This is a genomic window from Enterobacter cloacae complex sp. P43RS (genome assembly GCF_014930585.1).
Lineage (GTDB): Bacteria > Pseudomonadota > Gammaproteobacteria > Enterobacterales > Enterobacteriaceae > Enterobacter > Enterobacter bugandensis.
Map to the genome: position 1 here is coordinate 115344 of NZ_JADBRJ010000007.1, position 57671 is coordinate 173014.

The 57671-nt window shown below is 56.3% G+C and carries 56 protein-coding genes (1 of these 56 only partly in view); 42 read left to right on the forward strand and 14 right to left on the reverse strand.

Annotation, left to right across the window (positions count from 1 at the left end; genetic code table 11):
- Nucleotides 1–91: 91 nt before the first annotated feature.
- The 3 genes from IM294_RS15570 to IM294_RS15580 all read left to right on the forward strand — a co-directional run bounded on the left by IM294_RS15570 (nucleotide 92) and on the right by IM294_RS15580 (nucleotide 1294).
- Nucleotides 92–730 carry an RpiB/LacA/LacB family sugar-phosphate isomerase gene (locus tag IM294_RS15570; protein ID WP_028013662.1) on the forward strand — a complete coding sequence of 213 codons (639 nt, stop codon included), beginning with the start codon at nucleotides 92–94 and terminating at the stop codon, nucleotides 728–730.
- A 118-nt stretch (nucleotides 731–848) separates the two neighbouring features.
- Entirely contained in the window at nucleotides 849–932 is an 84-nt protein-coding gene (gene azuC, locus IM294_RS15575) for a stress response protein AzuC (RefSeq protein ID WP_014884364.1), read from the forward strand.
- Nucleotides 933–1042: 110 nt separating this feature from the next.
- Nucleotides 1043–1294 carry a DUF2766 family protein gene (locus IM294_RS15580; protein ID WP_008500405.1) on the forward strand — a complete coding sequence of 84 codons (252 nt, stop codon included), beginning with the start codon at nucleotides 1043–1045 and terminating at the stop codon, nucleotides 1292–1294.
- A gap of 40 nt (nucleotides 1295–1334) precedes the next feature.
- On the opposite strand, the gene IM294_RS15585 is transcribed toward IM294_RS15580, so the two are convergent.
- Together IM294_RS15585 and IM294_RS15590 are read right to left on the reverse strand one after the other, a co-directional pair.
- The gene (locus tag IM294_RS15585) at nucleotides 1335–2678 is read right to left on the reverse strand and encodes an anaerobic C4-dicarboxylate transporter (RefSeq protein ID WP_028013661.1); all 1344 of its coding nucleotides are present in this window, start codon (nucleotides 2676–2678) and stop codon (nucleotides 1335–1337) included.
- A 163-nt stretch (nucleotides 2679–2841) separates the two neighbouring features.
- Entirely contained in the window at nucleotides 2842–3345 is a 504-nt protein-coding gene (locus tag IM294_RS15590) for a non-heme ferritin-like protein (RefSeq protein WP_028013660.1), read from the reverse strand.
- A gap of 787 nt (nucleotides 3346–4132) precedes the next feature.
- Here IM294_RS15590 and araF point away from each other — a divergent pair.
- The 5 genes from araF to otsA all read left to right on the forward strand — a co-directional run bounded on the left by araF (nucleotide 4133) and on the right by otsA (nucleotide 10082).
- Nucleotides 4133–5122, forward strand: a complete 990-nt coding sequence (gene araF, locus IM294_RS15595; protein WP_008500409.1) for an arabinose ABC transporter substrate-binding protein AraF — start codon at nucleotides 4133–4135, stop codon at nucleotides 5120–5122.
- 71 nt (nucleotides 5123–5193) lie between these two features.
- Nucleotides 5194–6708 carry an L-arabinose ABC transporter ATP-binding protein AraG gene (araG, locus tag IM294_RS15600; RefSeq protein WP_126818459.1) on the forward strand — a complete coding sequence of 505 codons (1515 nt, stop codon included), beginning with the start codon at nucleotides 5194–5196 and terminating at the stop codon, nucleotides 6706–6708.
- 14 nt (nucleotides 6709–6722) lie between these two features.
- Nucleotides 6723–7703, forward strand: coding sequence for an arabinose ABC transporter permease AraH (gene araH, locus IM294_RS15605; protein ID WP_126818498.1), 981 nt, complete (start codon nucleotides 6723–6725; stop codon nucleotides 7701–7703).
- A 176-nt stretch (nucleotides 7704–7879) separates the two neighbouring features.
- The gene (gene otsB / locus IM294_RS15610; RefSeq protein ID WP_028013657.1) at nucleotides 7880–8683 is read left to right on the forward strand and encodes a trehalose-phosphatase; all 804 of its coding nucleotides are present in this window, start codon (nucleotides 7880–7882) and stop codon (nucleotides 8681–8683) included.
- On the forward strand, nucleotides 8658–10082 hold the full coding sequence (otsA, locus tag IM294_RS15615; protein ID WP_028013656.1) for an alpha,alpha-trehalose-phosphate synthase: 1425 nt from the start codon (nucleotides 8658–8660) through the stop codon (nucleotides 10080–10082). The genes otsB and otsA overlap by 26 nt, the downstream gene beginning before the upstream one ends.
- 16 nt (nucleotides 10083–10098) lie before the next feature.
- Here otsA and uspC read toward each other — a convergent pair whose 3' ends face one another.
- Nucleotides 10099–10527, reverse strand: a complete 429-nt coding sequence (uspC, locus tag IM294_RS15620; protein ID WP_047362802.1) for a universal stress protein UspC — start codon at nucleotides 10525–10527, stop codon at nucleotides 10099–10101.
- Nucleotides 10528–11322: 795 nt separating this feature from the next.
- Between uspC and flhD the strand changes: the two genes are divergently transcribed.
- The 6 genes from flhD (at nucleotide 11323) to cheW (ending at nucleotide 16755) form a co-directional block, all read left to right on the forward strand.
- Nucleotides 11323–11673, forward strand: a complete 351-nt coding sequence (gene flhD, locus IM294_RS15625) for a flagellar transcriptional regulator FlhD (protein ID WP_028013654.1) — start codon at nucleotides 11323–11325, stop codon at nucleotides 11671–11673.
- Between the two features lie 2 nt (nucleotides 11674–11675).
- The gene (gene flhC / locus IM294_RS15630) at nucleotides 11676–12254 is read left to right on the forward strand and encodes a flagellar transcriptional regulator FlhC (protein ID WP_013096051.1); all 579 of its coding nucleotides are present in this window, start codon (nucleotides 11676–11678) and stop codon (nucleotides 12252–12254) included.
- Between the two features lie 123 nt (nucleotides 12255–12377).
- Nucleotides 12378–13265 (forward strand): flagellar motor stator protein MotA, encoded by an 888-nt coding sequence (motA, locus tag IM294_RS15635; RefSeq protein ID WP_008500417.1) that lies wholly within the window; start codon nucleotides 12378–12380, stop codon nucleotides 13263–13265.
- Entirely contained in the window at nucleotides 13262–14191 is a 930-nt protein-coding gene (gene motB / locus IM294_RS15640; RefSeq protein ID WP_028013653.1) for a flagellar motor protein MotB, read from the forward strand. Before motA ends, motB begins: the two co-directional genes overlap by 4 nt.
- 4 nt (nucleotides 14192–14195) lie before the next feature.
- The gene (cheA, locus tag IM294_RS15645) at nucleotides 14196–16232 is read left to right on the forward strand and encodes a chemotaxis protein CheA (RefSeq protein WP_193360363.1); all 2037 of its coding nucleotides are present in this window, start codon (nucleotides 14196–14198) and stop codon (nucleotides 16230–16232) included.
- Between the two features lie 19 nt (nucleotides 16233–16251).
- Nucleotides 16252–16755 carry a chemotaxis protein CheW gene (gene cheW / locus IM294_RS15650; RefSeq protein ID WP_014884351.1) on the forward strand — a complete coding sequence of 168 codons (504 nt, stop codon included), beginning with the start codon at nucleotides 16252–16254 and terminating at the stop codon, nucleotides 16753–16755.
- A gap of 105 nt (nucleotides 16756–16860) precedes the next feature.
- On the opposite strand, the gene IM294_RS15655 is transcribed toward cheW, so the two are convergent.
- Nucleotides 16861–18120, reverse strand: a complete 1260-nt coding sequence (locus IM294_RS15655) for a dicarboxylate/amino acid:cation symporter (RefSeq protein ID WP_028013651.1) — start codon at nucleotides 18118–18120, stop codon at nucleotides 16861–16863.
- Between the two features lie 430 nt (nucleotides 18121–18550).
- Between IM294_RS15655 and IM294_RS15660 the strand changes: the two genes are divergently transcribed.
- The 16 genes from IM294_RS15660 to IM294_RS15735 all read left to right on the forward strand — a co-directional run bounded on the left by IM294_RS15660 (nucleotide 18551) and on the right by IM294_RS15735 (nucleotide 36918).
- Complete coding sequence (locus IM294_RS15660; RefSeq protein ID WP_048959826.1) at nucleotides 18551–19123, forward strand: spore coat protein U domain-containing protein; 573 nt, start codon at nucleotides 18551–18553, stop codon at nucleotides 19121–19123.
- A 12-nt stretch (nucleotides 19124–19135) separates the two neighbouring features.
- Nucleotides 19136–19684 (forward strand): spore coat U domain-containing protein, encoded by a 549-nt coding sequence (locus tag IM294_RS15665; RefSeq protein ID WP_126818461.1) that lies wholly within the window; start codon nucleotides 19136–19138, stop codon nucleotides 19682–19684.
- Between the two features lie 16 nt (nucleotides 19685–19700).
- Nucleotides 19701–20459, forward strand: a complete 759-nt coding sequence (locus IM294_RS15670; RefSeq protein WP_126818462.1) for a molecular chaperone — start codon at nucleotides 19701–19703, stop codon at nucleotides 20457–20459.
- Nucleotides 20435–22819: a fimbria/pilus outer membrane usher protein gene (locus IM294_RS15675; RefSeq protein WP_126818463.1), complete on the forward strand. Its 2385-nt coding sequence runs from the start codon at nucleotides 20435–20437 to the stop codon at nucleotides 22817–22819. The genes IM294_RS15670 and IM294_RS15675 overlap by 25 nt, the downstream gene beginning before the upstream one ends.
- Nucleotides 22816–23778, forward strand: coding sequence for a spore coat U domain-containing protein (locus tag IM294_RS15680; protein ID WP_126818464.1), 963 nt, complete (start codon nucleotides 22816–22818; stop codon nucleotides 23776–23778). Before IM294_RS15675 ends, IM294_RS15680 begins: the two co-directional genes overlap by 4 nt.
- An 84-nt stretch (nucleotides 23779–23862) precedes the next feature.
- Nucleotides 23863–25530: a methyl-accepting chemotaxis protein II gene (gene tar / locus IM294_RS15685; protein ID WP_047367823.1), complete on the forward strand. Its 1668-nt coding sequence runs from the start codon at nucleotides 23863–23865 to the stop codon at nucleotides 25528–25530.
- Nucleotides 25531–25574: 44 nt separating this feature from the next.
- On the forward strand, nucleotides 25575–27176 hold the full coding sequence (gene tap / locus IM294_RS15690) for a methyl-accepting chemotaxis protein IV (RefSeq protein WP_126818465.1): 1602 nt from the start codon (nucleotides 25575–25577) through the stop codon (nucleotides 27174–27176).
- Between the two features lie 19 nt (nucleotides 27177–27195).
- A complete protein-coding gene (gene cheR / locus IM294_RS15695) occupies nucleotides 27196–28062 on the forward strand; it encodes a protein-glutamate O-methyltransferase CheR (protein ID WP_014884342.1) in 867 nt (288 codons plus the stop codon).
- Entirely contained in the window at nucleotides 28059–29108 is a 1050-nt protein-coding gene (locus IM294_RS15700; protein WP_014884341.1) for a chemotaxis response regulator protein-glutamate methylesterase, read from the forward strand. The genes cheR and IM294_RS15700 overlap by 4 nt, the downstream gene beginning before the upstream one ends.
- Before the next feature lie 17 nt (nucleotides 29109–29125).
- Complete coding sequence (cheY, locus tag IM294_RS15705) at nucleotides 29126–29515, forward strand: chemotaxis response regulator CheY (protein ID WP_008500431.1); 390 nt, start codon at nucleotides 29126–29128, stop codon at nucleotides 29513–29515.
- A 10-nt stretch (nucleotides 29516–29525) separates the two neighbouring features.
- Nucleotides 29526–30170, forward strand: coding sequence for a protein phosphatase CheZ (gene cheZ / locus IM294_RS15710; RefSeq protein WP_028013643.1), 645 nt, complete (start codon nucleotides 29526–29528; stop codon nucleotides 30168–30170).
- Nucleotides 30171–30318: 148 nt separating this feature from the next.
- Entirely contained in the window at nucleotides 30319–31467 is a 1149-nt protein-coding gene (gene flhB / locus IM294_RS15715) for a flagellar biosynthesis protein FlhB (protein WP_041909432.1), read from the forward strand.
- Nucleotides 31460–33538: a flagellar biosynthesis protein FlhA gene (gene flhA / locus IM294_RS15720; protein ID WP_045631222.1), complete on the forward strand. Its 2079-nt coding sequence runs from the start codon at nucleotides 31460–31462 to the stop codon at nucleotides 33536–33538. The genes flhB and flhA overlap by 8 nt, the downstream gene beginning before the upstream one ends.
- Complete coding sequence (locus tag IM294_RS15725) at nucleotides 33535–33927, forward strand: flagellar protein FlhE (protein WP_028013640.1); 393 nt, start codon at nucleotides 33535–33537, stop codon at nucleotides 33925–33927. The genes flhA and IM294_RS15725 overlap by 4 nt, the downstream gene beginning before the upstream one ends.
- A 263-nt stretch (nucleotides 33928–34190) precedes the next feature.
- Entirely contained in the window at nucleotides 34191–35774 is a 1584-nt protein-coding gene (locus IM294_RS15730) for an MFS transporter (protein WP_047367821.1), read from the forward strand.
- Nucleotides 35775–35778: 4 nt separating this feature from the next.
- The gene (locus IM294_RS15735) at nucleotides 35779–36918 is read left to right on the forward strand and encodes a glycoside hydrolase family 105 protein (protein WP_126818499.1); all 1140 of its coding nucleotides are present in this window, start codon (nucleotides 35779–35781) and stop codon (nucleotides 36916–36918) included.
- 34 nt (nucleotides 36919–36952) lie between these two features.
- Here the strand turns inward: IM294_RS15735 and argS are convergent, their stop codons facing one another.
- On the reverse strand, nucleotides 36953–38686 hold the full coding sequence (gene argS, locus IM294_RS15740) for an arginine--tRNA ligase (protein WP_028013635.1): 1734 nt from the start codon (nucleotides 38684–38686) through the stop codon (nucleotides 36953–36955).
- Nucleotides 38687–38925: 239 nt separating this feature from the next.
- Here argS and IM294_RS15745 point away from each other — a divergent pair, with 239 nt between their 5' ends.
- Both IM294_RS15745 and cutC read left to right on the forward strand, forming a co-directional pair.
- Nucleotides 38926–39486, forward strand: a complete 561-nt coding sequence (locus IM294_RS15745; protein WP_045260319.1) for a VOC family protein — start codon at nucleotides 38926–38928, stop codon at nucleotides 39484–39486.
- Between the two features lie 78 nt (nucleotides 39487–39564).
- A complete protein-coding gene (cutC, locus tag IM294_RS15750) occupies nucleotides 39565–40308 on the forward strand; it encodes a copper homeostasis protein CutC (RefSeq protein ID WP_126818466.1) in 744 nt (247 codons plus the stop codon).
- A 120-nt stretch (nucleotides 40309–40428) separates the two neighbouring features.
- On the opposite strand, the gene cmoB is transcribed toward cutC, so the two are convergent.
- The 5 genes from cmoB to IM294_RS15775 are packed head-to-tail and all read right to left on the reverse strand — an operon-like array spanning nucleotide 40429 to nucleotide 44010.
- On the reverse strand, nucleotides 40429–41400 hold the full coding sequence (gene cmoB / locus IM294_RS15755; protein ID WP_126818467.1) for a tRNA 5-methoxyuridine(34)/uridine 5-oxyacetic acid(34) synthase CmoB: 972 nt from the start codon (nucleotides 41398–41400) through the stop codon (nucleotides 40429–40431).
- Nucleotides 41397–42140 (reverse strand): carboxy-S-adenosyl-L-methionine synthase CmoA, encoded by a 744-nt coding sequence (gene cmoA / locus IM294_RS15760; protein WP_045260318.1) that lies wholly within the window; start codon nucleotides 42138–42140, stop codon nucleotides 41397–41399. The genes cmoB and cmoA overlap by 4 nt, the downstream gene beginning before the upstream one ends.
- A 40-nt stretch (nucleotides 42141–42180) precedes the next feature.
- Nucleotides 42181–42576, reverse strand: coding sequence for an MAPEG family protein (locus tag IM294_RS15765; RefSeq protein ID WP_028013630.1), 396 nt, complete (start codon nucleotides 42574–42576; stop codon nucleotides 42181–42183).
- Nucleotides 42577–42628: 52 nt separating this feature from the next.
- Entirely contained in the window at nucleotides 42629–43447 is an 819-nt protein-coding gene (locus tag IM294_RS15770) for a DUF72 domain-containing protein (RefSeq protein WP_048956525.1), read from the reverse strand.
- Nucleotides 43444–44010 (reverse strand): hydrolase, encoded by a 567-nt coding sequence (locus IM294_RS15775; protein WP_047367817.1) that lies wholly within the window; start codon nucleotides 44008–44010, stop codon nucleotides 43444–43446. The genes IM294_RS15770 and IM294_RS15775 overlap by 4 nt, the downstream gene beginning before the upstream one ends.
- Before the next feature lie 264 nt (nucleotides 44011–44274).
- Here IM294_RS15775 and aspS point away from each other — a divergent pair, with 264 nt between their 5' ends.
- From aspS to ruvB, 6 genes are all read left to right on the forward strand, one after another.
- Nucleotides 44275–46047 carry an aspartate--tRNA ligase gene (gene aspS / locus IM294_RS15780; protein WP_028013627.1) on the forward strand — a complete coding sequence of 591 codons (1773 nt, stop codon included), beginning with the start codon at nucleotides 44275–44277 and terminating at the stop codon, nucleotides 46045–46047.
- Between the two features lies 1 nt (nucleotide 46048).
- The gene (gene nudB / locus IM294_RS15785) at nucleotides 46049–46492 is read left to right on the forward strand and encodes a dihydroneopterin triphosphate diphosphatase (RefSeq protein WP_059353978.1); all 444 of its coding nucleotides are present in this window, start codon (nucleotides 46049–46051) and stop codon (nucleotides 46490–46492) included.
- Between the two features lie 27 nt (nucleotides 46493–46519).
- A complete protein-coding gene (locus IM294_RS15790; protein ID WP_003859747.1) occupies nucleotides 46520–47260 on the forward strand; it encodes a YebC/PmpR family DNA-binding transcriptional regulator in 741 nt (246 codons plus the stop codon).
- 34 nt (nucleotides 47261–47294) lie between these two features.
- Nucleotides 47295–47816 carry a crossover junction endodeoxyribonuclease RuvC gene (gene ruvC / locus IM294_RS15795; protein WP_003859749.1) on the forward strand — a complete coding sequence of 174 codons (522 nt, stop codon included), beginning with the start codon at nucleotides 47295–47297 and terminating at the stop codon, nucleotides 47814–47816.
- Between the two features lie 80 nt (nucleotides 47817–47896).
- The gene (gene ruvA / locus IM294_RS15800) at nucleotides 47897–48511 is read left to right on the forward strand and encodes a Holliday junction branch migration protein RuvA (protein ID WP_028013624.1); all 615 of its coding nucleotides are present in this window, start codon (nucleotides 47897–47899) and stop codon (nucleotides 48509–48511) included.
- 8 nt (nucleotides 48512–48519) lie between these two features.
- Nucleotides 48520–49530: a Holliday junction branch migration DNA helicase RuvB gene (ruvB, locus tag IM294_RS15805; RefSeq protein ID WP_028013623.1), complete on the forward strand. Its 1011-nt coding sequence runs from the start codon at nucleotides 48520–48522 to the stop codon at nucleotides 49528–49530.
- A 52-nt stretch (nucleotides 49531–49582) separates the two neighbouring features.
- Here the strand turns inward: ruvB and znuB are convergent, their stop codons facing one another.
- Entirely contained in the window at nucleotides 49583–50368 is a 786-nt protein-coding gene (gene znuB, locus IM294_RS15810) for a zinc ABC transporter permease subunit ZnuB (RefSeq protein WP_041909449.1), read from the reverse strand.
- Nucleotides 50365–51120: a zinc ABC transporter ATP-binding protein ZnuC gene (znuC, locus tag IM294_RS15815; protein ID WP_028013621.1), complete on the reverse strand. Its 756-nt coding sequence runs from the start codon at nucleotides 51118–51120 to the stop codon at nucleotides 50365–50367. Before znuC ends, znuB begins: the two co-directional genes overlap by 4 nt.
- Nucleotides 51121–51197: 77 nt before the next feature.
- Between znuC and znuA the strand changes: the two genes are divergently transcribed.
- The 3 genes from znuA to lpxM all read left to right on the forward strand — a co-directional run bounded on the left by znuA (nucleotide 51198) and on the right by lpxM (nucleotide 54569).
- The gene (znuA, locus tag IM294_RS15820) at nucleotides 51198–52142 is read left to right on the forward strand and encodes a zinc ABC transporter substrate-binding protein ZnuA (RefSeq protein ID WP_126818468.1); all 945 of its coding nucleotides are present in this window, start codon (nucleotides 51198–51200) and stop codon (nucleotides 52140–52142) included.
- A gap of 15 nt (nucleotides 52143–52157) precedes the next feature.
- The gene (mepM, locus tag IM294_RS15825; protein WP_028013619.1) at nucleotides 52158–53477 is read left to right on the forward strand and encodes a murein DD-endopeptidase MepM; all 1320 of its coding nucleotides are present in this window, start codon (nucleotides 52158–52160) and stop codon (nucleotides 53475–53477) included.
- Between the two features lie 120 nt (nucleotides 53478–53597).
- On the forward strand, nucleotides 53598–54569 hold the full coding sequence (gene lpxM / locus IM294_RS15830; protein WP_028013618.1) for a lauroyl-Kdo(2)-lipid IV(A) myristoyltransferase: 972 nt from the start codon (nucleotides 53598–53600) through the stop codon (nucleotides 54567–54569).
- 48 nt (nucleotides 54570–54617) lie between these two features.
- Here the strand turns inward: lpxM and pyk are convergent, their stop codons facing one another.
- Both pyk and IM294_RS15840 read right to left on the reverse strand, forming a co-directional pair.
- On the reverse strand, nucleotides 54618–56060 hold the full coding sequence (pyk, locus tag IM294_RS15835) for a pyruvate kinase (protein WP_028013616.1): 1443 nt from the start codon (nucleotides 56058–56060) through the stop codon (nucleotides 54618–54620).
- A 139-nt stretch (nucleotides 56061–56199) separates the two neighbouring features.
- The gene (locus IM294_RS15840) at nucleotides 56200–57069 is read right to left on the reverse strand and encodes a MurR/RpiR family transcriptional regulator (RefSeq protein WP_028013615.1); all 870 of its coding nucleotides are present in this window, start codon (nucleotides 57067–57069) and stop codon (nucleotides 56200–56202) included.
- Nucleotides 57070–57427: 358 nt separating this feature from the next.
- Between IM294_RS15840 and zwf the strand changes: the two genes are divergently transcribed.
- Nucleotides 57428–57671: the 5' portion of a glucose-6-phosphate dehydrogenase gene (gene zwf / locus IM294_RS15845; protein ID WP_028013613.1), read on the forward strand. It continues 1232 nt past the right edge of the window; the window shows 244 of its 1476 coding nt (coding positions 1–244); its start codon is at nucleotides 57428–57430; its stop codon lies beyond the right edge, outside the window.

The following is a 57671-nucleotide window of genomic DNA, read 5'->3' on the forward strand; positions in this document are numbered from 1 at the left end:
TTACTTTGAAAGTCTGTTTATTTGATGCCAGAATGAACGGGAACAGGTATCCATGGCGGGGAGCGCCCGCAGCGCATTCTGGAGAGACACGATGAAAATTGCACTGATGATGGAAAACAGCCAGGCGGCTAAAAACCCAGTCATATTAAAAGAGCTGAAAACGGTAGCCGATGAAAAAGGGTTCCCGGTTTACAACGTGGGTATGAGCGACGAAAACGATCATCACCTGACCTACATCCACCTGGGTATTATGGCGAGCATTTTGCTGAATGCGAAAGCGGTGGATTTTGTGGTCACCGGCTGCGGCACCGGGCAGGGGGCGCTGATGTCGTTAAACATCCACCCTGGCGTGATTTGCGGCTACTGCATCGATCCCGCAGACGCGTTTCTCTTCGCGCAAATCAATAACGGCAATGCGCTCTCTCTGCCTTTTGCCAAAGGGTTTGGCTGGGGAGCGGAGCTAAACGTTCGCTTTATCTTTGAAAAGGCGTTTACCGGCCGAAAAGGGGAAGGTTATCCTCCAGAGCGTAAAGAGCCGCAGGTGCGTAACGCCGGTATTCTGAACCAGGTAAAAGCGGCCGTGGTAAAAGATAACTATCTTGACTCGCTGCGCGCCATCGATCCTGAGCTGGTGAAGACCGCTGTTTCCGGCCCGCGTTTCCAGCAGTGCTTCTTTGAAAATTGCCAGGATAAGGCGATCGAGGATTTTGTTCGCAGTATCGTGGGTTAATGCGCACTGCGCAGTTTAAATTGTGATATGTGTCACAAAAATATTGATTTTTGTGACGATGGTCATATTATAGGCACATTGACAATAAAGTTGTATAACAAGTTAATGGAGCATCACAATGAAACTGCGCAAAATCCTGAAAAGTATGTGGGCCAATTACTGCCGCACTTTTAAAGACGTGCCGCCTGGCGCCATGTTCTGATAAAAAAAAACCTGCTTCGGCGGGTTTTTTTGTGTCCTGCGGCAATGAAGGGCAGATGTCACGGGCCACGTTTTGATACTATGGCGGCCTTTGAATAAGGAGAAACCCCCATGTCACAAAACCTGAGCGCCGATCAGGAACTGGTCTCTGACGTTGTCGCCTGTCAGCTGGTTATCAAGCAAATTCTTGATGTTCTGGACGTTATTGCACCGGTTGAAGTGCGCGAGAAGATGTCCACGCAGCTGAAAAACATCGATTTTGCCAGCCATCCCGCGGCTGCCGACCCGGTGACGCTTCGCGCGATCCAGAAAGCCATCGCGCTGATTGAACTGCGCTTTACGCCGCAGGGCGAGTCTCATTAAAACGCGAACGGGCGACCGCGTGTGTCGCCCGTTGAAAACGTTAAAAGAAGGTCTGGACCAGCAGGTAGCTCGCCGCGCAGGCGCAGCTCACGCCAATTAGCCCGGGCAGAATAAAGCTGTGGTTAATGATGAATTTGCCGATGCGGGTTGTTCCCGAGCGGTCAAAGCCGATGCAGGCTAAATCACTCGGGTAGGTCGGCAGAACAAAATAGCCGTAGGACGCCGGGAAGAAGGCGATCAGCATTTTTGGATCGATGCCCAACATCAATCCCATCGGCGCCACGGCCGTCAGGGCCGCCGCCTGGCTGTTTACCAGCTTCGACACCAGGAAAAGCACGATGGCATACGTCCACGGATGGCTTTTCACCACCCCTTCCAGTGCCAGCTTTAACTCATCGAGATGCGCCTGGAAAAAGGTATCGCTCATCCACGCCACCCCGAACACCGAGAAGATCGCCACCATACCGGCCTTGAATACCGCACCGTTTGAGATGGCTGAGGCATTGACCTTGCAGGCCATCAGCATCACGGCACCGGCGATGAGCATCATCATCTGAATGACGAGGTTCATCGACAGGGCCGTCATTTTACCTTTCAACTCGAAGGCCGGGCGCAGTTCGGGGAAAGCCCCGAGCAGGACTACCACCGCAATACCGGCAAAGAAAATCCATGTCGACCAGTAGGCCTGCTTCGGAAAACGCTGGTTCATTAACGTCTCCGTGCCGCCATAGATAAACTCGCGCTGTTTGGGATCTTTCAGTTTCTCCTGAAACTCCCCGTCATCAGCTAAATCTTTCCCCCGACGTAAACTCCACAGGGCCGCGATCGCGACGCCGAAAAGCGAAGCGGGAACCGATACGGCGAGGATTTCCAGGATCCCCCACGCGTGCCCAATCCCATGCTGTGCGGCCAGGATGGAGACCAGCGACACAACGGCGACGGAAACCGGAGACGCGGTGATCGCCATCTGGGATGCCACCGATGCCACCGCCATTGGGCGTTCCGGGCGGATCCCTTTTTTCAGGGCGATATCCGCAATGATGGGGAACATGGTGTAGACCACGTGCCCGGTGCCGCACAGAAAGGTCAGCATCCAGGTGGTAAAAGGGGCGAGAAGCGTGATGTGCTGCGGGTGTTTGCGCAGCAGGCGTTCAGCAAACTGCATCATGACGTTGAGGCCACCCGCGGTCTGCAGGGTAGCGGCACAGCCTATCACCGCGAGAATGGTTAACATGACGTCAACCGGAGGCTTGCCGGGCTGGAGCCCAAAGACAAAACACAAAATAAAAAGGCCAATACCGCTGATTAACCCAAGCCCCATGCCGCCGAAACGTGTTCCCGTCAGCAGGCAGAGGAGAATGACAACAAACTCAATGGTGATCATGCTTTTCCCTCGTCAATGATTATGTAATTAAATAAATCATTACATTTTGTAAGGTTAATCATTGAGAGCGAGATCTGATTTGTTAAATTTCAGCAAAAGCAGAGGGTTGGGGAGATAAGAAGGAACCTGCCTCCCTGAACCAGGGCCAAGGCAGGTTAAACGCTTAGTGGTGCTGCACCGTCACAAGATCGAGCAGGTGGCGGTCGGCTTGCTCCGGGCGTAAACCGGCCTGGCGCGCATTGTGGATCTCATCCGCCAGCGTTTTCAGCAGCATACCGTCCTGCTGCTGTTCTTTATCCATATCGCGTAAAAATTTAAGAGTGATGATGTCATGCTGTGCTCTGGCTTCATCGGCCAGCTTGTTGAGCGTCGTACAGCGCTGCTCATGCTCTTCCAGCGTTTTCTGGAACAGTTCTTCCAGAGAAGAGTAATTTTCATTGATCCCATCAAGGGCTTTAACAACCGGGTTAGCCCCCGCGGCCTTCAGGAAGTTAAAGACGCGCATCATATGGGTGACGTTGCTTTGTGCCTGTGAACGAAAGAACGTGGCAGAGCCCGTGAGACTTTTTTCAGAACACCATGCACTTAAGTGAAGGTGCAGGTTCGAGGCGTAGAACTCAAGGTTCATCTGCGCGTTAAGTTTTTGCATCATCGTTTGGGTAGCCATACTCATATCCTTATAGACTGTGGGACGTGATGTCCGCTGCTTAACCTGACAGCCAGGCAAATACGAAGAAAAACAGAATTGCAATTTTTGCAGTGACTAAAATCGATCGAAAATTCACTTCCTGTGTTCGATATAAATAAGCATACCTTTGTCTTATGATTAAGAAAACTCTTAATTGGGCTGTGTTTACCATACATTACAAAGTTTAATATAGTACAAAAATACAAATATATAGCTACCAAATGAAATTTTATTAACCTGTTGATATTAAAGGCTAAGTGTCTTTCGATGGATACTGATTTACTTTCGTGAACATTTAGCCGGAATAATGCTCTGTAAGAAAAATAAATACAGATTATTCATTTCAAATATATGATGCGTTGCTGAATTTGCGCTAAGTCAATTTTAGCGGAATAACGCCTTTTCATGACGCGTTCGTTTTTTTGATAAAAAGCATGGATCCCCGTCAGGGGAGAGCTGCAGCGACATCCGCCGTAAGGCATCAGGGATTTCTTAGCTAATCTTATGGATAATTCTGCTTATCCTGCTTTCATTTGTCAGACAATTCCTGCCTTTTTTATGTCATTTTTCGCTGAATTTATGTACGCAATTACTGTAATTCTGCGGTGTGATGGGGCTCTCTTATGGATGATTAATTTCCCGCTAAAACTATCACCAGCAATAACGCTTATGACGAGGTAAGCGCTAATGCCTTGTTTTAAGTCCGATTAAATAAGAAGCACGCAAATCTTCCCTACAGAAAAGAATGCTAAAGCTGGAGTTTACCATGCACAAATTTACTAAAGCGCTGGCGGCCATCGGTCTGGCTGCCGTTATGTCACAATCCGCTATCGCTGAGAATTTAAAACTCGGTTTTTTGGTAAAACAGCCGGAAGAACCCTGGTTCCAGACCGAATGGAAATTCGCTGATAAAGCCGGAAAAGATTTAGGTTTTGAAGTGATTAAAATCGCCGTGCCGGACGGTGAAAAAACCCTGAACGCCATCGACAGCCTGGCGGCCAGCGGCGCGAAAGGCTTTGTTATCTGCACTCCGGATCCAAAACTCGGATCGGCAATTGCGGCGAAAGCCCGCGGTTACGACATGAAGGTTATTGCGGTTGACGATCAGTTCGTTAACGCCAAAGGCAAACCGATGGACAGCGTTCCGCTGGTCATGATGGCGGCGACCAAAATCGGTGAACGTCAGGGGCAGGAGCTTTATAAAGAGATGCAGAAACGCGGCTGGGATGTGAAAGAGACCGCCGTCATGGCCATCACCGCAGACGAGCTGGACACGGCGCGACGTCGTACGACCGGATCAATGGACGCGCTGAAAGCGGCTGGCTTCCCTGAAAAACAGATCTATAAAGTGCCAACCAAATCTAACGACATCCCGGGCGCCTTTGACGCGGCGAACTCTATGCTGGTCCAGCACCCGGAAGTGAAGCACTGGCTGGTGGTCGGCATGAACGACAACACCGTGCTGGGCGGCGTGCGCGCGACGGAAGGTCAGGGCTTCAAGGCGCCTGACGTTATCGGGATCGGCATCAACGGCGTGGATGCGGTGAGCGAGCTGTCCAAAGCTCAGGCCACCGGCTTCTACGGCTCTCTGCTGCCAAGCCCGGACGTTCACGGCTACAAATCCAGCGAAATGCTCTACAACTGGGTAACCAAAGGGGCTGAACCGCCGAAATTTACCGAAGTGACCGACGTGGTGCTGATTACCCGCGACAACTTCAAAGAGGAACTGGCGAAAAAGGGACTGGGCGGTAAGTAATACGCTGTGATTGTGCCCCTTACTCGCCGTAGGGGGCCAGACGTACACACTACAGGAATCACGGAGTCGTTATGCAACAGTCTAATCCGTATCTCTCTTTTCGCGGCATCGGGAAAACGTTTCCCGGTGTTAACGCGCTGACCGATATCAGCTTCGACTGCTATGCCGGCCAGGTTCATGCCCTGATGGGGGAAAACGGAGCGGGGAAATCCACGCTGCTAAAAATCCTCAGCGGCAACTACGCGCCAACAACCGGCACGTTGGCCATTCGCGGTGAAGAGGTGGCCTTTGCCGATACCACGGCGGCGCTCAACGCCGGTGTCGCCATTATCTATCAGGAACTGCACCTCATCCCTGAGATGACCGTGGCCGAAAACATCTATTTAGGCCAGCTTCCGCACAAAAGCGGCGTGGTGAATCGTTCGCTACTTAATTATGAAGCGGGGCTGCAGCTTAAGCATCTTGGTCTGGACGTCGATCCCCAGACCCCGTTGAAATACCTCTCCATCGGCCAGTGGCAGATGGTTGAAATTGCCAAGGCGCTGGCGCGTAACGCCAGGGTTATTGCCTTTGATGAACCTACCAGTTCGCTTTCCGCGCGTGAAATCGAAAACCTGTTCCGCGTGATCCGCGAGCTGCGGCAGGAAGGCCGCACCATTTTGTACGTGTCGCACCGCATGGAGGAGATATTTGCCCTGAGCGATGCCATCACCGTATTTAAGGATGGGCGCTATGTGCGCACCTTTACCGATATGCAGCAGGTTAACCATGACCAGCTTGTTCAGGCGATGGTCGGGCGCGATCTGGGCGATATCTATCACTGGAAACCACGCGAGTACGGCCCCGAGCGCCTGCGTCTGGACAACGTCAAAGCGCCGGGCGTGCGAACGCCGGTTTCGTTATCCGTACGCAGCGGTGAGATCGTCGGTCTGTTTGGCCTTGTTGGGGCGGGGCGCAGCGAGCTGATGAAAGGGCTGTTCGGCGGTACACGCATTACCACAGGGCAGGTCTCCATTGACGGCGAGCAGGTGGATATCCAGAAACCCGCTCACGCCATCAGGGCCGGGATGATGCTCTGCCCGGAAGACCGCAAGGCGGAGGGGATCATTCCGGTGCATTCGGTGCGCGACAACATCAACATTTCCGCCCGGCGTAAATTTATCCGCGCGGGTTGCCTGATTAACGACGGCTGGGAGTCGAGCAACGCCGACCATCATATTCGCTCGCTGAATATCAAAACGCCGGGACCGGAACAGCTGATTATGAATCTGTCAGGAGGAAACCAGCAGAAGGCCATTTTAGGCCGCTGGCTGTCGGAGGATATGAAGGTCATTTTGCTGGACGAGCCGACGCGCGGTATCGATGTGGGCGCAAAACACGAGATTTACAACGTGATATATGAACTGGCAAAACGCGGCGTGGCGGTGCTGTTCGCCTCCAGCGATCTGCCTGAGGTGCTTGGCGTTGCTGACCGCATTGTAGTGATGCGCGAAGGCGAAATCGCCGGTGAATTACTTCATGAACAGGCGAATGAACAACAGGCGTTGAACCTCGCCATGCCTAAAGTCAGCCAGGCTGTCGCCTGAGTAAGGAGTTAATGATGTCCTCTGTTACTACATCCGGAGCGCCGAAGTCGGCTTTTAGTTTTGGACGTATCTGGGATCAGTACGGCATGCTGGTGGTCTTTGCCGCACTCTTCATCGCCTGTGCAATCTTCGTCCCTAATTTTGCCACCTTCATTAATATGAAAGGGCTGGGACTGGCGATTTCCATGTCCGGCATGGTGGCCTGCGGCATGCTCTTCTGTCTGGCCTCCGGTGATTTCGACCTGTCGGTGGCCTCGGTTATCGCCTGCGCGGGCGTCACCACGGCGGTGGTGATCAACATGACGGAAAGCCTGTGGATTGGCGTTTTTGCCGGTCTGTTGCTCGGCGTGATCAGCGGTCTGGTGAACGGTTTTGTTATCGCACGCCTGAAGATTAATGCCCTGATTACCACGCTTGCAACGATGCAGATAGTCCGCGGTCTGGCCTATATCATCTCCGACGGTAAAGCGGTAGGGATTGAAGACGAGCGCTTCTTTACGCTGGGCTACGCCAACTGGCTGGGCCTGCCTGCGCCTATCTGGCTCACCGTGGCCTGCCTGATCCTGTTCGGCTTCCTGCTGAACCGCACCACCTTTGGCCGTAATACGCTGGCGATCGGCGGCAATGAAGAAGCGGCCCGTCTGGCAGGGGTGCCGGTTGTACGCACCAAGATTATTATCTTCGTGCTCTCCGGGCTGGTCTCCGCCGCGGCGGGGATTATTCTGGCGTCGCGTATGACCAGCGGCCAGCCAATGACGTCTATCGGTTATGAGCTGATCGTCATCTCGGCGTGCGTTTTAGGGGGCGTTTCCCTCAAGGGAGGCATCGGAAAAATCTCATATGTGGTGGCCGGTATCCTGATTTTGGGCACGGTGGAAAACGCCATGAACCTGTTGAATATTTCGCCGTTCTCTCAGTACGTCGTGCGCGGCCTGATCCTGCTGGCAGCCGTGATTTTCGACCGTTACAAGCAAAAAGCGAAGCGTACCGCGTAACCCCAGCGCTGACTTTTTATTGCTCAACTAATAACCATAGTTGACCTCTGAACCGCCTCGCCAGTTTTGCTGGCGGGGCGGTTGTCAAATGGCGAGGCCCATCACACTGTCTATACTTACATGGCTATGAAAGAGGTAAAGGCGTTTACCTCTCGTAAACCGTAAGGAGGATTAGGGTGGCTGACTTGTTAACCGCACCGCCTGTACTGCCCGGAAAATATGCTTTCTTTTTTGACCTCGACGGGACGCTCGCCGGGATCCAGCCGCATCCTGACGACGTGGTCGTACCGGATACGGTGCTAGAGAATTTGCAGCAGCTCTCTCGACTGAACGAGGGCGCATTGGCATTGATTTCAGGGCGCTCAATGGCCGAGCTGGACGTGCTCGCCAGTCCTTACCACTTTCCGCTGGCCGGTGTACACGGAGCGGAGCGCCGCGATATCCATGATCAACTGCATGTTGTATCACTCCCCGATACCTTAATTCAGGCGTTACATACTGAACTCTCCTCGGCGCTGGCGTCGCTCCCGGGCACGGAACTGGAAGCGAAAGGCATGGCGTTCGCCTTGCACTATCGGCAGGCTCCGCATCACGAAGCGGCGATCTTTGCGATTGCCCGCAGCGTGGCCGATGCACATCCGCAGCTCGCGCTGCAGCCGGGGAAGTGCGTCGTTGAGATAAAACCTGAGGGCATCAATAAGGGGGCCGCTATTGCGGCGTTTATGGCGGAACCGCCATTTAAGGGACGTACACCGGTATTTTTTGGCGATGACCTGACCGATGAGGCCGGTTTTCGCGTGGTGAAACAGGCCGGAGGGATCGCCGTCAAGGTAGGGCCTGGTGACACTGTCGCTGAATGGCGTCTGGCGAATGTCGAGGCCGTCTGGCAGTGGATTTCTGATATCGCTAACCAGCAACAACAACAAATAGCGCAAAACAAAGGGGGAAACCATTATGGGTCGCTTAGTCGTCGTCTCTAACCGAATTGCACCGCCTGATGATAAAAAAGCCAGTGCAGGTGGCCTGGCGGTAGGGGTATTAGGTGCCTTAAAAGCTGCTGGCGGGCTGTGGTTTGGCTGGAGCGGTGAAATCAATGAACAAGAGAAACCGCTTAAAAAGGTGACGCGCGGGAACATTACGTGGGCATCATTTGCGCTCAAAGAGAAAGACTATGACGAGTATTACTCGCAGTTCTCCAACGCGGTCCTGTGGCCTGCGTTTCACTATCGTCTTGACCTGGTGAAATTCCAGCGTGAATCCTTCGAGGGCTACTCGCGGGTGAACGCGCTGCTGGCGGATAAACTGCTGCCTTTAATAGAGGAAGACGATATTTTATGGATCCACGATTATCATCTGCTCCCCTTCGCCAGAGAGCTGCGTAAAAGGGGAGTCAATAACCGGATTGGCTTCTTCCTGCACATTCCGTTCCCGACGCCGGAAATTTTCACCGCGCTGCCGCCGCATGAAGAACTGCTGGAGGCGCTGTGTGATTATGACCTGCTGGGCTTCCAGACCGAAAATGACCGTCTCGCGTTCCTGGACTCCGTGTCAGGCAAAACGCGCCTGGTAACCAACGGCGGCAAAACCCATACGGCGTGGGGCAAAACCTTCCATACCGAGGTCTATCCGATTGGTATTGAACCCGACGAAATTGCGGAACAGGCCTCGGGCCCGCTGCCGCCGAAGCTGGCCCAGCTTAAGAATGAACTCAAGCACGTGAAGAATATCTTCTCGGTAGAGCGTCTGGATTATTCCAAAGGGTTGCCGGAACGCTTCCTGGCGTATGAAACGCTGCTGGATAAATACCCTCAGCACCACGGTAAAATCCGCTATACCCAGATCGCGCCAACGTCGCGCGGGGAAGTGCAGGCCTATCAGGATATTCGTCATCAGCTGGAGACAGAAGCGGGGCGCATCAACGGGCGCTACGGCCAGCTGGGCTGGACGCCGCTCTTTTATCTGAATCAGCATTTTGACCGTAAGATCCTGATGAAGGTTTTCCGCTACGCCGACGTTGGCCTGGTTACGCCGCTGCGCGACGGGATGAACCTGGTGGCAAAAGAGTACGTGGCGGCTCAGGACCCGGCGGATCCGGGCGTGCTGGTGCTTTCCCAGTTTGCAGGGGCAGCGAACGAACTGACCTCAGCGCTGCTCGTTAACCCTTACGATCGGGATGATGTGGCAAATGCCCTCAACCGCGCGCTGACCATGCCGCTGACGGAGCGAATTTCCCGCCATGCCGAAATGATGGAGACGATCCGGAATAACGATATAAATCACTGGCAGGCGCGTTTTATTCAGGATCTACGCGAAATAGCCCCGCAAAGTCACGAAGGCGATCTGCAAAAAAAGATCGCGACCTTCCCTAAACTCGCCTGATATTCCTCTGGGGGGGTTAAGCCCCCCCAAGCGGCACTAACAGCACGTCAACTTGGCTTGAGGCGATAATAGATTTTGCCGCGCAGGTAGCCCTCGATATAAAGCTGTGGTTATGGTTCCCGCAAATCACTAAATCAATATTCTGCTTGCGGCACATATCAAGAATATGGGCATTCAGTTCCCCCGTCGCAATAACGGTTTCATCAATGGGGTACTCTGCTTTTTCGACAAGCTCTCGCAGAAACTGCTGCGTTTCCTCCTGCAAAACCTCACGAATATCTTCCAGCATCGGGGCCGCCAGTTGATTGTACATCTCGGGCTCGGCCGCGAGGGTAATGAGGCTGATGCGCGCATTATGCGGCCGGGCGATGGATACGGCCCGGGCGACAAGCTGGTGGCTTTCGGGGGAAACGGCAACAGAAACAAGAAGATGGGAGTAACTCATGGCGCACTCCTTAGATGTCTGACAGACAGCGTTTCATCACCATTACCGCGAATTTCCTGGTTTCGCAAGACTTGAATACGACATTAGTGTGAAGCTTATCATAATTATTCATTAATTATTCTTATAAGAAGAATAACTGATAAATGCGCCTAAATGAAAAAAATTAACAACTTAACGTAAGTCACACAAATCTTCGCTTTCGCTATTAAATCATTCTAACAAGTTATAAACGCATTTCGAATGATCACGCAATGAAACAATTTTATTGCCAGAAATGCATAACTCTATGTTTTATCGAAGTAATCAAAATGTGTCCCTGACGCATACGTGATGTAAACGATTGCTGATACTGCACGCACGGGTAAAAGCACATTGCGTGCCACTTATTCTCAAGCTTATGCATGAGTATTCGTCGATTAAGAATACAAAACAGTGCTGATTGCTTAAAAAATGAGCAAATTAGAAGTCATACTGATGGATTTATGGGTAACATTCACTTAAATTGTGTGACGTGGATCACATTTTTTTTAAATTTGAGGGTGGCTGCATTGTATGTGTCAAATCTGGCGAGTAGAGTTTGCGTCGAATTAGGAAAAATCTTAGTTATTTGTAAGAAATGATAAAACCTGTAAGAGATGTAACCGCGTTGCATCCCTTGCGCGTTTGGATGAATACAAACCTAGATTCAACTATGCATTTAGCCTTTTCTTTTTTATACCGGGTGATTTCCCGGCGACATCACGGGGTGCGGTCTTTCCGCATAAAAATAATAGTTGGTTATTCGGGATGGGAACAATGCATACATCCGAGTTGCTAAAACATATCTATGACATCAATTTGTCATATTTACTGCTCGCGCAGCGTTTAATTAGTCAGGACAAAGCGTCCGCGATGTTTCGTCTGGGTATTAACGAAGAAATGGCAACCATGCTGGGTGGATTAACCCTCCCGCAGATGGTAAAACTGGCGGAAACGAATCAACTGGTGTGCCAGTTCCGTTTTGATAATCCGCAGACGATAACGCGTCTGACGCAGGAATCCCGCGTGGACGATCTGCAACAGATCCATACCGGTATCCTGCTCTCCACTCGCTTGCTTAGCGACATCAGTCAGCCTGATGACGCAGCCCGTAAGAAAAGGGCCTAGCAATGAGCGAAAAAAGCATTGTTCAGGAAGCGCGTGACATACAGCTGGCCATGGAGCTGATTACGCTGGGTGCTCGTTTACAAATGCTGGAAAGCGAGACTCAGCTGAGCCGTGGTCGCCTCATCAAACTGTATAAAGAGTTACGCGGTAGTCCCCCGCCGAAAGGCATGCTGCCGTTTTCTACGGACTGGTTTATGACCTGGGAGCAGAACATCCACGCTTCCATGTTCTGTAATGCCTGGCAGTATCTTCTCAAAACCGGTTTGTGTAGCGGCGTAGACGCCGTGATCAAAGCGTACAAACTTTACCTTGAACAATGCCCACAGCAGGAAGAAGGCCCTCTGCTGGCGCTGACCCGCGCATGGACGCTGGTGCGTTTTGTTGAGAGCGGAATGCTTGAACTGTCGCGCTGCAATTGCTGCGACGGCAATTTTATTACCCATGCTCATCAGCCTGCAGGCAGCTTCGCCTGTAGTTTATGTCAGCCGCCGTCCCGCGCAGTAAAAAGACGTAAACTTTCCCGGGATGCTGCCGATATTATTCCACAACTGCTGGATGAACAGATCGAACAAGCTGTTTAACCCGAACGTGTGGGCAAGATTCCAGCAGCGGTAAGTCATTACCGCTGCTTTTTTTTACCCCGCAAACGGTAAACGCTGCGAGCTGGACGTCCTTGCCATAGTCACTAGCGGAAGGATGATGTCGTGCTTATCTTATTAGGTTACCTGGTAGTTCTCGGTACAGTTTTCGGCGGTTACATGATGACCGGCGGGCACCTTGGAGCACTCTATCAACCGGCTGAACTTATTATCATCGGCGGCGCAGGGGTAGGGGCTTTTATCGTTGGCAACAACGGTAAATCGATCAAGGGCACGTTGAAGGCAATTCCATTGCTTTTCCGTCGCTCGAAATACACCAAAAGCATGTATATGGATCTGCTGGCGCTGCTCTATCGCCTGATGGCGAAGTCGCGTCAGCAGGGGATGTTCTCGCTTGAACGGGATATCGAAAACCCGAAAGAGAGCGAAATTTTTGCCAGCTATCCGCGCATTCTGGCGGACGCCATGATGCTGGATTTCATCGTCGATTACCTGCGTCTCATCATCAGCGGCAATATGAATACCTTCGAAATTGAAGCGCTGATGGACGAAGAGATCGAAACCCACGAAAGCGAATCTGAAGTGCCGGCCAATAGCCTGGCGCTGGTTGGCGACTCCCTTCCGGCGTTTGGTATCGTGGCGGCGGTCATGGGGGTGGTACACGCCCTGGCCTCGGCGGACCGCCCGGCGGCTGAACTGGGCGCGCTGATTGCCCACGCGATGGTGGGCACCTTCCTCGGTATTTTGCTGGCTTATGGTTTTATCTCTCCGCTGGCAAGCGTGCTGCGCCAGAAAAGCGCGGAAACCACCAAAATGATGCAGTGCGTGAAGATCACGCTGCTCTCTAACCTCAACGGTTACGCGCCACCGATCGCGGTTGAATTTGGCCGTAAAACGCTTTACTCCAGCGAGCGTCCGTCGTTTATCGAGCTTGAAGAACACGTGCGCGCGGTGAAAAACCCAAACCAACAGACGACAACTGAGGACGCATGAAAAACCAGTCCCATCCGATCGTCATCGTCAAAAAACGCAAGCACAAGGGCGGTGGGCACGGTTCCCACGGCTCCTGGAAAATCGCGTACGCCGACTTTATGACCGCAATGATGGCGTTCTTTCTGGTGATGTGGCTGATCTCCATCTCCAGCCCGAAGGAGCTTATCCAGATTGCCGAATATTTCCGTACCCCGCTGGCGACGGCGGTGACTGGTGGGCCGCGTATCTCTAACAGCGAAAGCCCGATCCCTGGCGGCGGCGATGATTACACCCAGCAGAAGGGTGAGGTGAAAAAAGAGCCGAACATCGACGAGCTGAAACGCAAGATGGAGCAGGCGCGTCTGAAAAAACTGCGTGGCGATCTCGACCAGCTGATTGAAGCAGATCCTAAACTGCGCGCGCTGCGGCCGCACCTGAAAATCGATCTGGTCCAGGAAGGGCTGCGTATTCAGATTATCGACAGCCAGAACCGCCCGATGTTTAAAACCGGGAGTGCGGAAGTTGAGCCGTACATGCGCGATATTTTACGCGCCATTGCGCCGGTGCTGAACGGCATTCCTAACCGAATCAGCCTTTCGGGCCACACGGATGACTTCCCGTACGCCAGTGGGGAGAAGGGATACAGCAACTGGGAGCTTTCTGCCGATCGTGCCAACGCCTCGCGTCGCGAGCTGGTGGCAGGTGGGCTTGATGATGGCAAGGTACTGCGCGTGGTCGGCATGGCAGCAACCATGCGGGTCTCCGACCGCGGGCCGGATGACGCCATCAACCGTCGTATCAGTCTTTTAGTGCTGAACCAGCAGGCGGAGCAGGCCATCCTGCACGAAAACGCCGAAAGTCAGAATGAGTCACTGGACGATTTAAAACAGCCTGGGGCCGTCCCTGCGGCTGCCGTTCCAACATCGCCACCAGCCAATCCGAGGTGATAGCGTGAGCATGGATATTAGCGATTTTTACCAGACATTCTTCGATGAAGCCGACGAACTGTTGGCGGATATGGAGCAACATTTGCTCGATCTGGTGCCCGAAGCACCGGACTCCGAGCAGCTCAATGCCATCTTCCGCGCGGCGCATTCTATTAAAGGCGGAGCCGGAACGTTTGGATTTACCATCCTGCAGGAAACGACCCATTTAATGGAAAACCTGCTTGATGAAGCACGACGCGGTGAGATGCAGCTCAATACCGACATTATCAACCTGTTTTTGGAAACCAAAGATATTATGCAGGAACAGCTGGACGCCTATAAAAGTTCGGCAGAGCCTGATGCCGCCAGCTTTGAATACATCTGCAATGCGCTGCGCCAGCTCGCCCTGGAAGCAAAAGGTGAGGTCGCTGCAGCCGTTGTCCCTGCGGCAAAGCTGAGCGTTGTCGATGCGGTTGCTGCTGAAGAGGCCGCGCCAGCCGCCGCGCAAGCGGGCAAGCTGCGCGTTGTGCTGTCACGCCTGAAAGAGAGCGAAGTTAACCTGCTGGAAGAAGAGCTGGGTAACCTGGCGAAATTAAGTAACGTAGTGAAAGGCAAAGACAGCCTCGCGGCGACCCTCGATGACGGTATCAGTCAGGACGATATCGTGGCGGTGCTGTGCTTTGTCATTGAAGCCGACCAGATCGCCTTCGAAACGGAAGCCGCCGCGGTAGCAGCTCCGGCTGCAGAAGAAGAGGTTGCTGTCGTTGCCCAGGCCGCCGCACCGGCAGTGGCCCCAGCGGCCCCGGCGCTGAAGGCGGTGCCAAAAGAGGCCGCGGCGCCTGGCCGTGGTGAAAAACCGGCCGCGCGCTCCAGTGAGTCCACCAGCATTCGCGTTGCCGTTGAGAAGGTTGACCAGCTGATTAACCTGGTTGGCGAACTGGTGATCACCCAGTCCATGCTGGCGCAGCGTTCTAACGAACTCGACCCGGTCACGCACGGCGATCTGATCACCAGCATGGGCCAGCTTCAGCGTAATGCCCGCGACCTGCAGGAATCGGTCATGTCCATCCGCATGATGCCGATGGAATATGTCTTCAGCCGCTTCCCGCGCCTGGTGCGCGACCTTGCCAGCAAGCTAAATAAGCAGATTGAACTGACCCTGATGGGCAGCTCAACGGAGCTGGATAAGAGCCTGATCGAGCGCATCATCGACCCGTTAACGCACCTGGTGCGTAACAGCCTCGACCACGGTATTGAACTGCCGGAAAACCGCATTGCCGCCGGGAAATCTCCGGTCGGGAATCTGATCCTCTCTGCGGAACATCAGGGCGGGAACATCTGCATCGAAGTGACCGACGACGGCGCGGGCCTTAACCGCGAGCGCATCCTGGCGAAAGCCATTTCACAGGGGATGGCGGTGAATGAAAACATGACCGACGAAGAAGTGGGCATGCTGATCTTCGCGCCGGGCTTCTCGACCGCCGAGCAGGTGACGGACGTTTCCGGACGCGGCGTTGGCATGGACGTGGTGAAACGTAACATTCAGGAGATGGGCGGCCACGTTGAGATCCAGTCTAAACAGGGCTCCGGCACCACCATCCGCATCCTGCTCCCGCTGACGCTGGCGATCCTCGACGGCATGTCGGTCAAAGTCGCGGACGAAGTCTTCATTCTGCCGCTGAACGCGGTGATGGAATCCCTCCAGCCGCGTGAAGAAGATCTGCATCCGCTGGCGGGCGGCGAGCGCGTTCTCGAAGTGCGCGGTGAGTACCTGCCGCTGGTCGAGCTGTGGAAAGTGTTCGAAGTGGACGGGGCGAAGACCGAGGCCACGCAGGGTATCGTGGTGATCCTGCAAAGCGCGGGCCGTCGCTACGCGCTGCTGGTCGATCAGCTGATTGGTCAGCACCAGGTGGTGGTGAAGAATCTCGAAAGCAACTACCGCAAGGTGCCGGGTATTTCTGCTGCCACCATTCTGGGGGATGGTAGCGTGGCGCTGATCGTCGACGTGTCGGCGCTTCAGGGATTAAATCGTGAACAACGTGTGGCGTACACAGCCGCCTGATTAAGTAGAAGGTAATAACATGACCGGTATGAGTAATGTAACGAAACTGGCGGGCGAGCCATCAGGGCAGGAGTTCCTGGTATTCACTTTGGGCGATGAGGAGTACGGCATCGATATCCTGAAAGTGCAGGAAATTCGTGGTTACGACCAGGTTACCCGCATCGCTAACACGCCAGCGTTTATTAAAGGCGTCACTAACCTGCGCGGCGTGATTGTGCCAATCGTGGATCTGCGCGTGAAGTTCAGCCAGGGCGACGTTGACTACAACGACAATACCGTCGTGATCGTCCTGAACCTGGGACAGCGCGTGGTGGGTATCGTGGTGGATGGCGTATCTGACGTGCTTTCCCTGACCTCTGACCAGATTCGTCCTGCGCCGGAGTTTGCGGTCACGCTGTCGACCGAATACCTGACCGGCCTGGGGGCGCTCGGCGAGCGTATGCTGATTCTGGTGAACATCGAGAAGCTGCTGAACAGCGAAGAGATGGCGCTGCTGGATATCGCGGCGAATCATGTAGCGTAGGTAAATGCAAAACGGCAACCCAGGTTGCCGTTTTTAGTGTTTGCTCCCTCTCCCTGTGGGTGAGGGCTGGGGTGAGGGCATCAGGCCTCACCCTTTTTCATGCCATTACGCTTCCTGCTTTACCAGTTCAGCTTCAGCTTCCCGCGCACCTTCATTCTGCGAGAGCATCGCCGTCGCAATCCCGTTCCCCAGCACGTTAATCGCGGAACGCCCCATATCCAGGAAGTGGTCGATCCCCATCAGCAGCAGGATCCCCGCCACCGGAATGTTAAAGCTCGGGATCGTTGCGGCCAGCACCACCAGCGAAGAACGCGGCACGCCCGCAATGCCTTTTGACGCCAGCATCAGGGTTAACATCAGCACCGTCACCTCAGAGAAGCTCAGGTGAATGTTGTACGCCTGCGCAATAAACATCGAGGCAAACGAGCAGTACACCATTGACCCCACGAGGTTGAAGGAGTAGCCAATCGGCAGAACGAAAGAGGCGATATTGCGCGAGCAGCCAAAGCGCTCCAGCTGCTCCAGCGTTTTAGGGTAGGCCGCTTCAGAACTGCTGGTGGTGAATGCGACCAGCACCGGATCTTTCAGCATGCTGACCAGGCGAAACACCTCTTTTTTCAGCACCATGTAACCCACGGCCAGCAGCACCATGCAGGTGAGAAGAATGGCAACGTAGTAGCCGCCAATAAAGGAGGCGTAGTTCAACAGGATGCCCAGACCCTGCGTGGCAATGACGGAGGAGATCGCCGCGAAGATGGCCAGTGGCGCAACGTACATTACGTAACCCGTTACCTTCAGCATGATATGGGAAACCACATCCAGTGCGGCCACCAGCGGCGCGTTGAATTTCTGCCCCAGCGACGCGCCGCCGATGCCGAAGAACATCGAGAACACCACAATCTGCAGGATCTCATTGTTCGACATCGCCCCCGCGATGCTGGTGGGAATGGTGTGAGACAGGAACGCTTTCAGCGTCATCCCGCCCACGGCCAGACCGGTATCCACCGCCTCGGTTGGAATAGTCAGGTTCAGGCCGCTTCCCGGACGCTCCAGCGTGACGATAAACAGTCCGACCAGAATAGAAAGCACGGATGAACTGATGAACCATACCATCGCTTTTCCGCCCACCCGGCCTATGGTGGAGGTTTCTCCCAGCTTCATAATGCCCACGGTCAGCGTGCTGAAGACCAGCGGCGCAATAACCATTTTGATCAGACGGAGGAAAATATCGGTCAGAAGGGTAATATTATCCGACCAGGCTTTGATGGCATCCGCAGATGCGTACTCGTGAATTGCCGCCCCTGAAAGAATACCCGCCAGCATGAATATCACGATGAAGAGTGTAAGTTTGTTTGCACTTGCCACGAAAAAAGACCCTCTATGCGCTATCAGATGTCGCCCGCGCCGATACATATAAATTTTTTATTACTGCGCGGGAAAATATTCGGCACATAAATTGACGCAAAGCGTAGGGGGATACAACTCCTTTTTAATTTTTATTAATTTTGTTGTTAATGCCCGAACGATATATTGTGATGCTTATCACACTTTAGCGGATATATCCTCAGATTAAGTGGCGAAATTTCCCTCTATTTCTTTTTAAATCTCTGTTTTTAAAGAAAAAAATGAGTCAATAGGTCATTGGTTTGTCTCTGCGCGTCGCGGGTGGTCGAAGCGATATCCGTAAACTAAATTCTCAATAACCCCCTCTGAGGAAGGTTTAGCGGGGCTAACATCTTGAACGTTAAAAATAAAATGTCGCAAGGGAACGGAGACGTCTTCTGGAGGGTGGTAAATGAAAAGAAAACTCCTTTTGATCTGCGCAGGCACGTTGCTGACTGCGACAACAGCCCATCATGCACTGGCCGTCACCAGCAGCGGCACCATTGGCGCCACGCTGACGCTGACAAACGGTTGTCTGATTAACGGATCGCCCGCGCAAAGCGGCATTAACTTCGGGATACTCGATTTTGGTACCCATCCCGCAACGTTTTCCACCCTGACCACGCAGCTAACCGGCGCCAGCGGCGGAAATACCTTCACCATTCAATGCACGACCGCCAGCTATTCGGTGGCGATCACCGGCAACACCAACTCCACGGCACCCGGCACTGTTGTCGGCTCGCCTGGAACGCCTGCCCGCTATCTGGTAAACACGGCCAATACGGCGCAGGGCGTGGCTTACAGCCTGTACAGCGACAGCGGCTTCAATACCGTGGTTGCCAATAACGCCGCGTTGCCGATCGCGTCCACGGCGGGGGGCGTTGACAGTTACACCCTCTTCGGACGTATTACCGGCGGCGGTAACAGCGTTACGGTGGTACCAGGCACCTATACCGACACGATTAACGTCAGCGTGACCTATTAGATCTGCACTGCCATGAAGGCACCTTTTATAGGTCTGCGCAACAGCGCAGAGGGACACGTGCAGCCTTTTTTCGCGCTGATCGTCGGGTTGCTGCTGCTCCCCACGGCGGGGGCGGTGACATCGCAATCCTTTAAGGTCAGCGCGAACATTGTACCGGGGTGTGCAGTGGCTACCGGCAGCGGGGGGCTTCTCGGTACGCTGGATTTTGGCACCCATAACGGCGTGGAAAGCGCGCCGGTGAGCACCAGCTTTGTGCCGAACGGGGCGCTGTCCATCGCCTGCACGCCGGGCGTGGCGCTGAGTATGAGTATTGATGGTGGCCAGAATTATTCATCCGTTCGCCGAATGAAACGCGCGAACGGGACGGAAATGGTCCCTTACCGGCTGTACAGCAGCAGTTCGTTGGCCGCGAACAGCGAAATCGGGGTTAACCAGGCGATACCGGTAACCTATACCAACAGCAATAATATCGCGCTGCCGCTTTTTGGCGTGGCGCTACTGACCGGGTTTAGCCCGGCAGGAACCTATTCCGATCGGCTCACCGTGACCTTGTCATGGTAATAAAGGGAGAGAGGCAATGAAGCCATTTATCAGGCATTTGTGTCTGGCGGGCGTGTTGTCAGGTGTCGCGGCAGCCGGACAGGTGCAGGCGGCGGCCACCATTCTGCTCTGGCCCATCGATCCGTGGCTTGCCGCAGATGCTAACGCCACGGAGCTGTGGATCCAGAACCAGGGGAACAGTGCAACGACCATGCAGGTGCGCATTGTGCGCTGGAAGCAGGAGGGCGGACACGAACGCTATAGCGCCCAGCAGGACGTGGTCGCCAGCCCACCCATAGTCACCATCCAGAAAGGCAATAAGCAGCTGATTCGTCTTATTAAACAGGGCGCAGTTCCCGCGGGCGTCGAACAGGCCTACCGCATTATCGTGGATGAAATCCCGCAGCCTGACGCCAAAGCTGCACCCGCCATCGGCCTCAAATTACAGATGCGTTACTCCATTCCGCTGTTTGTCTACGGACAGGGGATCCCGACCCTAAAAGAGGGGGCGCACCACGCGCTGGTGGAGACCCGAAGCCTGAGCTGGCGGGTGACGCAGGAGGGAGGACAACCTGCATTACAGGTGCGTAATCAGGGGGATGTGCACGTCAGGCTTAGCCAGGTGTCGCTGACGCAGGGGGGACAAAAACGCACCGTTGCGGAGGGGTTACTGGGGTACGTTCTGCCGGGCAGCACCCGCAGCTGGCCGATACCCGCTGGCATTCGTCAGCCAGACCGGATGAGCGCACAGATTAATGCCAGGGACGAACAATGGCAGTCGCCTCCCGTCAACTGAAGCCGGCAATGATGATGCTGCTTTGCGTCAGTACCACGGCCTGGGGCGATCCCGGCGACGACAGTTTGCCGCCGCCTCCCCAGGCACAGGCGGTAAATGATGAAGCGGTCTTTCAGCTTGCCCTCGTGCTCAACCACTACGACACCGGTCTGGTGGTTCCCGTGACGCAACGCAACGGCGCTTTCTTTATCTCCAGCGCCGATTTGCTGCGCGCGGGGCTTCCCCCGGAGCATGTGCCCGCCGGAGAGGTGAATCTTGCCTCGCTGAGCCAGGTTCGTGTGGAGTACGACAGCGCCGCGCAGCGCCTGCTGCTGACCCTTCCCCGGGACTGGATCACCGCCCGGGTAACCCCCTTTAGCGCGCAAACGGCGCAGTCCAAACCGCACTACGGACGCGGGGCGCTGCTGAATTACGATCTCTACACCAACCACACGGAGCACATTGGCGGCCAGGCGTCGCTCTGGCATGAACTCCGCTACTTCGACGAGAACGGCTCGTTTTCTTCCACCGGATACGCCCGGAAAAACTTCACCGGAAACGACGGTCAGCAGGAAGGGTATGTTCGCTATGACACCACGCTGCTGATAACGAATGAGGATGACGCGACCACCTGGAGCGCCGGAGACGTGATCAGCGATGCCCTGAGCTGGACCTCCAGCGTGCGGATGGGCGGTATCAGCTACGGACGCGATTTCTCCCTGCGCCCGGACCTGGTGACATGGCCGCTGCCCGAATTTTCGGGGGAGGCCGCGGTCCCCACCTCGGTGGATCTCTTTATCAACGGCTATCGATCCGGCTCAACTCAGCTTCAGCCGGGGCCCTTCACCCTGACTAATCTGCCCTATATCAACGGGGCGGGGGATGCGGTACTGGTCACCACCGATGCGCTGGGACGCCAGGTGAGCACCACGTTGCCGTTTTACGTCACCAGCGATTTGCTTAAAACAGGGCTGAGCGACGGGGCCGTAACGCTCGGCAGCCTGCGCCGCAATTACGGCATCAGGAATTTTGACTACGGCCCTGCGGCAGGCAGCGGCTCGTATCGCTATGGGGTGACCGACTGGCTGACGCTGGAGGGCCACGCGGAAGGGGCAGAAGAGCTGGCGCTGGGCGGGGCGGGGACGGTGATAAAGCTGGGGCGGTTTGGCGTGGTGAATACGGCCTACTCACAAAGCCGCATGCGCGGAGACGACGGCGGGCAAATCAGCTGGGGCTATCAGTACAGCACCAGCGAATTTAGCGTCGCGACCCAGCACACCCGTCGCGATCGCGGCTTTGGCAATCTCGCTCTTTACGATCAGCCGACGGTGTATGACGAAAATGACCGGCCCATCGCCAGCTTTAGCCGCAATACGGACCAGTATTCTCTGACCTTCAATCTGGGGCAGTACGGCAATATCGGCGCGGCCTGGATCGGCGTGGAGAGCTTTGACAGCCAAAAAACGGAACTGCTGAATCTCTCCTGGAGCCGCAATCTCTGGGGGTCAAGCAGCATTTACCTGGCCGGCAGCCGGGACCAGCAGCGTGGGGACTGGACGGTCGCGCTGTCGCTGCAGGTGCCGCTGGGGGAACGCGACAGCGCTGCCGTCACCTTCGAAAACACCCCGGATGCAGGCAGTTCGCAGCGCCTTAACTATAACCACTCTATGCCTTCTGACGGCGGGTTTAGCTGGAACATGGCCTGGGCCAACCAGTCAAAATCCAGCGATTATCAGCAAGGTACGCTGGGCTGGCGCAATAACAATATTGAACTGCAGGGCGGCGGCTATGGCGAAAGGGACACTATGACCTGGTGGGGCGAGGCGATGGGCGCCATTGTTCTGATGGACGGCGAGCTGTTCGCGGCAAACAAAATCAACGATGCGTTCGTAGTGATCAGCACCGACGGCCATCCGGACGTGCCCGTCAGCTTTGAGAACCAGCCCGTCGGCAAAACGAACAACAACGGCTACCTGCTGGTCAGCGGGGTGTCGGCCTATTATCCGGCAAGCTACCGGATCGATACGCTGAATCTGCCGGCGGATACCAGGCTGAAGGAGACAGAGCGGCGGATCGCCATTCGCCGTCACAGCGGCTATCTGGTGGACTTCCCGATGGAGCAGGAGCGGGTGGCGAGCGTCATCCTGCACGATGCGCAGGGCCAGGCGATCCCGGTGGGAAGCCAGGTCCGACGCGCCTCGCGCAGCAATGCGGTGGTAGGGTATGACGGTATCGCCTGGCTGGAAAACCTCAGCGATGTCAACCCGCTTGAGGTGATCACCCCTGCTGGAAAGCGCTGCACGGCGACCCTGACCGTGGGGGCCAATCCGGAGCACAAGCTGCAAACCTACGGTCCGCTGGTTTGTCGGGAGGGACCATGATACGCCTGCTGCTGTTAACGCTGCTGCTGTTCTCCGGCGGCGGCTGGGCGGCGTGTACCGTCAGTACGGTCAATGCGTCGTTTGGCAGCGTCACGTCGTTTGCGCTGAGCGGAAACGGGGAGGTGGAAACCACCGGTACGCTGGTGGTAGCGTGTGATGCCGTTCTCAATGTGCTGACCAACGACTCGGTGACCCTGAACTACACCGCAGCGTCGGTATCGGGCAACAGCCGCGCCACCATGAAGCGTACGGATAACGCGGCCATCACGGACGTGATCCCCACCCGGCTGTGCGGATTATCACAGTGCGCGAGCAGCAGCGAGGTGCAGATAAGCAAAGCCTATACCTGGAGCGGGAACACACTGCTGGGGCTACTCGGGTCAAAACGGTACAACATACCGCTCTATTTTCGCACCGTCGCCGGACAAAACGTCACCGCCGGGCCTTACCAGGTGCTGCTGACCTTCAGTATCAACTACAACGTCTGCGCCATCGGTCTTGGAAGCCTGTGTACATCTCCCCAGTCGGGAACCGCAACGACCAGCATTCTGCTTAACATGAACGTCACCAACGACTGCAGCGCCATGACCACGCCGGACGTGAACTTTACCAGCGCGCCGCTGGTGCAAAGTTTTCCCACCGTTTCCCAGGCCATTGCCGTCACCTGTACCAAAGGCAGCACCTATACCATCGGCATTAATAACGGTGCCAATGCGCTCAATAATGTCCGCCGGATGGTAAGCGGCAGTAACACCCTGAGTTATGACATCTATAAAGAAGCCACCACTAACCGCTGGGGCGGCAGCGGCACCGAGCGCTGGACCAGCGCGACCTCCTCACAGGTCAGCTCTGACGGTTTACTGCGGACCTACAACTACACTGCCAAAGTTCTGACCAGTCAGGCCACGCCGCCCGCCGGCACCTACACCGATACGCTGATTGTTGACGTCGCGTTTTAACCCCGCGCTTTTCCCTTTCGCAAATGTAAAGTTCCTGTGGCCTGTGCCGATAACACCGTTAATAAATCTATGAGAAGGTGTTGTATGTTGAACCGTATCCGCGTTGTCACAATGCTAATGATGGTGCTGGTCATTTTCGCACTACTTCAGCTTATCTCCGGCGGGCTTTTTTTCTCGTCGTTAAAACAGAACCAGGACAGCTTCGCCGCCTCGAACGATCTCCGCCTGCAGCAGAGTGAGCTCACGTCGACGTGGGATCTGATGCTGCAAACGCGCATCAACCTGAGCCGCTCGTCCGCGCGCATGATGATGGATCCGAACAATCAGCAGAGCAGCGCGAAAACCGATCTGCTAAAAAATGCCCGGGCCACGCTGGCCGACGCGGCTAAACACTACGCCGCCTTCAGGCAAATCGCACCGCAGCCTGCTATGGCGCAGGTGAGCCAGAACATTGATGAAAAATACAGCGCCTACTATGCCGGGCTGACGGAGCTGATCCAGTTCCTGGAGAGCGGCAACATGGATGCCTACTTCGCACAGCCGACGCAGGGGATGCAAAACGCACTCGGCGCGGCGCTGGGGGAATACGCGAAGGCCAGCGGCGATCTGTATCACTCGGCCTTTACTGAAAGCCAGAATGACTACCGCTTTGCGAAATGGCAGATGGCGGTATTGGCCCTGGCGCTGGTCATTGTGCTGTTCGCTGTGTGGTACGGCATTCGCCACATCCTGCTGAACCCTCTCGGCCGCGTGATTGCCCATATTCGCGAGATTGCCTCTGGCGATCTGACCAAAACGCTGACCGTTTCCGGACGTAACGAGATCACCGAGCTGGCCAACAGCGTCGACCACATGCAGCGTTCATTGATCGAGACCGTCGCCAACGTGCGTAACGGATCCGAGGCGATCTATACCGGCACCAGCGAAATCGCGATGGGGAATAACGATCTCTCATCCCGTACCGAGCAGCAGGCGTCGGCGCTGGAAGAGACGGCCGCCAGCATGGAGCAGCTCACCGCAACCGTGAAGCAGAACGCCGATAACGCCCGCCAGGCGTCTCAGCTGGCGGAAAGCGCCTCCGAAACCGCGCAGCGCGGCGGTCGCGTGGTGGATGGCGTGGTGAAAACCATGCACGAAATTGCCGACAGCTCGAAGAAAATCGCCGACATCATCAGCGTCATCGACGGCATTGCCTTCCAGACCAACATCCTCGCGCTCAACGCCGCCGTGGAAGCAGCGCGCGCGGGTGAGCAGGGGCGCGGGTTTGCGGTGGTGGCCGGGGAAGTGCGCAACCTTGCCAGCCGCAGCGCCAACGCGGCAAAAGAGATTAAATCCCTGATTGAAGACTCCGTCTCCCGCGTGGATACCGGCTCCGTGCTGGTGGAGAGTGCCGGGGAGACCATGAATGACATCGTGAATGCCGTTACCCGCGTGACGGACATCATGGGTGAAATCGCCTCTGCGTCCGATGAGCAGAGTCGTGGTATCGACCAGGTTGCCTTGGCGGTATCGGAAATGGACCGCGTGACACAGCAAAACGCCGCCCTGGTGCAGGAGTCCGCTGCGGCGGCCGCTGCACTGGAAGACCAGGCGAGCCGTCTGAAGATGGCCGTCTCGGCGTTTCGTCTCGCTTCACTCGCTGGAAATACGGTCACTGCGCAAGCTACGTACCGCGCGCCAGCCGCCGACACGGCGGTCACCCGCACGCGTGCTGCAACGACCGGACAAGATGAAAACTGGGAAACATTTTGACTGACAATTAAACCGCGGCTGCTTGCCGCTTGATGGGAGCGTGGATGTTAAATCGTATTCGTATCTCGACCACACTGTTTTTGATTCTGATCCTTTGCGGTGTGTTGCAGGTTGGCAGTAACGGGTTGTCTTTTTGGGCGTTTCGCGATGGCTATCAGAATTTGCAGGACGTTGAGGCGAGTAATCAACAGCGCTCCGCACTGGCACAAACGCGTGCCGTGCTGTTGCAGGCAAGCACTGCGCTGAACAAGGCAGGAACCTTAACCGCGCTCAGCTATCCGCCGGATGACATTAAGGCGCTGATGGCAACGGCGCGCGACAGCCTGAAGCAGGCAGACGCACAGTTTAAGGCCTTCACGGCGCAGGCGGCCGACGGCGAGAAAGAGAAAGCGCTGAAGGCGGCCATGAAAAAGAACTTTGAGCAGTGGTACAGCGATCTGGATCACCAGGCGACCTGGCTTGAGAACAACCAGCTTTCGGACTTCATGACCGCTCCGGTCCAGGCGTCTCAGGCGGCGTTTGACGGCAGCTTTGACGCATGGCAGCAGGATATCAATCGGTCTGTTCTGCGCGCCGGTGAAGCAAGCCGCACCAGCTATCACATGTCCGGCGTTATCTTTGCCGTCGTTGTGATTCTGGCGGGGCTGCTGACCGGCGGGGCGCTGCTCTGGGCGCGCAGAATGATTGTGCAGCCGCTGGCGATTATCAGCAGCCACTTCGACAGTATTGCGAAGGGGGATCTGGCGCGTCCGGTGGCGGTGTTTGGCAAAAACGAAATTTCGGCGATCTTTGCCAGCCTGAAGGCCATGCAGGGGTCGCTGCGGGAAACGGTATCCGACGTGCGTCAGGGCAGTTACGCCATGCATACGGGGATCTCAGAGATTGCGGCGGGGAATAACGATCTCTCGTCCCGCACCGAGCAGCAGGCGGCGTCGCTGGCGCAGACGGCGGCCAGTATGGAACAGCTGACCGCGACGGTAAGCCAGAACGCCGATAACGCGCGCCAGGCGTCTGACCTGTCAAAACAGGCGGCGCTGACGGCGAAGAGAGGGGGCGATCAGGCCTCTCACGTGGCCAGCACCATGCAGGAGATTGCCGCCAGCTCGCAGAAGATCGGCGACATCATCAGCGTGATTGACGGTATTGCGTTTCAGACCAACATCCTGGCGCTGAACGCCGCCGTGGAAGCGGCGCGCGCCGGCGAGCAGGGACGTGGGTTTGCGGTGGTGGCAGGTGAAGTGCGAAACCTGGCGAGCCGCAGCGCCAACGCGGCGAAAGAGATTAAGTCCCTCATTGAAGAGTCGGTCTCTCGCGTCCAGCAGGGGTCTGCCCTGGTGGATACGGCGGCGCATACCATGCACGAGATCGTCACCTCCGTGACGCGGGTTAACGACATCATGGGCGAAATTGCCTCGGCGTCGGACGAACAGCGTCGCGGGATAGAGCAGGTGGCTCAGGCCGTCAGCCAGATGGATCAGGTGACGCAACAGAATGCCTCGTTAGTTGAGGAAGCGGCAGCGGCAACCGATCAGCTGGCCAGCCAGGCGGATCGTCTCACCGGGCTGGTCGCGGTATTTAATGTGAAAGAGCACGTTGAAGCAGTAACAGAAGTCGGGCGGTCACAGGCCGTGCCAGTTGTATCCTGAATGTAATTAAGAAGGCGCTATGACATCACCAATGCCCCCTGGGCAAACGTCATTATTGTTGCAGATGACACAGCGCCTCGCGCTGTCCGACGCGCATTTTCGTCGGATATGTCAGTTAATCTACCAGCGTGCGGGGATCGTGCTTGCGGATCATAAGCGGGACATGGTCTACAACCGACTGGTGCGGCGCTTGCGTACGCTGGGGCTGGATGATTTTGGCCGCTATCTGAGCATGCTCGAAGCGAACCAGAACAGCGCGGAGTGGCAGGCTTTTATTAACTCACTCACGACCAACCTGACGGCCTTTTTCCGTGAAGCCCACCACTTTCCGGTTCTGGCCGAGCATGCGCGCCGTCGCACCGGGGAGTATCGCGTATGGAGTGCGGCCGCCTCAACGGGCGAAGAGCCGTACTCGCTGGCGATCACCCTTGCCGATACGCTGGGCATGGCGCCGGGACGCTGGAAGGTCTACGCCAGCGATATTGATACCGAAGTGCTGGAGAAAGCGCGCAACGGCGTGTATCGCCAGGACGAGCTGAAAACGCTGTCGCCGCAGCAGCTGCAGCGTTATTTCATGCGCGGTACGGGGCCGCATGAAGGCCTGGTTCGCGTACGCCAGGAGCTGGCGAACTGCGTCGAATTCGCGCCCGTTAACCTGCTCGATAAGCAGTACAACGTGCCGGGGCCTTTCGACGCCATTTTTTGCCGTAACGTCATGATCTATTTTGATAAAACGACGCAACAGGACATTCTGCGTCGGTTTGTTCCGTTGCTCAAGCCTGACGGTTTACTGTTTGCCGGGCATTCGGAAAACTTCAGCAACCTCGCGCGTGAGTTTAGCCTGCGTGGGCAAACGGTATATGCGCTGAGTAAGGAAAAAGCATGAGTAAAATCAGGGTATTGTCTGTCGATGATTCAGCGCTGATGCGTCAGATCATGACTGAAATCATCAATAGCCACAGCGACATGGAGATGGTGGCCACTGCGCCGGATCCGCTGGTAGCGCGGGATTTAATTAAAAAATATAACCCCGACGTGCTAACGCTGGATGTCGAGATGCCGCGCATGGATGGCATAGATTTCCTTGAGAAATTGATGCGCCTGCGTCCCATGCCGGTGGTGATGGTCTCCTCCCTGACCGGGAAAGGATCGGAAATCACCCTGCGCGCGCTGGAGCTGGGAGCGGTGGATTTTGTCACCAAACCGCAGCTCGGCATTCGCGAGGGGATGCTGGCGTACAGCGAGATGATCGCCGAGAAAATTCGCACCGCCTCGCGCGCGAAGCTCGCGGCCCACAAGCCGATGGCCGCGCCGGCAACCCTGAAGGCCGGACCGTTACTCAGCTCGGAAAAACTGCTGGTTATTGGGGCGTCAACCGGAGGAACAGAGGCAATTCGCCATGTACTCCAGCCATTGCCGCTTTCAAGTCCGGGTATTCTGATCACGCAGCATATGCCGCCTGGCTTTACCCGCTCCTTCGCCGAACGTCTGAACAAGCTGTGCCAGATCAGCGTGAAAGAGGCGGAAGACGGCGAGCGCGTGCTGCCGGGACATGCTTATATCGCGCCGGGGGACAAGCATATGGAGCTGGCGCGCAGCGGCGCTAACTATCAAATCAAAATTCATGACGGACCGCCGGTTAACCGGCACCGTCCGTCGGTGGATGTGCTGTTTCATTCGGTGGCGAAACATGCGGGGCGCAACGCCGTTGGGGTGATCCTGACGGGGATGGGCAACGACGGTGCCGCCGGAATGCTTGCAATGCACCAGGCTGGCGCCTGGACGATTGCGCAGAATGAAGCAAGTTGTGTGGTGTTCGGCATGCCGCGCGAGGCCATCAATATGGGTGGCGTGAGCGAAGTGGTCGATCTTAGCCAGGTAAGCCAGCAGATGCTGGCGAAAATCAGTGCCGGACAGGCAATACGTATTTGACTCAGGAGTATTATTTTATGGCGGATAAAGAGCTTAAGTTTTTGGTTGTGGATGACTTTTCCACCATGCGTCGCATTGTGCGCAACCTGCTGAAAGAGCTGGGCTTCAACAACGTTGAAGAAGCAGAAGACGGCGTGGATGCGCTGAACAAGCTGCAGGCTGGCGGGTTTGGTTTTGTCATCTCCGACTGGAACATGCCGAATATGGACGGTCTGGAGCTACTGAAAACCATTCGTGCGGACGCGGGCATGGCGTCTATGCCGGTGCTGATGGTCACTGCAGAAGCGAAAAAAGAGAACATCATTGCCGCTGCACAGGCGGGCGCAAGCGGCTACGTGGTGAAGCCATTCACCGCAGCGACCCTGGAAGAGAAGCTCGGTAAGATCTTCGAGAAACTCGGCATGTGAGGTGTTGGTGATGATGCAACCTGCAATGAAACCCGTTGAAGAACACTCGCCGAGCGACATCATCGTCCGCATCGGCAGCCTGACGCGCATGCTGCGTGACAGCCTGCGTGAACTGGGGCTGGATCAGGCCATTGCCGAAGCGGCGGAAGCGATCCCGGACGCCCGCGACCGTCTGGACTACGTTGTGCAGATGACCGCTCAGGCAGCTGAGCGTGCGCTGAACAGCGTTGAAGCCTCACAGCCGCACCAGGATGCGATGGAAAAGGGCGCGAAAGCCCTGACCCAACGCTGGGATGAGTGGTTTGAGAACCCCATCGAGCTGGCGGATGCCCGCGAGCTGGTCACCGACACCCGTCAGTTCCTGGGGGATGTACCGGGCCACACCAGCTTCACCAACGCCCAGCTGCTGGACATCATGATGGCGCAGGATTTCCAGGATCTGACCGGTCAGGTCATCAAGCGCATGATGGATGTGATTCAGGAGATTGAGCGCCAGCTGCTGATGGTGCTGCTGGAGAACATCCCGGAACCGGCTGCCCGTCCAAAACGCGAGAACGAAAGCCTGCTTAATGGTCCGCAGCTCGACGCCAGCAAGGCGGGCGTCGTGGCAAGCCAGGATCAGGTGGACGACCTGCTGGACAGCCTCGGCTTCTGATTGTCTATTCCGCCTCAGGGGGGTTACGTCGCCTGAGGCGGTTTACGGCAAAATCATCGAAAAGAGCCCGAATAAACGGGCTTTTCCCGCCATTGGATTTCCGCTGCGCTGGCATGATACCCGTGACGTAATGGGCTGAGCATGCACTGTGGCAGAAGAGAACGACGACAAAACGGAAGCCCCCACACCCCACCGACTAGAAAAGGCGCGTGAGGAAGGGCAGATCCCCCGATCCCGAGAATTGACCTCCCTGCTGATCCTTATCGTAGGCGTGTGCATTATCTGGTGGGGCGGGGAGTCGCTCGCCCGCAAGCTGGCGGGGATGCTCTCCACCGGCTTACGTTTTGACCACAGCATGGTTAACGACCCGAATCTGATCCTCAGTCAGATTATTCAGCTGATAAAAGGGGCCATGGTTGCGCTACTGCCCCTGATTACCGGCGTGGTGCTGGTGGCGCTGGTCTCCCCGGTGATGCTGGGCGGGCTGGTTTTTAGCGGAAAATCGCTGCAACCTAAATTTTCAAAACTGAACCCGCTGCCGGGCATTGCGAAAATGTTCTCGGCGCAGACCGGGGCCGAGCTGCTAAAGGCTATTCTCAAATCGGTGCTGATGGGCAGTTCTGCAGGGTTTTTCCTCTGGTACCACTGGCCCGAAATGATGCGCCTTATCAGCGAGTCGCCCCTCACCGCGATGAGCAATGCGCTGAACCTGGTTGGGCTTTGCGCGCTGCTGGTGGTGCTCAGCATTATTCCGATGGTGGGTTTTGACGTTATCTTCCAGCTCTATTCCCACTTCAAGAAACTGCGAATGTCACGTCAGGACATCCGCGACGAATATAAGCAGATGGAAGGTGACCCGCACGTGAAGGGGCGCATCCGGCAGATGCAGCGTGCCGCCGCCCGTCGCCGCATGATGGAAGATGTGCCGAAGGCGGACGTCATCGTTACCAACCCGACGCACTATTCCGTGGCGCTGCGCTATGACGAAAACAAAATGAGCGCGCCGAAAGTGGTGGCAAAAGGGGCGGGGCTGATTGCATTGCGCATCAGGGAAATTGGTACCGAAAACCGCGTGCCGATCCTGGAAGCGCCTCCGCTGGCGCGAGCCCTTTACCGCCACGCGGATATCGGACAACAGATCCCTGGTCAACTCTACGCCGCGGTGGCGGAAGTGCTGGCCTGGGTATGGCAGTTGAAGCGCTGGCGTCTGGCCGGCGGTCAACGGCCTGTCAAACCTGAGAACCTTCCGGTGCCTGCCGCGCTGGATTTTATGAACGAGAAGGACACTGATGGCTAATCTGGTGGCAATGTTGCGCCTGCCCGGCAACCTGAAATCGACCCAATGGCAGATCCTCGCCGGGCCGATCCTCATCCTGTTAATTCTGTCGATGATGGTACTGCCGCTCCCGGCATTCATCCTCGATCTGCTTTTCACCTTCAATATTGCGCTCTCCATTATGGTGCTGCTGGTGGCGATGTTCACCCAGCGCACGCTGGAGTTCGCCGCGTTCCCGACCATTCTGCTGTTTACCACCTTGCTGCGGCTGGCGCTGAACGTGGCCTCCACGCGTATCATCCTGATGGAGGGCCACACCGGCGCGGCAGCGGCGGGTAAGGTGGTCGAGGCCTTCGGCCACTTCCTGGTGGGCGGGAACTTCGCTATCGGTATCGTGGTGTTCGTTATCCTCGTGATCATCAACTTTATGGTTATCACCAAGGGTGCCGGGCGTATCGCGGAAGTGGGCGCGCGCTTTGTGCTGGACGGGATGCCGGGCAAGCAGATGGCGATCGACGCCGATCTGAACGCCGGGCTTATCGCTGAAGATGAAGCCAAAAAACGCCGTGCGGAAGTGACCCAGGAGGCGGACTTCTACGGCTCCATGGACGGTGCGAGTAAGTTTGTGCGCGGGGATGCCATCGCGGGCATCCTGATCATGGTGATTAACGTGGTCGGCGGCCTGCTGGTGGGGGTACTGCAGCACGGGATGGACATGGGCCACGCGGCGGAAAGCTATACGCTGCTGACCATTGGTGACGGTCTGGTCGCACAGATCCCGGCGCTGGTTATCTCCACTGCGGCGGGCGTTATCGTGACCCGCGTCAGTACCGATCAGGACGTTGGCGAGCAGATGGTGGGCCAGCTTTTCAGTAACCCACGCGTGATGCTGCTGGCGGCTGCGGTGCTCGGGCTGCTCGGCCTGGTGCCGGGGATGCCAAACCTCGTGTTCCTGCTCTTTACGGCGGGGCTGCTGGGGCTGGCCTGGTGGATGCGTGGCCGTGAGACCAGGCCGGCTGCGGAACCGGTTCCGGTGAAAATGCCGGAGAACACCCAGGCCGTAGAAGCGACCTGGAACGACGTTCAACTGGAAGATTCCCTGGGAATGGAAGTGGGGTATCGCCTGATCCCGATGGTGGATTTCCAGCAGGATGGCGAGCTGCTCGGCCGCATCCGCAGCATCCGTAAAAAATTCGCCCAGGACATGGGCTTCCTGCCGCCGGTGGTGCATATCAAGGACAATATGGACCTGCCGCCTGCGCGCTATCGTATTCTGATGAAGGGTGTTGAAATTGGCAGCGGCGATGCTTACCCGGGACGCTGGCTGGCGATTAACCCTGGCACTGCAGCAGGCACGCTGCCGGGCGAGCAGACCGTCGATCCGGCCTTTGGCCTGGCGGCAATCTGGATTGAAAGCGCGCTGAAAGAGCAGGCGCAAATTCAGGGGTATACGGTTGTCGAAGCCAGTACCGTGGTGGCAACCCACCTTAATCACCTGATTGGGCAATTCTCGGCAGAGCTGTTTGGCCGTCAGGAAGCGCAGCAGCTTCTCGATCGCGTGACGCAGGAGATGCCGAAGCTGACGGAAGACCTGGTGCCGGGCGTGCTGACGTTAACTACGCTGCACAAGGTGCTGCAAAACCTGCTTGAGGAAAAAGTGCCGATCCGCGATATGCGTACCATCCTGGAAACCCTTGCCGAGCATGCGCCGCTGCAGAGCGATCCGCACGAGCTGACGGCGGTGGTGCGCGTGGCGCTGGGGCGTGCGATCACCCAGCAGTGGTTCCCGGGAACCGGCGAAGTCCAGGTGATTGGCCTTGATACGCCGCTTGAACGCCTGCTGCTGCAGGCCCTGCAGGGCGGCGGCGGCCTCGAGCCTGGCCTGGCGGATCGCCTGCTGGAGCAAACTCAGGAGGCGCTGGCGCGTCAGGAGATGCTGGGCGCGCCGCCGGTGCTGCTGGTCAACCACGCGCTGCGTCCGCTGCTGTCGCGCTTCCTGCGCCGCAGCCTGAATCAGCTTGTTGTGCTGTCGAATCTGGAGTTGTCGGATAACCGCCATATCCGCATGACGGCAACGATTGGAGGAAAATAATGAAATGGCTATGGATTTTGCTCTTCCCGCTGGCGGCTCAGGCTGCCGGGGAAGGGACCTGGCAGGCAAGCAGCATGGGCGTGACCCTCAGCAACCGGGGTGTCGCCATGTCTTCTAATCCGCTGTCGCCCTCTGAAACGGTTTCTGGTCAGATGGGAATGGTGGTGTGGAACTACAGGCTCATTGGCCCAACGCCAGCCGGACTGCGGGTGCGTCTCTGCTCACAGACCCGCTGCACGGAAATCGACGGCGAAAATGGCACAACGCAGGCGTTCAACGGCGTGCCGGCCATTGAACCTTTACGTTTTATCTGGGAAGTGCCGGGCGGAGGACGTTTGATCCCGGCGCTGAAGGTGCAGAGCAATTCTGTCATCGTCAACTACCGCTAGCTGCCTGCCTTTGTCACCAGCCATCAGTCAATTCTGATGGCTGTCTCGCAAAATTGACCTCACCTTTTGATGCAACAGAAACGCTGTTTTATAAATTAGTGACACGCGTGACGCGACTCTTTGCATTTTTGCCATTTACCCTGCCCGTGATGGCAGAAACAGAAAGGTATCAGGACGTCGTTGCATTTACTGTAGCCGTGTAAAAACTCCCCGATGAGCCTTACTTGCAGGGAGTCTCCCAAATTTGCTTAGGGTTGACGGCAATGAAAACACGTAAAATTGGACTCGCAAATTATCTTGCTTACGGGGCAGGCGATTTTCTCGGGGCTGGTACGACCGCCCTGACGGCGGCCTGGCTTTTGTATTTTTATACCACCTTCTGTGGACTCACACCGATTGAAGCAACCTTCATCTTTGCCGCTGCGAGGGTGCTGGATGCTGTTGTCAGCCCGTTAATGGGCTTTTTGACGGATAACTTCGGTACGACCTGGCCTGGAAAGCGCTTTGGTCGCCGTAAGTTCTTTATCCTGCTAGGTATTCCGTGCGTGTTCAGCTACTCGTTGATGTGGGTAGGGGACATGAATTTCTGGTACTACCTGCTGACCTATCTGGTGTTTGATATTGTCTACACCATGATTCTGGTGCCTTACGAGACGCTGGTGCCGGAAATGACCGACGACTTCAAACAGAAAACCAAGTTCTCCGGGGCGCGTATTTCTATGGCGCAGATGTCAGCGATTCTGGCCTCCTTCCTGCCGGGGATCCTGCTCACCCACTTCGGTAAAGACAACGCCGTCTCATTCTTTTACGCAAGCCTGGTTTTCTCCGTGCTGTGTGCCCTGATGCTGACCTTTGTCTGGTTCTTTACCTGGGAGCGCCCGCGTGAGGAGTGGTCTGAAGCGGCGCTGCGTGCCGAAGAAGAGAAGAAGAAACTGACGCTGGGGCAAAGCATCAATCGTCTGTTTGTCGAATTAAGCTCTACGCTGCGCATCAAGATTTTCCGCCAGCATCTCGGCATGTACCTCGGCGGCTACATCGCGCAGGACGTATTTAACGCAGTCTTCACCTATTACGTGGTGTTTGTGCTGATGCAGGAAGCGTCAATGGCGTCCAACCTGCTGGGCACGATGGCTATCTTCCAGTTCCTCGCCGTGATCGGGATGATCCCGCTGTGTATTCGCTTCGGACCTGCGCCGTCCTACCGCATGGTGGTGGTGCTGTTTGGCCTGGCGTCTCTCTCTTACGCCATGCTCTATTACGCCGGTCTGAGCGACGTCTACGCTCTGCTGTTGCTGATCTCTGCGGTGGCTGGGCTGGGTCGCGGCGGTATTAACTACGTGCCATGGAATACCTATACCTACATTGCTGACGTGGATGAAGCGATCACCGGCCAGCGCCGGGAAGGGATTTTCGCCGGCATCATGACCCTGACCCGTAAGGCGTCACAGGCCGGTGCGGTGATGCTGGTGGGCATCGTGATGCAAATGTCCGGCTTTGTCAGCGGTCAGAAGGTACAGCCTGCGGAAGTGAGCCACACCATTCTGCTGATCCTGAGCGTGGGCACCATCCTGGTGCTGTTCTGCGGTTTCCTCGTTTCCCTGCGCTTCAGGCTTAATTTGCAGACCCATAGCACGCTGCGCGAGGAGACCGCGAAAATGCGTGAGTGTGGTCATGCGATGCCGGAGTCAGCGACGCCACACGCCCGCGCCACCGTCGAGATGCTGGCCGGTATGCCTTATGAGTCACTGTGGGGCAATAACAACATCGGTTATCTGAATCGCAATAAGCCAGCGGCATCTTCGCTGAAGGATCGCGCGGTACTCAATTCGACATACAACAGAGGTTAAGATGATGAAAGTTTGGCCTGTCAAACATAGCCCGCTATTGCGTCAGCCAGAGCGCTTTATCGCCCGGGACGAGCTGAAATCACTGATTCAAAAAGTGACGCACAACCTGGTCAATATCCACGACAAAACGGGTGAATTTTTGCTGCGGCTGGACGACGGGCGCGTGATCGACACCAAAGGCTGGGCCGGATGGGAGTGGACGCACGGCGTCGGCCTGTATGGCATCTGGCAGTACTACTGCCAGACCGGTGACGAAGGGATGCGCAACATTATCGACAGCTGGTTTGCCGACCGCTTTGCGGAAGGCGCCACCACCAAAAACGTCAATACGATGTCGCCGTTTCTGACGCTGGCCTATCGCTACGAAGAGAGCAAAAACCCGGCCTGGCTGCCGTGGCTGGAAAGCTGGGCGGAGTGGGCTATGAATGAGATGCCACGCACCGAACATGGGGGCATGCAGCACATCACGCTGGCGGAAGAGAATCATCAACAGATGTGGGACGACACGCTGATGATGACGGTGCTGCCGCTGGCGAAAATCGGCAGGCTGCTGAATAAGCCGGAGTACGTAGAGGAGGCGATCTATCAGTTCCTGCTCCACGTGCAGAACCTGATGGACCGGGAGACGGGGCTGTGGTTCCACGGCTGGAGCTACGACGGCAACCATAACTTTGCCGGTGCCCGCTGGGCGCGCGGCAACAGCTGGCTCACCATCGTGATCCCCGACTTCCTCGAACTGGTTGATCTGCCTGAAAACAACGCCGTGCGCCGTTATCTGGTGCAGGTGCTGAAGGCGCAGGTTGCCGCGCTGGCAAAATGTCAGGACGAGAGCGGGTTGTGGCATACGCTGCTTGACGATCCTGATTCTTATCTGGAGGCGTCGGCCACGGCAGGGTTTGCCTACGGTATCCTGAAAGCGGTGCGGAAGCGCTATGTTGAGCCTGAATATGCTGACGTTGCTGAAAAAGCGATTCGCGGCATCGTGAAAAATATCTCGCCGGAAGGGGAGTTGCTGCAAACGTCGTTCGGGACGGGAATGGGCAGCGATCTTGATTTTTATCGTCAAATACCGCTGACGTCGATGCCGTATGGCCAGGCGATGGCGATTCTCTGTCTGACAGAGTATTTGCGGAAATACTTCTGATAATAAAAAACCCGGCGTTTGCCGGGTTTCTTTTTTACATACGTTCTACGGTTTCGATACCCAGGGTATCCAGACCCAGCTTCAGGGTCTTCGCCGTCAGCTGAGCCAGCTTCAGGCGGCTGTTACGCACCGATTCATTTTCTGCAGACAGAATAGGGCAGTGCTCGTAGAAGCCGGAGAACAGACCCGCCAGATCGTACAGGTAAGCACACATCACGTGCGGCGTGCCGTCACGCGCGACAACCGTCAGCGTCTCTTCGAACTGCAGCAGACGCGCCGCCAGCTGTGCTTCACGATCTTCCGTGATGGTCACTGTCGCATTCGCCAGCACGCTTTCATCAATGTTCGCCTTGCGGAACACGGAGAGCACGCGGGTATAGGCGTACTGCATGTACGGCGCCGTGTTGCCTTCAAACGCCAGCATGTTATCCCAGTCGAAGATGTAGTCGGTGGTGCGGTTCTTGGAAAGATCCGCGTATTTCACCGCGCCGATACCGACGGCGTTGGCCAGTTTTTCCAGTTCGTCAGCAGGCATGTCCGGGTTCTTCTCTGCCACCAGGCGACGGGCGCGCTCCAGCGCTTCGTCCAGCAGATCGGAAAGCTTCACGGTACCGCCCGCGCGGGTTTTGAACGGCTTGCCGTCTTTACCCAGCATCATGCCGAACATGTGGTGTTCCAGCGGCACGCAGTCCGGCACGTAACCGGCTTTACGCACGATAGTCCACGCCTGCATCAGGTGCTGGTGCTGACGGGAGTCGATGTAGTACAGCACGCGGTCGGCGTGCAGGGTTTCGTAACGGTATTTCGCACACGCGATGTCCGTGGTGGTGTAGAGATAGCCGCCATCCTTTTTCTGGATAATCACGCCCATCGGTTCGCCTTCCTTGTTTTTGTACTCATCAAGGAACACTACCGTTGCGCCTTCGCTCTCCACCGCCAGGTTTTTGGCCTTCAGGTCCGCCACAATGCCTGGCAGCATCGGGTTGTACAGGCTTTCACCCATCACGTCGTCGCGAGTCAGGGTCACGTTCAGACGGTTATAGGTAAGCTGGTTCTGGGACATGGTGATGTCAACCAGCTTGCGCCACATCTCGAGGAAGTATTGATCCCCGCCCTGCAGCTTCACCACGTAGCTGCGTGCGCGCTCGGCAAAGGCTTCGTCTTCGTCATAGTGCTTTTTGGCTTCGCGGTAGAACCCTTCCAGGTCCGCCAGCGCCATTTCACCCGCGTTTTCCTGCTGCTGTTTTTCCAGGTAAGCAATCAGCATGCCGAACTGGGTGCCCCAGTCGCCCACGTGGTTCGCGCGGATCACCTTGTGACCGAGGAACTCAAGGGTGCGTACCGCGGCGTCACCGATGATGGTGGAACGCAGGTGGCCTACGTGCATCTCCTTCGCCACGTTCGGGGCAGAGTAGTCGACCACCACGGTCTGCGCTTCCGGCTGGGAAACGCCCAGACGGTCAGACTTCAGCGCCGCGTCAACGTGGCTCGCCAGGAACGCAGGCTCAAGGAAAATATTGATAAAGCCCGGACCAGCAATTTCGGTTTTGCTGGCAATGCCGGAGAGATCCAGATGCGTCAGTACCTGCTCAGCGAGCTGTCGCGGCGGCATGCCCAGTTTTTTAGCCACTGCCATCACGCCATTAGCCTGATAGTCGCCAAACTGTACTTTTGCTGACTGACGAACCTGCGGTTCGCAATCCGCAGGTGCGCCTGCGGCAATCAGTGCCTGACTGACTTTTTCGGAGAGAAGAGCCTGAATATTCACCTGGATACCTTACGTTTTTGATGCGGGCTTACAACCGCCCGCGCCAGTTAAAGAATTTAGGGCGGGAGTATACTGCAAATGCCTTCTGGCGTCAGCATTGCGCGGCCCGAAGATTGCTCAGAATCCAGGCTAAGAAAGCGTGCATAACCATGCAGTCATAAAAAGCCGGATTCTGCGGTTGGTCAAAACGGGGCAACGGAGTAAATTAGCGGCTTTGCGACACGAAAAGAGACTGACTTATGGCGAACTGGCAATCCATTGACGAACTGCATGATATTTCCGCAGATTTACCGCGCTTCACAAAGGCGTTCACAGAACTTGCCACCCGTCTTGGTCTGGATATCGTGCCGCTTGAGGCGGATCACATTTCCTTGCGCTGCCACCAGAATGCCACCGCCGAGCGCTGGCGTCGCGGGTTTGAACAGTGCGGCGAGTTGCTCTCTGAGAACATCATCAATGGACGTCCCATTTGTCTGTTCAAACTGCATGAGCCGGTGAACGTGGCGCACTGGCAGTTCACCGTGGTTGAACTGCCGTGGCCGGGCGAGAAACGCTATCCGCACGAAGGCTGGGAGCATATCGAAATCGTCCTGCCGGGTGAGCCGGAAACGTTGAACGCGCGCGCCCTGGCCCTGCTGTCAGACGACGGGTTAAGCAAGCCGGGGATTTTTGTGAAGACGAGTTCACCCAAAGGCGAGCGCGAGCGTCTGCCTAACCCGACGCTGGCCGTGACGGACGGGCAGGTGACCGTGAAATTTCATCCCTGGACCATTGAGCAGATCGTTGCCAGCGAAGCCTGAGAGTTGTGATTCGTCGCTGAGACACGAAACGAGAGGCGTGCAATGATGGCGCGTTAAGCTGATTTTAAGGAGAAGCAGATGGCGCTGCTGGAGATTTGTTGTTACAGCGTGGCGTGTGCCGTAACGGCGCAACAGATGGGAGCTGACCGTATTGAGCTATGCGCCGCCCCGAAAGAAGGGGGGTTAACGCCTTCATACGGCGTGTTGAAGTCTGCCCGCCAGGCCGTCACCATCCAGGTCCACCCGATTATTCGGCCTCGCGGCGGCGATTTTTGTTACACGGCGGGCGAGTTCAGTGCCATGCTTGAAGATATCGCGCTGGTTCGTGACCTGGGGTTCCCGGGGCTGGTGACCGGCCTGCTTGATGAGGATGGTCACGTCGATCTGCCGCGGATGCGTAAGGTGATGGACGCCGCGAAAGGAATGGCCGTCACCTTTCATCGTGCGTTTGATATGTGCAAAGATCCCCTGCAAGCATTTGATACGCTTGCCGAACTTGGCGTGGCGCGCGTCCTGACATCGGGACAGCAGTCTTCGGCGGAAAAAGGTCTGCAATTAATTACGGAACTAAAAGCACATTCCGGGGTTCCAATAATAATGGCGGGTGCGGGAGTCCGTGCCAGCAATCTGGAACGGTTTTTAAACGCCGGGGTGGAAGAGCTTCACAGCTCTGCGGGGAAATGGATACCTTCACCCATGCGTTATCGCAATACAGGGCTGTCAATGTCGACGGATGCTGAAGCGGATGAATATTCTCGCTACGGCGTAGAGGGAGAGTCGGTTGCGGAAATGAAGTCGCTGATTGAGCGTCATCACGTGTAGCAACGTACCGATTTTTACCGCGCATCATGTCGCCCAATATGATGCTTGCTTGTACCAGGCCCCTGCAATTTCAACAGGGGCCTTTTTTTATCCCCTCACCCCACAGGGGAGAGGGAAAAACTACGGCTTGGTCGCAATCAACACCGCACGCATCGGTGCAGGATAGCCTTCAACGGTTTTGCTGTGGTCGGCCGGGTCGAGGAACTGCTCCAGCGATTCGGTGATCATCCAGTCGGTGCGGCGCTGCTCTTCGATAGACGTTACGCAAACATCGGCAATGCGCACATCCACAAATCCGCATTTCTCCAGCCAGTTTTTCAGCGCCAGCGCGGACGGGATGAAGTAAACGTTGCGCATCTGCGCGTAGCGATCGCCCGGCACCAGAACCGCATGCTCATCGCCTTCAATCGCCAGCGTTTCCAGCACCAGCTCGCCGCCGCTGACCAGCTGATCTTTGAGCTGCCACAGGTGTTCAAGTGGGGAACGACGATGATACAGCACACCCATTGAGAAGACGGTATCGAACGCTTTCAGGGCAGGGAGCTGCTCTATGCCCAGCGGCAGCAGGTGCGCGCGCTGGTCGTTGCCGAGCAGTTTTCGCACTGCCTCAAACTGGCACAGGAAGAGCTGCATCGGGTCGATGCCGACCGCCAGATGGGCTCCCGCGCCAATCATGCGCCACATGTGGTAACCGCTGCCGCAGCCTACGTCCAGAATGGTGCGCCCGGTCAGGTCGGAAAGGTGCGGCAGTACGCGATCCCACTTCCAGTCTGAGCGCCACTCGGTATTGATGTTCACGCCGTACAGCGAGAACGGCCCTTTGCGCCACGGCATTAAATTACGCATCAGCGTTTCGATGCGGTTGATCTGCCCGGCAGGGAGCGGCTCTGCGCTTTCCGCCGTCACGCTGTGCAGTAAATCCAGACGATGCGGCGTCAGCTCCGGCAGATACTCCACGGCATTTGACCACTGCTTTAACAGGCCGTGCTGCTGATCGCGCTGCCAGGCGGCAATCTGCGCCGGCAGGGTCTCCAGCCAGTGGGAAAGATGGTTTTTAGCAATCAGCTGATAAAAGTTGCTGAATTCAATCATGCGGCATCCCCGGCTTTTAGCGCCACCAGAGAGCCAAAGTTAAAGCACTGGAACCACAGTTCGCTGTGCTCAAAACCGGCTTTGTGCAGGCGCGCTTTATGGGTTTCCACGGAGTCCGTCAGCATCACGTTTTCCAGCATGCTGCGCTTCTGGCTGATCTCCAGCTCGCTGTAGCCGTTCGCCCGTTTGAAATCGTGGTGCATGTTGAACAGCAGCTCGCCTACTTTGGCATCCTCAAAGCTGAATTTTTCAGAAAGCACCAGCGCGCCGCCGGGATTCAGCCCCTGGTAAATTTTGTCCAGCAGCAGCTGGCGGTCTTCAGGCACCAGGAACTGCAGGGTAAAATTCAGCACTACCATCGAGGCGTTGTTAATCTCGATCTCGCGGATATCGCCTTCCACCACGTCCACCGGAACGGGGGCTTTGTACGCGTCAATATGGCGACGGCAGCGTTCCACCATGGCCGGGGAGTTATCGACGGCAATGATTCGGCAGCCATCGTGATGAATGTTACGACGTACCGACAGCGTTGCCGCGCCGAGCGAGCAGCCCAGGTCATAGACCTGCGTACCGGGTTGAACGAAGCGCTCAGCCAGCATACCGATCATAGAGATAATATTGGAATAACCGGGAACAGAGCGCTGGATCATATCCGGGAAGACTTCGGCTACCCGTTCATCGAAGGTCCAGTCGCCCAGGCTGGCGATAGGCGCGGAAAAAAGCGTGTCGCGATCTGACATAACGTAAAAATCCGGGAAAAATAAAGTGGCGTATTGTGCGCTAATGGAGGGAGAAAACCAACTCCCACGGCATATACCATAGGTTAGCCAGCACCATCAGCAAAAGCGAACACCAGGTCGCGCTCATGCCGGAACGACGCCAGCGGAATAAACGGTGGTGAAAGCCGTAATAATGCATTAACCGGCCGGCAATAAGCATCAGGCCACAAATATGCACCATCCAGGTTTCCGCGCCATTCATCTCCATAAACAGCAGCAGGATGAGAGCAACGGGAATGTATTCCACCGCATTACCGTGAATGCGAATAGCGCTTTGCAGTTCGGAGAAACCGCCGTCGCCGTAAGAGACGCGGTACTGCATCCTTAGGCGCACAACATCAAATGAAAATTTAATCAGCAGTAATGCACCTAACACCGCATACAGCGCGCTGACCATACTAACTCCCTGTTTTTTGGCAGATGGCACTTCACTATGATAGGGGGTGATATCAGAAAAGAGAAGATTGTTGTGGGATGGAAGGGACGCTGCCCACGGACGGCACCGCGGCCTGCAAGGCCTGCCACAGAGCATCGACCAGTTCGGGCGCCTGAGCAATATCCGGCGTGTGCAAAAAGAGGTACGGCGTGGTGGTGTGCTCCCAGCTCGCGAGTTTTTGCAGCCAGACGGCGAACATCGCCTGATTTTGCTGCATATTGTCGCTGCCGATGAACCTGACCATCGGGTTCTGTGCGGTCACGATGGCGTGGACCGGCACTTTCGGTTTTTTACGCTGAGCATCAACGATGGCCTCGTTATGCGGTACCGCGCTGTGCACCGGACGACTGTCGAGGATCACCCGGTTAACGGAACGATCCAGCAGGCCCCGGTTGAGCGCTTTTTCGGCTTCGCCTTTCGCAAAGAAGTCCTGGTGTCGGACTTCCACGCCGTAGGTGAATTCGCGGGGCAGGGCATCCAGGAACTGCCATAGGGCGGGCAGATCGCGCGGGCCAAACGTGGCGGGAAGCTGGAGCCAGTATTGTCCAATTCGGTTCGCCAGCGGCGACATGCGCGTGAAAAATTCTTCCGTTAAGTCCCCGCAGTTGCGCAGCGCGGCCTGGTGGGAAATGGTCGCCGGAAACTTAAAGCAGAAACGGAAATCGTCCGTTGTTTGCTCCCGCCAGCGTTCGACTATCTCGGCTTTGGGCAGCGCATACAGCGTGGTGTTACCCTCGACGCAGTTAAAGTGTCGGGCATACTCTTCAAGGCTGGTAATGCCCAGGCGCACCCATTTCGGGTGCGACCACTGGGGCAGGCCCACGTACATCATAGCGCGCTTAAAATCTCATCCGTGCTGCGCACGCGTCCGATGCGCGGGAAGATATGGGTCATGCTGCCCTGATGCTGTTCCGCGGAAGCCGCGCTGCAGGCATCTTCAGCAATTACCAGATTAAAGCCCAGCTCCCAGGCGTTACGGGCTGTCGATTCCACGCCGATGTTGGTGGATATGCCGCACAGAATAATGGTGTCGATACCGCGGCGGCGAAGCTGCAGCTCAAGGTCGGTCCCGTAGAACGCGCCCCACTGGCGTTTAGTCACTTCGATATCGCTGTCGCGTTTGCCCAGCGACACCGGGTACGTCCACCAGTTTTCCGGCAGGGCATGCGCGGGCGCCTGGGCATCAACGGGCTGTTTTAACGCCTCGGCGAAATCAGCGGACCAGCCGACGCGCACCATGACCACAGGGGCACCGCTGGCGCGGCACTTCTCGGCCAGGCGAGCGGCGCGGCTGACGACTTCATCCGCTGCGTGTGGGCCACCGGCGAAGGGCAGGATCCCTTCCTGTAAATCAATCACAACAAGCGCGGTTTTGCGGGCATCAAGTGTTAACATCGTCACTCCAGGTAAATTAATCACTTCCGTAACACCTTACGACGTGATGACCTGTTATCGGTCGGATAATTTTGTTAATTTTTGTGAGAATGCGCAATAAGAGTGCAGCAAACGACCGTCTGGCGGTGGTTCGCTCTTATCGTCCGGCGGAATTTCCAGTATAATAGCCGCCTTTTTTCATCCAGTTGTGACATACAGAAAGCTGCGACATAGTAGCCTGCATACCAGGCGACATTTAGCCTGCGGCTAATTAAGGGATATCTCATGCGTACAGAATATTGCGGGCAGCTGCGTCAGTCCCACGTCGGACAGCAGGTCACCCTGTGTGGTTGGGTCAACCGTCGTCGTGATCTTGGTAGCCTTATCTTCATCGATATGCGCGACCGTGAAGGTATCGTTCAGGTGTTCTTCGACCCGGATCGCGCAGATGCGCTGAAGCTGGCCTCTGAGCTGCGTAATGAGTTCTGCATTCAGGTCACCGGCACCGTGCGTGCGCGTGACGAGAAAAACGTTAACGCAGACATGGCGACGGGCGCTATCGAAGTGCTGGCGTCCGATCTGGTTATCATCAACCGTGCCGAAGCGCTGCCGCTGGACTCCAACCACGTCAACACCGAAGAAGCGCGTCTGAAATACCGCTACCTGGATCTGCGTCGTCCGGAAATGGCTCAGCGCCTGAAAACCCGTGCGAAAATCACCAGCCTGGTGCGTCGCTTTATGGACGATCACGGTTTCCTCGATATTGAAACCCCGATGCTGACCAAAGCGACGCCGGAAGGCGCGCGCGATTACCTGGTGCCATCCCGCGTTCATAAAGGCAAATTTTACGCGCTGCCGCAGTCACCGCAGCTGTTCAAACAGCTGCTGATGATGTCCGGCTTCGACCGCTATTATCAAATCGTTAAGTGCTTCCGCGACGAAGACCTGCGCGCTGATCGTCAGCCAGAATTTACCCAGATCGATGTTGAAACTTCCTTCATGACCGCCGAACAGGTGCGTGAAGTGATGGAAGCGCTGGTGCGTAGCCTGTGGAATGATGTGAAGGGCGTTGAGCTGGGCGATTTCCCGATCATGACCTTCGCCGAAGCGGAACGTCGCTACGGCTCCGACAAACCAGACCTGCGTAACCCGATGGAGCTGGTGGACGTAGCAGACCTGGTGAAATCCGTTGAGTTCGCGGTATTCGCGGGACCGGCTAACGATCCGAAAGGCCGCGTGGCTGCCCTGCGCGTACCGGGCGGCGCGGCGCTGAGCCGTAAGCAGATTGATGACTACGGCAACTTTATTAAGATCTACGGCGCGAAAGGTCTGGCCTATATTAAAGTGACCGAGCGTGCGAAAGGTCTGGAAGGGATCACCAGCCCGGTGGCGAAGTTCCTGAACGCGGACATCGTGGAAGCGATCCTTGAGCGCACCGGTGCGCAGGACGGCGACATGATCTTCTTCGGCGCAGACAACAAGAAAGTCGTTGCGGATGCGATGGGCGCGCTGCGTCTGAAGCTCGGCAAAGACCTGAACCTGACCGACGAAAGCAAATGGGCGCCGCTGTGGGTTATCGACTTCCCGATGTTTGAAGACGACGGTGAAGGCGGCCTGACCGCGATGCACCACCCGTTCACCTCGCCAAAAGAGATGACGGCGGCAGAGCTGAAAGCGGCGCCGGAAGAGGCAGTGGCAAACGCTTATGACATGGTTATCAACGGCTATGAAGTGGGCGGCGGCTCCGTGCGTATTCACAGCGGTGAAATGCAGCAGACCGTGTTCGGCATTCTGGGTATTAACGAGCAGGAACAGCGCGAGAAGTTTGGCTTCCTGCTGGACGCCCTGAAGTACGGCACGCCGCCGCATGCGGGTCTGGCCTTCGGTCTCGACCGTCTGACCATGCTGCTGACCGGCACCGATAACATTCGTGACGTTATCGCCTTCCCGAAAACCACTGCCGCAGCGTGTCTGATGACCGAAGCGCCAAGCTTTGCCAACCCGGCAGCGCTGGCCGAGCTGGGCATTGAAGTGGTGAAGAAGGAAGAGAAAAACTGATATGGCATATAAGCTTCCCGTTTCTGTCCTGGTGGTCATTTATGCAGAAGACACGAAGCGGGTGCTGATGTTGCAGCGGCGCGACGATCCTGATTTCTGGCAGTCGGTTACCGGCAGTCTGGAAGAGGGGGAGACCGCGCCGCAGGCCGCCGCGCGTGAAGTAAAGGAAGAGGTCACCATTGACGTTGCTCATGAGCAACTGACCCTGAAGGACTGTCAGCGCACGGTGGAGTTTGAAATTTTTAGCCATTTACGTCATCGCTATGCGCCGGGCATTGAGCGCAACACGGAGTCGTGGTTCTGTCTCGCGCTCCCCCATGAGCGGGAGATCGTGTTTACCGAACACCTGAACTACCGCTGGGTGAACGCGGCGGATGCCGCCGCACTGACCAAGTCGTGGAGCAACCGGCAGGCGATTGAAGAATTTGTAATTAACGCGGCCTGAGAAGGCGCGATTTTTGGAGAACTTTTTATGGCAGGTCATAGTAAGTGGGCCAACACCAAACACCGTAAAGCGGCACAGGATGCCAAGCGCGGTAAGATCTTTACCAAAATCATTCGCGAGCTGGTGACAGCAGCGCGTCTGGGCGGCGGCGACCCGGCTTCTAACCCACGCCTGCGCGCGGCGGTAGATAAAGCGCTGTCTAACAACATGACGCGTGACACCCTGAACCGTGCTATCGCACGCGGCGTGGGCGGTGATGAAGACGCGAACATGGAAACCATCATTTATGAAGGTTACGGCCCTGGCGGTACTGCGGTGATGGTTGAATGCCTGTCTGACAACCGTAACCGTACCGTTGCGGAAGTGCGCCACGCGTTCACCAAAACCGGTGGTAACCTGGGCACTGACGGCTCCGTAGCTTACCTGTTCAGCAAAAAAGGCGTCATCTCTTTCGAGAAAGGCGACGAAGATGCGATCATGGAAGCGGCGTTAGAAGCGGGTGCGGAAGACGTGGTGACCTACGATGATGGTGCCATTGACGTCTACACCGCGTGGGAAGAGATGGGTGCCGTGCGCGATGCGCTGGAAGCGGCGGGCCTGAAAGCGGACAACGCTGAAGTCTCCATGATCCCGTCCACCAAAGCGGATATGGATGCAGAAACCGCACCGAAACTGCTGCGTCTGATCGACATGCTCGAAGACTGCGACGACGTGCAGGAAGTGTACCACAACGGTGAAATCTCTGATGAGGTTGCAGCGACTCTCTGATGAGAGCCTGTAAACCATTTACGGGAGACGCGTGATGTCGATTATCCTCGGGATTGACCCCGGCTCACGCGTCACCGGGTATGGCGTTATCCGTCAGGTGGGACGCCAGCTAACCTACCTCGGCAGTGGATGCATTCGCACCAAAGTGGACGATCTGCCGTCGCGCCTCAAGCTTATTTATGCGGGCGTATCGGAGATCATCACCCAGTTTCAGCCAGACTATTTCGCCATTGAGCAGGTCTTTATGGCGAAGAACGCGGATTCGGCGCTGAAGCTCGGTCAGGCGCGTGGGGTGGCCATCGTGGCTGCGGTGAACCAGGATTTGCCGGTATTCGAATACGCCGCGCGCCAGGTTAAGCAGACGGTGGTGGGCATCGGTAGCGCGGAGAAGAGCCAGGTGCAGCACATGGTGCGCACCCTGCTGAAGCTTCCCGCGAACCCGCAGGCCGACGCCGCCGATGCGCTGGCGATTGCGATTACCCACTGCCACGTCAGCCAGAACGCGATGCAAATGAGCGAGTCGCGGCTCAATCTGGCGCGAGGCAGGTTACGATAATCAGAAATCAGGCTGGATAAACATCCAGCCTTTTTTTATTATGTCGGCAGTTAATTTCTCCCAGAACGCAGGAGCGTCACGTGATAGGCAGACTCAGAGGCATCATCATTGAAAAACAACCCCCGTTAGTGCTGCTGGAAGTGGGTGGCGTGGGCTATGAAGTCCATATGCCGATGACCTGTTTCTACGAGCTGCCGGACGCGGGCAAAGAGGCGATTGTCTTTACCCAGTTTGTGGTGCGTGAAGATGCCCAGCTGCTGTACGGCTTTAACAACAAGCAGGAACGTACCCTGTTCCGCGAGCTGATTAAAACCAACGGTGTGGGGCCTAAGCTGGCGCTGGCGATTTTGTCCGGCATGTCCGCTCCGCAGTTTGTGAATGCCGTTGAGCGCGAAGACCCCGCGGCGCTGGTTAAGCTTCCGGGCATTGGTAAGAAAACCGCAGAGCGTCTGATTGTTGAGATGAAAGACCGCTTTAAAGGTCTGCACGGCGATCTGTTCACTCCGGCTGCCGATTTGGTTCTGACTGCTCCGGGTGCGCCTGCCTCTGATGATGACGCCGAGCAGGAAGCGGTTGCCGCGCTGGTGGCGCTGGGCTATAAACCTCAGGAGGCCAGCCGGATGGTGAGCAAAATTGCCAAACCGGACGCCAGCAGTGAAACTCTGATTCGTGAAGCGCTGCGCGCTGCATTGTGAGGTAAAGGATGATTGAAGCAGACCGCCTGGTATCGGCAGGCACCCTTCAGGCAGAAGACGTGGTGGATCGTGCGATCCGCCCGAAGCTGCTTGATGAGTACATCGGCCAGCCGCAGGTTCGTTCCCAGATGGAGATTTTCATCCAGGCGGCAAAGCTGCGCGGCGATGCGCTCGATCACCTGCTGATTTTTGGCCCGCCGGGGTTAGGTAAAACTACCCTGGCGAATATCGTCGCCAATGAAATGGGCGTCAACCTGCGTACCACCTCCGGCCCGGTGCTGGAGAAAGCGGGCGATCTGGCGGCGATGCTGACCAACCTTGAACCGCATGACGTGCTGTTTATCGATGAGATCCACCGCCTGTCACCGGTGGTGGAGGAAGTGCTCTATCCGGCGATGGAAGATTACCAGCTGGATATCATGATCGGCGAAGGCCCGGCCGCGCGCTCCATCAAAATCGATCTGCCGCCGTTTACCCTGATTGGCGCCACGACGCGCGCCGGGTCGTTGACCTCTCCGCTGCGCGACCGCTTTGGCATCGTTCAGCGTCTGGAGTTTTATCAGGTGCCCGATCTTCAGCATATCGTGGGGCGCAGCGCGCGCTACATGGGGCTGGATATGAGCGAAGAGGGGGCATATGAAGTGGCGAAACGTTCCCGCGGTACGCCGCGTATTGCCAACCGCCTGCTGCGCCGCGTGCGTGACTTTGCTGAAGTGAAGCACGATGGTTCGATTTCCGCCGAGATCGCCGCTCAGGCGCTGGATATGCTGAACGTCGATGCTGAAGGCTTTGACTATATGGACCGCAAACTGCTGCTGGCGGTGCTGGACAAGTTCTTCGGTGGCCCGGTTGGGCTGGATAACCTGGCGGCGGCGATTGGCGAAGAGCGTGAGACGATCGAAGATGTGCTGGAGCCGTATCTGATCCAGCAGGGCTTCTTACAGCGTACCCCACGTGGTCGTATGGCGACGGTGCGGGCGTGGAATCATTTCGGTATTACGCCGCCCGCGATGCCGTAAGTAGCGATAAATGGTAGCCCCGGTAAGCGAAGCGCCACCGGGGACATGCTGACTACTGCGCGGTCTTTTTCATCATACTGAAAACAAACAACACCGCCGCGCTCAAGACCACCGACGGTCCGGCCGGCGTGTCATAAAACGCCGAAAAGGTTAACCCGCCCGTGACGGCGATCATCCCGATAACCACCGCAATACCGGCCATCTGCTCTGGCGTACGTGCAAACCGACGCGCCGTGGCGGCAGGGATGATCAGCAGCGACGTGATGATCAGTGCCCCGACAAACTTCATCGCCACGCCAATCGTTAACGCCGTCACCAGCATCAGCAGCAGCTTCACGCGCTGCAGCTTCACGCCGTCGACAAACGCCAGATCCGGGCTGACGGTCATTGCCAGTAAATTCCGCCACTGCCACAGCAGAATACCCAGTACCACCACCACGCCAATGGCGATCGCGATGAGATCGTCAGGCGTCACGGCCAGCAGATCGCCAAAAAGGTAGGCCATCAGGTCAACGCGGATATTTGACATCAGGCTAACAACGACTAGACCCAGCGACAGCGCGCTGTGCGCCATGATGCCAAGCAGCGTATCAATCGCGAGGTGAGGGCGCTTCTCCAGCCAGACCAGACCGGCTGCCAGCAGCAGTGTGACCACAATTACCGCGTAAAAGGGATTCACATCCAGCAGCAAACCAAAGGCAACGCCCAGCAGCGACGCATGCGCCAGGGTATCACCGAAGTAAGACATTCTGCGCCACACCACAAACGAGCCGAGTGGGCCTGCGGCGCAGGCAAGCATAACCCCGGCCAGCCAGCCGGGCAGTAACAGTTCAATCATGAGTGTCCATTTCCCCGACGCAGAACGATTCGTCCCTGCAAATCATGGCGGTGATTATGATGATGGCGATAAATGCCAAGCTGTTCAGCGCCGCGAGGGCCGAACATGGAGATAAATTCCGGGTGCATTGAGACCACTTCAGGCGTGCCGGAACAGCAAATGTGATGGTTGAGACACAGCACTTCGTCGGTTTTCGCCATCACCAGATGCAGGTCATGGGAGACCATCAGCACGGCGCAGTTCAGTTCGCGGCGCAGCTGGTCGATCAAATCATAAAGCGCGACCTGACCATTGACGTCCACGCCCTGGGTTGGCTCATCCAGCACCAGCAGCTGCGGGCTGCTCAGCAGCGCACGGGCCAGCAAAACGCGCTGCGTCTCACCGCCGGACAGCTTCTGCAACGGCGCATCGATAAGGTGGCCCGCCTGCACGCGCTTCAGCGCCGGGAGAATATCGGCTTTTCGCGTGCCGGGACGCAGACGCAGAAAACGATTTACCGTCAGCGGCAGGGTGGCGTCCAGATGTAATTTTTGCGGCACATAGCCGATCCGCAATTTTTCCTCGCGCGTGATTACACCTTCATCCGGTGTAACCAGACCCAGCACCACGCGCACCAGAGTGGATTTACCTGCGCCATTGGGGCCGAGCAGCGTCAGAATTTTTCCGGGCTTGAGATCCAGCGATACGTCAGAGAGGACGCGGCGCTGGCCAAAGGAGACCGAAATATTGTCGAGAGAAACCAGAGTCGTCATGTCAATTTAAGCTTGAAGAAGTCAACGAATGTTATAATATCACATTCCACGCATTCACTACGATGATTAGTCGCATTATGTTACATAAAAATACGCTTCTTTTCGCAGCATTCTCCGCTGCCCTTTGGGGAACAACCGCACAAGATGTTAACGCTGCCGTTGTTGCTTCGCTTAAACCGCTTGGATTCATCGCGTCGGCCATTGCCGATGGGGTAACGGAAACCCAGGTTCTGCTCCCTGACGGGGCCTCAGAGCATGACTATTCTCTGCGCCCGTCTGATGTAAAACGCTTACAAAACGCAGACTTAGTTGTCTGGATTGGTCCGGAGATGGAAGCATTCATGCAGAAATCCGCCAAACAGATTGCTGATGAAAAACAGGTCGCGATTGCCGGGCTTTCCGGCGTGAAACCGTTGCTCATGAAAGGGGCGGATGATGACGGTGACGAACATGACCATCACGCTGCAGAGGGTGAAAAAGGTGATGGAGATCACCATCACGGCGAGTACAACATGCATCTCTGGCTATCCCCAGAGATAGCGCGGCTTTCAGCGGTTGCAATCCATGACAAATTAGTGGAACTTATGCCGCAAAGTCGAGCCAAACTAGACGCCAACCTGAAGGATTTTGAGGCACAATTAGCCGCAACCGATAAGCAGGTAGGTAATGAGCTCGCACCGTTGAAAGGAAAAGGGTATTTCGTTTTTCATGACGCCTACGGCTACTACGAAAAACACTACGGCCTGACCCCGCTTGGGCATTTTACCGTCAACCCTGAAATTCAACCTGGTGCGCAGCGTTTACATGAAATCAGAACACAGTTGGTTGAGCAGAAAGCGACATGCGTTTTTGCTGAGCCACAGTTCAGGCCAGCGGTCGTAGAAGCCGTGGCCAGGGGAACATCCGTGCGCATGGGAACCCTTGACCCGCTAGGTACGAATATCCAGTTGAGCAAAGCGAGCTATTCGCAGTTCCTCAGCCAACTGGCGAACCAGTATGCGAGCTGCCTGAAAGGAGATTAACGAGGAAGTGAATACGTGCAACAGATAGCCCGCTCTGTCGCCCTGGCATTTAACAATCTGCCTCGACCCCACCGCGTTATGCTGGGGTCGCTTACAGTTCTCACCTTAGCGGTCGCCGTCTGGCGGCCCTATGTTTACCACCCGAGTTCTGCCCCTATCATTAAAACCATCGAGCTTGAAAAGAGCGAGATCCGCTCTTTGCTGCCTGAAGCCAGCGAGCCTATCGACCAGGCCGCTCAGGAAGATGAAGCTATCCCTCAGGATGAACTGGACGATAAAACCGAGAACGAAGCGGGGATCCACGAATACGTTGTCTCTACCGGTGACACGCTGAGCAGCGTGCTCAACCAGTACGGTATCGACATGGGCAATATCAGCCAGCTGGCCGCTGCGGATAAAGACCTGCGTAACCTGAAAATCGGGCAACAGCTCTCCTGGACATTAACGGCGGATGGCGATCTTCAGCGTTTGACCTGGGAAATGTCCCGCCGCGAAACCCGCACCTATGACCGCACTGCAAACGGTTTCAAAATGACCAGTGAAATGCAGAAAGGCGACTGGGTTAACAGCGTGATGAAAGGTACCGTGGGCGGAAGCTTTGTTTCCAGCGCCCGTGATGCGGGCCTGACCAGCGGTGAAATCAGCGCGGTGATCAAAGCCATGCAGTGGCAGATGGATTTCCGTAAGCTGAAGAAAGGCGATGAGTTTTCCGTCCTGATGTCCCGCGAAATGCTGGACGGCAAGCGCGAGCAGAGCCAGCTGCTGGGGGTGCGTCTGCGCTCCGAGGGAAAAGATTACTACGCCATTCGCGCTGAAGACGGCAAGTTCTATGACCGCAGCGGTACGGGCCTTGCGAAAGGCTTCCTGCGTTTCCCGACGGCGAAACAGTTCCGCGTATCCTCTAACTTTAACCCGCGTCGTCTGAACCCGGTTACCGGCCGCGTTGCGCCTCACCGCGGGGTAGACTTCGCGATGCCGCAGGGCACGCCGGTGCTGTCCGTTGGTGATGGCGAAGTGGTGATGGCAAAACGCAGCGGTGCAGCGGGCTATTACGTGGCTATCCGTCACGGTCGTACCTATACCACCCGCTATATGCACCTGCGTAAGCTGCTGGTCAAACCGGGGCAGAAAGTGAAACGCGGCGACCGTATCGCGCTCTCCGGCAACACCGGACGCTCTACTGGCCCGCATCTGCACTATGAAGTGTGGATCAACCAGCAGGCCGTGAACCCGCTGACGGCCAAACTGCCGCGCACCGAAGGCCTGACAGGTAAAGATCGTTCCGATTACCTGGCGCAGGCGAGAGAGGTGATACCGCAGCTGAGCTTAAACTAAGCTCTCTGTTTTGTGAAAAAAGCCGGTGTCAGCATGCGCCGGCTTTTTCTTTTGTGCGTGGGCGACTGCCTCGCTACACTATCTGAATAATTTTTTGCGTCACCAGACCCTGGAACCAGCATGGAAACAAAAAAAAATAATATTGAATACATTCCTGAGTTTGAAAAATCCTTTCGACACCCGCGCAACTGGGGCGCCTGGCTGGGGGTTTACACCTTTGCGGGCATCGCTATGCTGCCTGCCGCGCTGCGCGATCCCGTACTGGGAAAAATTGGCCGTCTGGCCGGGCGCTTAGGTAAAAGCGCGCGTCGTCGTGCGCAGATCAACCTCTATTACTGTTTTCCTGAAAAAAGCGATGCCGAGCGCGAGGCCATCATCGACGCGATGTATACCACCGCACCGCAGGCCATGGCGATGATGGCGGAGCTGGCGCTGAAAGGACCGGAAAAAATCATCGACCGCGTTGACTGGAAAGGGCTGGAAATCATCGACGAAATGCGGCGCAATGATGAGAAGGTCATTTTCCTCGTGCCGCACGGCTGGGGCGTGGATATCCCGGCAATGCTGATGGCTTCCCAGGGGCAGAAAATGGCGGCGATGTTCCATAACCAGGGCAATAAAATCTACGATTTTGTCTGGAATACGGTACGTCGTCGTTTTGGCGGACGTTTGCATGCGCGTAACGACGGCATCAAGCCGTTTATTCAGTCGGTACGTCAGGGGTACTGGGGCTACTATCTGCCGGACCAGGACCACGGACCCGAGCACAGCGAGTTTGTCGACTTCTTTGCGACCTACAAAGCAACGCTCCCCGCCATTGGGCGCCTGATGAAGGTCTGCCGTGCCCGCGTGATCCCGCTCTTTCCGGTTTACGACGGTAAAACGCATCGTCTGAGCATTGAAGTCCGTCCGCCGATGGACGACCTGCTGACCGCGGACGATCGCACCATCGCGCGCCGCATGAACGAAGAGGTGGAGCTGCTGGTGGGGCCGCATACCGAACAGTACACGTGGATACTGAAGCTGCTGAAAACGCGAAAGCCGGGAGAGACGGAGCCCTATAAGCGTAAAGAGCTTTACCCGAGGAAATAGAAAACCTTTACCTTGCCCCTCTCCCCTTAGGGGAGAGGGGATCGGATCTTACTCTACGGTCAGTACGCGCGTGGTATTGGTTGAGCCGATGGTGCTCATCACGTCACCCTGCGTCACGATGACGATATCACCAGACACCAGGTAACCTTTATCGCGCAGCAGGTTTACGGCATCGTGCGCCGCGGCTACGCCGTCATTAGTGCTGTCGAAGTGTACCGGGGTAACACCGCGGTACAGCGCCGTCAGGTTCAGCGTACGCTCGTGGCGTGACATGGCGAAAATCGGCAGGCCGGAGCTGATGCGAGAGGTCATCAGCGCGGTGCGGCCAGATTCGGTCATGGTGATGATCGCCGTAACGCCTTTCAGATGGTTGGCCGCATACATGGCGGACATCGCAATCGCTTCTTCCACATTGTCGAACTGGATATCCAGGCGGTGCTTGGAGACGTTAATGCTTGGGATCTTCTCCGCGCCCAGGCAGACGCGCGCCATTGCGGCCACGGTTTCTGCCGGATACTGGCCCGCCGCGGTTTCCGCTGACAGCATCACCGCATCGGTACCGTCCAGCACGGCGTTAGCGACGTCCATGACTTCCGCACGGGTTGGCATTGGGTTAGTGATCATGGATTCCATCATCTGGGTGGCGGTGATCACCGCGCGGTTCAGCTGACGTGCGCGACGAATCAGCGCTTTCTGGATACCGACCAGTTCAGGGTCGCCGATTTCCACGCCCAGATCGCCACGGGCAACCATCACCACGTCAGAGGCGAGGATCACATCGTCCATCGCATCCTGATCGCACACGGCTTCCGCGCGTTCAACCTTAGCGACGATTTTGGCATCACAGCCTGCGTCACGGGCCAGGCGGCGCGCATAGTTCAGATCTTCGCCACAGCGTGGGAAGGAGACCGCCAGGTAGTCAACGCCGATCTGGGCCGCCGTTACGATATCCGCTTTGTCTTTGTCGGTCAGGGCTTCCGCAGAGAGGCCGCCGCCCAGTTTGTTGATGCCTTTATTGTTGGAGAGCGGGCCGCCGACGGTGACTTCAGTGAACACTTTCATCCCCTGAACTTCCAGCACCTTCAGCTGGACGCGACCGTCGTCGAGCAGCAGGATATCGCCAGGGACCACATCAGCCGGCAGGCCTTTATAGTCGATCCCGACTTTCTCTTTATCGCCTTCGCCTTTGCCGAGGTTGGCATCCAGCAGGAATTTGTCGCCGATATTGAGGAAAACTTTACCTTCTTTAAAGGTTGATACACGAATTTTTGGACCCTGCAGGTCGCCGAGGATAGCGACGTGGCGGCCCAGCTTAGCGGCGATCTCACGCACTTTATCGGCACGCAATTTATGGTCTTCTGGCGTACCGTGAGAGAAGTTCATACGCACCACGTTGGCGCCAGCGGCGATAATCTTTTCGAGGTTATTATCGCGATCGGTGGCCGGGCCTAAGGTGGTGACGATCTTGGTTCTGCGAAGCCTTCTGGACATGTAATACTCCGTTGACTGAAACAACTTTGGTGTTGCGTGAACATTGAATCGGCCTTCATCTACCGCAAGGCAGCAAAGAGGGGGCCGAATGCCGAAAATCGTTACATCTAATTATGGGTTACGTCTTCGTTATCTACTTTCAGGGAACATCGCTCTTTATAAGCAATTCTTTATCAAAACGCGATTCCTTCAGCGCTTCCTTGACTCGCTTCAAGTTATCTCGGAATTTTGCGCCCCGGCGTAAGGTAAATCCGGTCGCCAGCACGTCGATTACCGTGAGTTGCGCCAGACGGGACACCATTGGCATATACATGTCGGTATCCTCAGGCACGTCCAGGGTAATGGCGAGAGTCGCCTCCCGCGCCAATGGCGTGCCGGCGGTGGTGAGGGCGATTACCATGGCATCGTTTTCACGGGCCAGCTGCGCCAGCTCAACCTGGCTTTTGGTGCGGCCAGTGTGCGAAATCAGTACCACGACGTCATCCTCACTGCAATTCATACAGCTCATGCGTTGCAGCACAATGTCATCGGAATAAATAACCGGCACGTTAAAGCGGAAGAATTTATTCATGGCGTCGTGCGCCACGGCGGCTGACGAGCCAAGACCGAAGAATGCAATGCGTTTGGCCTGGGTGAGTAAATCCACCGCGCGGTTTACTGAACTCATATCCAGACTTTGACGAACGTGATCGAGCGTGGCCATGGCCGACTCAAATATTTTTGCCGTATAGGCATCTACGCTGTCGTCTTCATCCACATTACGATTAACATAGGGGGTGCCGTTTGCCAGACTTTGTGCCAGATGCAGTTTAAAATCAGGAAAGCCGCGCGTTTCCAGGCTGCGGCAGAAGCGGTTGACCGTCGGTTCACTGACGCCCGCTTCCTGAGCCAGAGCGGCGATGCTTGAATGAATCGCCTGAGCGGGCGCGGCCAGAATGACTTCAGCCACTTTTCGCTCGGATTTGCTAAGGTGTTCCAGTTGATACTGGATTTTTTCAAGCATGTTCATTGTTAACAAGGCGCTCATGGGGGTGGAAACGATTTCACTCATTGATGAAATCTTGATTCGATTAGCCGATATTACCCCTGTGGCTTCCCTAAAGGGTAACAGTCGACAAGATAATGTTGTTGTTTTTTTTCATTACTTGATCGATGTCGGGTTTTGCTATGACCCTGTTGCGCAAATTATCGACGGTTGTTGCGTCATTACGTCGCCATAATCGGCTGAATGGCGAAAAATCGCCGTATCGCACGAGACGATAAGCGCTAATGGTTTCGGGAATGACGTAAAAGCAGTACAGTGCATTGTAATAAAATTACAACGATACCTGGCAGAAGCACCAGGTGATCCAACTGAGGAGAATGACATGGCGGTAACGCAAACAGCCCAGGCATGTGACCTGGTCATTTTCGGCGCGAAAGGCGATCTTGCACGCCGAAAATTGCTGCCTTCCCTGTATCAACTGGAGAAAGCGGGCCAAATTCATCCGGATACGCGTATCCTGGGTGTTGGGCGCGCCGACTGGGACAAGGACGCTTATACCAAAGTCGTCCGCGAGGCGCTCGAAACTTTCATGAAGGAAAAAATTGATGAAAGTTTGTGGGATACCC

Coding starts and splice junctions, on each gene's coding strand:
- uspC (WP_047362802.1), bottom strand. CDS start 10,527: ATGAGTTACTCCCATCTTCTTGTTTCTGTTGCCGTTTCCCCCGAAAGC.
- lpxM (WP_028013618.1), top strand. CDS start 53,598: ATGGAAACAAAAAAAAATAATATTGAATACATTCCTGAGTTTGAAAAA.
- araH (WP_126818498.1), top strand. CDS start 6,723: ATGTCCTCTGTTACTACATCCGGAGCGCCGAAGTCGGCTTTTAGTTTT.
- tap (WP_126818465.1), top strand. CDS start 25,575: ATGTTAAATCGTATTCGTATCTCGACCACACTGTTTTTGATTCTGATC.
- otsA (WP_028013656.1), top strand. CDS start 8,658: ATGGGTCGCTTAGTCGTCGTCTCTAACCGAATTGCACCGCCTGATGAT.
- ruvC (WP_003859749.1), top strand. CDS start 47,295: ATGTCGATTATCCTCGGGATTGACCCCGGCTCACGCGTCACCGGGTAT.
- motB (WP_028013653.1), top strand. CDS start 13,262: ATGAAAAACCAGTCCCATCCGATCGTCATCGTCAAAAAACGCAAGCAC.
- cheR (WP_014884342.1), top strand. CDS start 27,196: ATGACATCACCAATGCCCCCTGGGCAAACGTCATTATTGTTGCAGATG.
- aspS (WP_028013627.1), top strand. CDS start 44,275: ATGCGTACAGAATATTGCGGGCAGCTGCGTCAGTCCCACGTCGGACAG.
- znuB (WP_041909449.1), bottom strand. CDS start 50,368: ATGATTGAACTGTTACTGCCCGGCTGGCTGGCCGGGGTTATGCTTGCC.
- IM294_RS15730 (WP_047367821.1), top strand. CDS start 34,191: ATGAAAACACGTAAAATTGGACTCGCAAATTATCTTGCTTACGGGGCA.
- IM294_RS15590 (WP_028013660.1), bottom strand. CDS start 3,345: ATGGCTACCCAAACGATGATGCAAAAACTTAACGCGCAGATGAACCTT.
- IM294_RS15790 (WP_003859747.1), top strand. CDS start 46,520: ATGGCAGGTCATAGTAAGTGGGCCAACACCAAACACCGTAAAGCGGCA.
- nudB (WP_059353978.1), top strand. CDS start 46,049: ATGGCATATAAGCTTCCCGTTTCTGTCCTGGTGGTCATTTATGCAGAA.
- IM294_RS15700 (WP_014884341.1), top strand. CDS start 28,059: ATGAGTAAAATCAGGGTATTGTCTGTCGATGATTCAGCGCTGATGCGT.
- azuC (WP_014884364.1), top strand. CDS start 849: ATGAAACTGCGCAAAATCCTGAAAAGTATGTGGGCCAATTACTGCCGC.
- IM294_RS15580 (WP_008500405.1), top strand. CDS start 1,043: ATGTCACAAAACCTGAGCGCCGATCAGGAACTGGTCTCTGACGTTGTC.
- IM294_RS15680 (WP_126818464.1), top strand. CDS start 22,816: ATGATACGCCTGCTGCTGTTAACGCTGCTGCTGTTCTCCGGCGGCGGC.
- cmoA (WP_045260318.1), bottom strand. CDS start 42,140: ATGTCAGATCGCGACACGCTTTTTTCCGCGCCTATCGCCAGCCTGGGC.
- IM294_RS15770 (WP_048956525.1), bottom strand. CDS start 43,447: ATGATGTACGTGGGCCTGCCCCAGTGGTCGCACCCGAAATGGGTGCGC.
- flhA (WP_045631222.1), top strand. CDS start 31,460: ATGGCTAATCTGGTGGCAATGTTGCGCCTGCCCGGCAACCTGAAATCG.
- IM294_RS15775 (WP_047367817.1), bottom strand. CDS start 44,010: ATGTTAACACTTGATGCCCGCAAAACCGCGCTTGTTGTGATTGATTTA.
- IM294_RS15675 (WP_126818463.1), top strand. CDS start 20,435: ATGGCAGTCGCCTCCCGTCAACTGAAGCCGGCAATGATGATGCTGCTT.
- cheY (WP_008500431.1), top strand. CDS start 29,126: ATGGCGGATAAAGAGCTTAAGTTTTTGGTTGTGGATGACTTTTCCACC.
- cheW (WP_014884351.1), top strand. CDS start 16,252: ATGACCGGTATGAGTAATGTAACGAAACTGGCGGGCGAGCCATCAGGG.
- ruvB (WP_028013623.1), top strand. CDS start 48,520: ATGATTGAAGCAGACCGCCTGGTATCGGCAGGCACCCTTCAGGCAGAA.
- IM294_RS15670 (WP_126818462.1), top strand. CDS start 19,701: ATGAAGCCATTTATCAGGCATTTGTGTCTGGCGGGCGTGTTGTCAGGT.
- araF (WP_008500409.1), top strand. CDS start 4,133: ATGCACAAATTTACTAAAGCGCTGGCGGCCATCGGTCTGGCTGCCGTT.
- flhD (WP_028013654.1), top strand. CDS start 11,323: ATGCATACATCCGAGTTGCTAAAACATATCTATGACATCAATTTGTCA.
- IM294_RS15585 (WP_028013661.1), bottom strand. CDS start 2,678: ATGATCACCATTGAGTTTGTTGTCATTCTCCTCTGCCTGCTGACGGGA.
- IM294_RS15765 (WP_028013630.1), bottom strand. CDS start 42,576: ATGGTCAGCGCGCTGTATGCGGTGTTAGGTGCATTACTGCTGATTAAA.
- znuA (WP_126818468.1), top strand. CDS start 51,198: ATGTTACATAAAAATACGCTTCTTTTCGCAGCATTCTCCGCTGCCCTT.
- flhC (WP_013096051.1), top strand. CDS start 11,676: ATGAGCGAAAAAAGCATTGTTCAGGAAGCGCGTGACATACAGCTGGCC.
- IM294_RS15570 (WP_028013662.1), top strand. CDS start 92: ATGAAAATTGCACTGATGATGGAAAACAGCCAGGCGGCTAAAAACCCA.
- IM294_RS15660 (WP_048959826.1), top strand. CDS start 18,551: ATGAAAAGAAAACTCCTTTTGATCTGCGCAGGCACGTTGCTGACTGCG.
- pyk (WP_028013616.1), bottom strand. CDS start 56,060: ATGTCCAGAAGGCTTCGCAGAACCAAGATCGTCACCACCTTAGGCCCG.
- IM294_RS15745 (WP_045260319.1), top strand. CDS start 38,926: ATGGCGAACTGGCAATCCATTGACGAACTGCATGATATTTCCGCAGAT.
- cutC (WP_126818466.1), top strand. CDS start 39,565: ATGGCGCTGCTGGAGATTTGTTGTTACAGCGTGGCGTGTGCCGTAACG.
- araG (WP_126818459.1), top strand. CDS start 5,194: ATGCAACAGTCTAATCCGTATCTCTCTTTTCGCGGCATCGGGAAAACG.
- znuC (WP_028013621.1), bottom strand. CDS start 51,120: ATGACGACTCTGGTTTCTCTCGACAATATTTCGGTCTCCTTTGGCCAG.
- IM294_RS15735 (WP_126818499.1), top strand. CDS start 35,779: ATGAAAGTTTGGCCTGTCAAACATAGCCCGCTATTGCGTCAGCCAGAG.
- IM294_RS15665 (WP_126818461.1), top strand. CDS start 19,136: ATGAAGGCACCTTTTATAGGTCTGCGCAACAGCGCAGAGGGACACGTG.
- cmoB (WP_126818467.1), bottom strand. CDS start 41,400: ATGATTGAATTCAGCAACTTTTATCAGCTGATTGCTAAAAACCATCTT.
- IM294_RS15840 (WP_028013615.1), bottom strand. CDS start 57,069: ATGAACATGCTTGAAAAAATCCAGTATCAACTGGAACACCTTAGCAAA.
- tar (WP_047367823.1), top strand. CDS start 23,863: ATGTTGAACCGTATCCGCGTTGTCACAATGCTAATGATGGTGCTGGTC.
- cheZ (WP_028013643.1), top strand. CDS start 29,526: ATGATGCAACCTGCAATGAAACCCGTTGAAGAACACTCGCCGAGCGAC.